Below are 54443 nucleotides of genomic sequence, written 5' to 3'. Positions count from 1 at the left end.
TTCCTAAACTGCGTGCCGGGTGTTCGAGTCACCCCGGGGGCACCACCTCCTTCAAGGACTTACGAGACGGTGGGCGTCTGTTCGCGGGGCGCGATGTGCGCGGGGTAACCGTACCTTTGCGGTTCACCCCCTCCCTTCGGTAACCATAATTTTGAGGCAACGCGCAGATTTGCGCGGGGACCCGCAGACGCAGTAGGCTCCCAGTGCGTCGACCACCACGGTGATGGAGAGGCTCACATGCACAGACACCTTCGTTACCTGATCCTGGCAATCGTCGGGCTCGCCCTGGGTGCCGGGGCCGCCCACGCCACCACGCACGAGTTCTACAAAGGGAAAGTCATCCGCATCGTCGTGGGGTTTGCGGCCGGCGGCGGCTTCGACACCTACGCCCGCGCGATCGGCCGCCACATGGGCAGACACATTCCCGGCAACCCCACGGTCATCGTCGAGAACATGCCAGGGGCCGGGAGCCTGATCGCGGCCAACCACGTCTACATGGTCGCGAAGCCCGACGGCCTCACCATGGGGCACTTCATCGGCGGGCTCTTCATGCTGCAGGTCTTCGGGAAGCCGGGCGTCGAGTTCGACGCCCGGAAGTTCGAATACGTGGGCGTCCCCGTGAAAGACAATCCGACCTGCGTGTTCACCCGGGCGAGCGGTATCACCAGCATCGAGAAGTGGCTCGCCGCCAAGACACCGGTCAAGGTGGGCGCCGTCGCTCCGGGTTCCACCACCGACGACGTGCCCAAGCTCTTGATGGCAGCCATCGGTGTTCCGCTCCAGGTCGTCTCGGGCTACAAGGGGACGTCGGCGATCCGGCTGGCGGCCGAGAGCGGTGAGGTGGCGGGCGGCTGCTGGGGCTGGGAGTCGATCAGGGCCACGTGGCGAAAGGGGATCGAAACGGGCGAGGTGGCGGTGGTGCTCCAGACGGCGCCCCAGCCGGCCCCCGACATTCCCAGCGTGCCGCTGGCGATGAACTTCGCCAAGACCGACGAGGCGCGCCAGCTCATCAAGGTCGGAATCCAGGACGCGGGCGCCATCACCCGCCCCTTCGTCGTGACGCCAGGCACGCCCCAAGACCGCGTGCAACTCCTCCGCAAGGCCTTCCTGGACACGCTGAAGGACCCGGAGTTCCTGACGGAGGCGCAGAAGACCAAGCTCGACGTCGAGCCCATGAGCGGAGAGGAGCTCGAACGCACCGTCCGGGGGCTCTTCAAGCTCGAGCCGGCGTTCGTCGCCAAGCTGAAGGACATCCTCAAATAGGCGCGGCGAGGGTCACTCGACGAGGCAACGTGTCCTCAGATCGTCCTCCCGCCGCGGGGAGAGGGGCTTCACAGTTCGTCTAGTGCCGTTCCAACTTGTTGATACTAAATCTGTCCACGAACGACGTACACGGTGCCTTCCTAGGCGCGAATAGTTGGAACGGCACTAGGGGATGCGGCCGCCACGCCACAAAAAGCCCATGCTCCGCGAAATCAGATACCCGGAGTCTCACCGGCCCGAACGCTCAAGCTACAAAGCTTCACCGACGCGCCGGCGCGGGGGCTTCGGCCACGACGTGGATGACACGCAGGCCGAACTTCCGCTCGGCCCGGTGCACCAGGTCCAACTTCAGCCAGCGGGAAACGCCCGGCGGCAATGTGCAGATGACGAGGGTGTGGTAGCCAGGGTGCATAAGCAGTTCGTCGGTGATCGCCTGCAGCGGCTCTGGCACCCCAACGGCAGTACGGAAAACTCGCGCTCCCGCCTTCTCTTCGAGTACCGTCTTTGCTGCTTCGGCGCGATGCCTTGCTACGTCTACCGTTTCGCCCTCCCACGTGAACGTCAAACCGGGCGCTTCCGGTACGAGCACGGCGAACTCCGCTGCGGGGTCCTCCGCGACCAGCGCACTCACTTTGCGCTGGAGGTCGGGGCTCAAGGCGGTCTGATGGGTGACGACGAGATACCTCGACATATATCCACCTCCGTCATGAACCTCGGTCGTCGATGGCGGCTATTATTCTCAAAGCCTTCTCGCGATGCTTCGCGAGGCGATCCACCCCCCGGTCCAGGCGGCCGTTTATTCGCTACGGGATGTTCCACAGTAGGTAGACAGTCATGGCCGTTCCCAGGAGGGCGGTGCCATAGCATAGGACGGCGATGAGCGCGGTCAGATGCTTCAGCTGCAGGCCATCGTAAAGCGTGTAGCGAAAGCGATGGGCCCAGTGGAAGAGAGGCAAAGAGATGAGCACGAAGAGGTAGAGTCGCGTCACGGGGTGCTTCAGAAGGCCGTGAAGGGTCTCGTAGCGCGGCGCCTCAAGCCACCCCAGGGGAAAGGCCAGCCCGGTCAGGAAGAGATGGACCGGGAACAGGAGGGCGGCGACCGTCCCCCCCGCGCTGAACAAGAGCCAGAGAAACGGCGTGATCGGTCTCACCCTCTATCCCCGAAGCAGAATAAGCGCCACGGCACCGGAAAGAGAAAGCCAGGCCGCGTAGTTCAGGCCAATAACGACCCAGTCGGGCGCCCGCTTGCCCCGCAACCGCACCACCATCGCTTTGGGAGCCAGATTGAACCAGGTGACGGCATGGAAGAGGATGAAGACAAACGCTACGCCGTGGAGGGCGAGGAAGAAGAGCGTCCCCAGGCACGCGAGGAAGTGAGCATAGGCCTCCGGGCCTTGCACGAGGGCGCGGAGCTGCCAGAGATAGACCACCGCGAAGAAGGCCACGAAGACACTCGTGAGCTCACGCAGGACGAAGCCGGTGTAGGTTGGGTTCTGTAACCACCACCAGACCGAGACGCGGCGACGGTACCAACGCGGATGGTACAGGGTGTGGCGGGTCTCGGCGCTCATCTCGTTCCCCAGGGGAGGAGGACCGCCTTGAGCCAGTGGGTCGCCGCTGTGAGCTTGTACTGCTGGATGGCGCCCGCGGGGTCCACGTTCTTGGGGCACACTTTCGTACACTCCCCAACGAAGGTGCACTGCCAGATGCCGTCTTTGCCGGAGAGGATCTCGAGGCGCTCCGCGGCCCCCTCGTCGCGGGAGTCCATGTTGTAGCGCTGGGCTAGAGCAATGGCCGCCGGACCGATGAAGCTCGGTTCGAGCCCATAGATGGGACACGCGGAGTAGCAGAGCATGCAGTTGATGCACATGCTGAACTGCTTGTAGGTGTCGAGCTCGTCGGGAGTTTGCAGGTATGCCCCCTCTGCGAGAGGCCTCTCCTCCTTTCGGATGATCCAGGGCTTCACCTTCTTGAGCTTCCGCATGAAGTCGCTGAGCTCCACCACCAAGTCACGCACCACGGGAAAATAGTCCAGGGGCTCCACCCGGACGGGGCCGGGCAAATAGTCGGAGAGGAAGGCCGCGCACGTGAGCTTCGGTGTGCCGTTCACCTTCATTCCGCAGCTGCCGCAAACGCCCATCCGGCAGGACCACCGGAAGGAGAGGGACCCGTCCAGCCTATCCTTGACGTAGTTGAGGGCGTCCAGAACCACCCAGTCCTTCCGAAAGGGAACCTCATAGGTCTGGAAGGTCGGCTCAGCCTCCTGCTCTGGTCGATAGCGCGCCACCGTCAGAGCAACCGTCGGCTCCATCCCCTCTCTACCTCCCGTAGACGCGTTTGCCCGGCGGCCAGCGTGTGATGGTCACCGGCACGTATTCGATCCGGGGAGGGCCGCCCTCGACCCGATAAGCCAGGGCGTGCGTCAGGAACTGCTGGTCGTCTCGCTCCGGGTAGTCGGTGCGCTGGTGCGAGCCGCGGGACTCCGTCCGTCGGAGGGCGGAGTGGACGATCGCCTCGGCCACATCCAGCATGTAGGAGAGCTCCAGCGCTGCGGTCAGCTCCGTATTGAAGGTGTAGCTGTGGTCGTCCAGCGAGAGCTCTTGGAATCTCTCCTGCAGGCTCTGGAGCTTCTCCGCCGCCTTTTGGAGGATCGTGCTCGTCCGGTAGATGCCCGCGCTATCCTCCATGGTTTCCTGCATCTCCGTCCGCAGCGTGGCGACCCGTTCGGTCCCGCCCGTCTTGCGCAGGAACTTTGCCTCGAGCCGCCGCTGCTCGTCATGGGCCTGGGCCAGGATGGACGGGCTCGGCTCCTTTTGCTTGGCAGCGAAGCTCGCGGCCGCCTTGCCGGCCCGCGCGCCGAAGACCAGGATTTCGGTGAGCGAGTTGGAGCCCAGCCGGTTGGCTCCGTTGATGCTCACGCAGGCGGCCTCGCCCGCGGCATAGAGCCCCGGCAGCGGCGTCGCGCAGCGTATGTCTGTCGAGATGCCGCCCATCATGTAGTGGACGACGGGGCGGACGGGGATCATTTCCTTGACCGGATCGATGTTCATGTACTTCAGGCACAGCTCCCGGACGAACGGGAGCTTCTTGTCGATGATCTTCTCTCCCAGGTGACGGATGTCCAAATGGACGTAATGGCCGTATCGCCCTTCAAGCGTGCGATCCTTCTCCTGTTCCTTGACGAAGGCCTGGGAGAGGCGGTCGCGGGGGCCCAGCTCCATCGAGCGCAATACCGGCTTCGGCTCGGGCTTGCCCAAGTCGTAATCCTGGAGGTACCTGTAGCCGTCCTTGTTGAGGAGCCATCCACCTTCCGACCGGGCCGCCTCGGTGATCAAGATCCCGGTGAAAGGAAGCCCAGTGGGATGGTACTGGACGAACTCCATGTCTTTGAGCGGCGCGCCCGCGCGATAGGCGAGGGCCATGCCGTCGCCGTTCTTGATGTTCGCGTTCGTCGTAAAGGGAAAGACCTTGCCGCAGCCTCCCGTACAGAGGATGACGGCCTTGGCCGTGATGGCCTGGATCTTGCCGGTCGCCAGCTCGATGGCCACCAGCCCCTGGCAGCGCCCGTCGTCCACCAGGAGCTTCGTGACGAACCACTCGTCGTACCGCTGGATCGCGTCGTACTTGAGGGTGGTCTGAAACAGCGCGTGGAGCATGTGGAAGCCCGTCTTATCGGCGGCGAACCAGGTGCGCTCGGCCTTCATGCCCCCGAACGGACGCACGGCGATGTGGCCGTCCGGCTCCCGGCTCCAGGGGCAGCCCCAGTGCTCCAGCCGGAGCATCTCCTCGGGAGCCTCTCTGACGAAGGCCTCGACCGCGTCCTGGTCGCAGAGCCAGTCCCCGCCCGAGATCGTGTCGTACGCGTGCTCGTCCAGGCTGTCCCCGGCCTTGATCACCGCGGCGGCTCCACCCTCCGCCGAGACCGTGTGGCTGCGCATGGGATAGACCTTGGAGATCACGGCGACGCGGAGGTTCGGATGCGTCTCGGCCACGGCGATGGCGGCGCGCAGGCCCGCCCCGCCGCCGCCCACTACGAGCACATCGCAGGTGAACAGATCCATGACTCTCGCTTGGAAGGCCTGACGCGCCTTTGGGCTTTGGTTTCGAGGTGGACGCTACACCGCCGCCATACCCACCGTCAAGGCTTGCGGACCGCTCTAATCGGCGTGGGACGCTCTCCTACAGTTTCGTCAAGGCGGCTCTGCAGCCGTCGGGGGCCAGATTCCATAAGACGAAGCAGCGCGCTGGGAGTCCGATGAGAGAGGGCCCCAAGCCCGCAGACCAGGTGTTCGATGCGCCTGCGGCATTAATGCCCGGGGGCGCCAATCCATTGAGTCACTGACGAAGCTTGCCGGCGCCTCGCCACAGGTCGGTGTTCGAAGGTCAAATTCTGTGAAGTTCGCCACTGCGATGAAGTGGGCGCTCCGGCGGTCGGAACCACCGGAGCGCCACAGGTCGCGGCTACTTCTTGGGTGAGCTCGGCTGGGGCTGTCCTGGTCCTGGCTTGCCCTGCCCCCCGCCGGGTTGCCACGGCTTCGGCTGGTCCTTCGGCTTGTCCATTGAGGTCACCCCCTCCCGGTGTCGGTGAGTCCGCACTTACATCCATCATATAGGGGGGCCCGGCCTCTCCGAAGCTTCGAAAACGCCCGCGCGTGCATGCCTGGGAAGACTCATAAGTTCAATTGGTTACGTGCCATCTCCTCAGTCACGACTACGAGATCGTGGCGTCGGGGTCAGGCCGCTCGGCGGCGTCGCCTGTCCGGGCTCGCCTTGGCGGGCGGCCGCTTGAGCGACTTCAGGGTCGACTTCAGCGTGGGCAGGACCTCCTTGGCGTAGAACGCGAAGAATCCCGCCTGGTCCGGGCCCACCTGGTGAATGACGACGTGGTCGAACCCCGCCTCCACGTACTTCGCGATCGCGGCGACGTGCTTCTCGGGGTCGGGCCCGCAGACGATCTCCCTGGCGACCGCGTCTGCCGTCACCAGCTTGGCCGCGTCCTCGAAGTGCTGGGGCAGCGGCAGCTCCCACGACAGCGAGCTCTCCATGGCGGCGGTCGGCCAAACCCGATGCGCGGTCTTGCGCGCCGATTTCTCGTCCCGGGCCCAGCAGACGGTGACACTCCCGTAGCGGGGCCGGCCTCGCCCACCCGTCGCGTCGAAGGCGCGGACGTACTCCGCTTCGGGGCCGGTGGCGATGAGGCCGTCGGCGAGGCGGCCTGCCACCTCGGCGCTCCTCAGGCCGCCGGCGGCGATCAGCAGCGGGGGCGGCTTCTCCGGCCGGGTGTAGAGCCTGGCGTTCTCCACCGTGAAGTACCGGCCGTGATGGCTGTGGTTCCCGCCCTTCCACAAGAGGCGGATGACCCCGATGGCCTCCTCCAGGCGCGCCTGTCTGACCTCTGTTTCCGGCCAGCCCTGCCCTACGATGTGCTCATTGAGGTTCTCCCCGGTCCCCACGCCCAGAAAGAAGCGTCCCGGCATCATCGCCGCCGACGTGGCCGCCGCCTGGGCCACGACGGCGGGATGTAGGCGCGTGGTGGGGCACGTCACCCATGTGCCCAGCCCGAGCTTTTCGGTGGCGTGGGCTATCGCGCCGATCACGCTCCAGACGAACGGGCTCTGGCCCTGGGCCTCGACCCACGGGTGGAAGTGGTCCGAGATCGTCGCGAAGGCAAACCCGTGCTCCTCGGCCATTTGTGCGTAACGGACGAGGTCGTTCGGCCGATGCTCCTCGCTCGACAGCTGGTAACCGATCTGAAGCGCCATCGCTCGCTTCTAGTGCCGTTCCAACTTGTTGGTACTAAATCTGGCCAGGAACGACGCGAGGCGGTTGCGCAAGAAGCGTTTACCCTTCCCCGTCTTCAAGAACCGTTACCGGCGAAACGCATCATCGCCACTCAGGCAGGCCTCGTAGTACACGAGTACCAGTGGCCGTCGGTAAGCGGTCGCGCGCACCTTTCCGTCGGCGTGCAGCTTGATTCGGGTGCGGAGGTCGTGCGTCGTTCCGGTGTAGAGCCGTTGATCTCGATCACTCCGCAACACGTACGTGTAGTACACGGCGCCTCCCTTGGCGCGAATAGTTGGAACGGCACTAGGCGGCCCTTGGTCCGCCCCCCTGGCGCCGCTCGGCCTCGGCGGCCATGCGATCACCGATCGATTCCAGATTTTCCTTATCCAGCTTCTTCGCGAGCTTGAACATCTCGTCCTCTTCCTCTTCCACATGATGCTCGATCAGCTCCTTGAGGACCGTCATCTTGGCGTCGAAGCGCTCGTCCTCCGGATCGACCTTCGGAAGCTCGGCGACGACCAGCTTGACCACGTGGTGCTCCTCGTAGGCCTCGAGCACCATCTCCTCGGCCTTCTTGGTCTCCAGGCCCCGGACCGCCGGGTAGAAGCTCTCCTCCTCCAGCATCATGTGGAGCTCGAGGCTTTGTTTGATCCCCCCCATGAGCTCCTTGCGCTCGTCCGGGTCCTCGCTCTTCTCGACCTTCTTGAACAGCGCCTCGACCTCGCGGTGCTGCTTCGTGAGTAGCTTGATCGGGTCCATCTCCGTCCTCCTCCGGGGAGTCTCTCGCGTGGAATGCACACACCATGCCGGTACGCTGGGATGGAGTCTCTCGTCGAGCCCACGATCGGGTGCCGGTTCACGGCGCCGTTCCGCGAGCAACGGAAGGACGTCGTCCATCGCGTCCGCGCGATGATCCGCGGCCTCGTTCTCACCGGCCCGCCATTTGCACATGGCCAGCTTCTTTACTGAAGGTGGACACGTGGCGTGAGCTCTTCCGGCGGATGAACCGTGAGTACGGGCGCCGCGGTCGGGCCGTTCTACTGCCCTGCTGACCAGAAGCTTTGTCTCGACCGCGATTTCTTTCGCGCGCTTCGCGACCGCCTCGGCGCGCCGCCGCGTCGACAGGACGGCGGCCAACGCGCTGTCGGTGCGCCAGGAGCTCCAGGCGGGGCACCAGCATCCCTTGATACCGAGAGGCGGCGGGACGGCCACGCGGCTAGCGCGGGTGTTCGCGCTTGACGTACTCTAGCGGGTATATCGCGAGGATCCCATCATGCCCGGAACGTACGAGCTGGCTCGTCTCTTCAAGCGGAATCCGGCTTCGCCCGCGGCCCGTCCATGAACGTGCCCCGCTTCGGCCTGAACCGGTTCGACTCCCGCTCCGTTGAGGCGTTCGCCGCGGACGTGCGACGCGCGGAGATGCTCGGCTGGGATGCGGCATTGCAGCCGGACTCGCAGCTCCGGCGCCGCGACACCTACGTCTTGCTCGCCGCGGCGGCCCAGACGACGGAGCGCATCGTGCTGGGGCCCCTCATCGCGAATCCCGTGAACAGACACCCGACCGTGACCGCGTCCGCGATCGCGACGATCGACGAGTTGGCCCCCGGTCGCACGCTGCTCGGCTGGGGCGTCGGCGATACGGCAGTCCGGCTGGCGGGGCTCCGGCCGGCGCGCGTCAAGGAGCTCGAAGCGAGCACGCGTCTGATGCACGCGCTGCTGGATGGCGAATCGGTCGACGTCGGGGCGGCGCGACCGGCGCGCCTGCCGCACCACCGGCCGGTGCCGATCTGGATCGCCGCTGGTGGCCCCCGCACGCTCCGCATGGCCGGCGGTGTCGCCGATGGCGTCTTCATGCGGGTCGGCACGCATCCGGCGAACATCGCGACGGCGGTCGACACCATCCACGCGGGCGCGGCTGACGCCGGGCGGGACCCGTCGGCCGTCCGCCTGGGTGCCGTGTTCCACACCGTGCTCGTCGACGATCCGGACCGCGCGATGACGATGGCCAAGTCCATGGCGGCCGGCTACTACGAGTATTCGCCGACCCTGTTCGACCCTCCGCGCCTGGTCTGGACGGGGCCGGATCCGGAGACGCTGAAGCGCCGGCACCAGGTCTGGCCCGATTTCCACCATGCACCAGATCTGGAGGCGAGCGGTCGAGTCGTCGACTTCCTGCCCGCGAGCGCCGCCGATGCGTTCAGCCTGCGCGGCGGACCGAGCGAGGTGGCCGAGCGGCTGATCGGCGTGCTGCGCTCGGCGCCGGCCGAGTTCGACTACGTCGTCCTGCATCCGATCCCGAACCCTCCGACGCCGGACGACCCCGAGCGCGGCTACATGGCGCGGATGGCGCGGGAGGTGCTCCCCCGCGTGCGTCGCGGGCTGGGCGAGCGGTAGCCGCCCGTCAATTGACGACGATGACCTCACGTAGCGAACGAACACCGGGCGGGCTGCTGGAGGCCGTCGCCCTGGCCGTCCTAGTGGGGGGCTGCGCGGGCGCACCGGCCGCTTCCGCCCCCCCACACGTCTCGGAGACCCCGCTCATCCCGGTCACGACCTTCTTCGCAAACCGCGACTCCAACTACGACTACCGGGTGTCCCCAGACGGCCGGCGACTGGCCTGGATGGCTTCCGCGGGCGGCCGGCTCACCGTGCACTTCCGCGAACTGGACGGCGGCGAGGTCGGCGTCATCGACACTCCCTGGAGGCGAAGCCTTCGAACGTTCCGCTGGGCCGCCGATAGCCGCCACGTGCTCTTCGAGCAGGACCGCGACGGCGACCAGAATCAGCACGTCTACGCGGCCGACACGGAGCGGCCGGGCGAGCAAGCGATCGACCTCACGCCCATCGGCGCCGCGCGGGCCGCGATCCATCGGGTCCTCCTCGCTGATCCGTGGCACATCCTCGTCCTCCAGAACCTGCGCACGCGCCGGGTCTTCGATCTCGTCCGCATCGACGTCCGCACTCGCCAAGGGGTCGTCGTCGGCGAGAACCCCGGTGATGTCATTCAGTGGATCACGGATCTCCACGGGCAGCTACGCGGCCGGATCCGGGACGTCGGCGACGGCCAGCGAGTCGTGGAGTGGCGGAACGGCGACCAGTGGCGGCCGCGGCTGCGTCTCGATCTGGAGGAGTGGTTCACCGTAGTGGGCTTCACCCCCGAGGGGCGGGCGGCCTGGGTCCTCACCAACCATGAGCGCGACCGCATCGCCCTCGTCCGCTTGGATCTCGAGACCGGCCGACGGACGCTCGTGCACGAGCATCCCCGGGTTGATGTGGAAGTGGCCGTCGCCAGCGAGGTGACGGGTGAGCTGCTCTACGCGGCCGCCTTTCCCAACTACCAGGACGTCCGTTTCTTCGACGCCGCCCTCGGCAAGGCGTTCGAGGCCATCCGCGCCGGAAGGCCTGCGGGCTTCGGGCTGCTCAGCCGCGACCTCGCCGGGCGGTTCAGCACCATCGAGGCTTACACCGACCGCGGGTCCACCTTCTGGCTCGTCGACGCGACGACCGGGCAGGGGATGCTCCTCGGCCGCTCGGCCATTGCCCGCCACGCCGACGCCCTGGCGCCGGTCGAGCCCGTGTCCTTCCCCAGCCGCGACGGGCTCACTCTTCACGGCTACGTTGCGCGCCCGCGCGGCTGGGACCGTCGCGCCGCTCCCATGGTCCTGCTGGTTCACGGCGGGCCGTGGGCGCGCGATTACTGGTACTACTCGCCCGTCGTGCAGCTCCTCGCCAACCGCGGCTATGTCGTGCTGCAGGTGAACTTCCGCGGCTCCAACGGCTACGGGCGCCGCTTCCGGGAGGCGGCAGTCGGGGAGTTCGCCGGCAAGATGCACGCCGATCTCCTCGACGCGGTCGACTGGGCCGTGCGACGCGGCGTCGCGGAGGCGCGCCGGGTGGGCATCATGGGCTGGAGCTACGGTGGCTACGCGACGCTGGTGGGCCTGACCTTCACGCCTGACGTGTTCGCCTGCGGCGTCGACATCGTCGGGCCCTCGAATCTGGTCTCGATGCTGGAGACGCGACATACCTACTGGACGTGGCACGCGCTCCGCTCGTACTGGCACAAGTACGCCGGCGATCCCGCCCGAGCCGAGGACCGCCGGCGCCTGGAGGCCAAGTCACCGCTCTTCGGCGCCGAACGCGTACAGCGTCCGCTCCTGATCGTGCACGGGGCCAACGATCCGAACGTCAAGCTGCAGGAGTCGGATCAGATGGTGGAGGCGCTCCGCCGGGTGGGCAAGGAGGTCGAGTACATCGTGTTCGCCGACGAGGGGCATGGCAGCTTCGACTGGCGCAACAACGTCAAGCTCTTCGAAGCCGTCGAGCGGTTCCTCGCCCGCCACCTCGGCGGCAGGGGGGCCGTTCCGGAGCCGCTCTCCGGAAAATAAGAGGATGGCGTTTGCAGAAGACGCGGGGAATTCGTTACGATGTCGCACTCCTTCGAGAATCGGCCGGGAGAGGTGGACAGACATGAACGAGCGACGTGACTTCCTCCGCCAGTCCGGGTCCCTGCTGGCCGGCGCCGCCGTCTTTGGCGTGTCCGGGTCGGCCAGCGCCCAGCAGAAGATGGTCTTCAAGGCCTCCGACGTGCACCCGCTCGGCTACCCGACGGTGGAAGCCGTCGTCCGCATGGGCAAGAAGCTCGAGGGCGCCACCAACGGCCGCCTCTCCGTCCAGATGTTCCCGGCCATGCAGCTGGGCGGCGAGAAGGAGATGCTCGAGCAGACCCAGGTGGGGGCGCTCCAGATCTGCCGGGTGAGCGTCGGCCCGGTCGGCACGATCGTCGACGAGCTCAATGTGTTCAACCTGCCGTTCGTCTTCCGCGACGAGGCGCACATGCGGAAGGTGATCGACGGCCCCATCGGGGAGGAGCTCATCGAGAAGATCACCAACGCGCCCAACTCGCGCCTGGTGGGCCTCGGCTGGATGGACGCCGGCACCCGCAGCGTCTACGCGAAGAAGCCCTTCAAGGCCCCCGCGGACCTGAAGGGCCAGAAGATCCGCATGATGGGCAACCCGATCTTCGTCGAGACCATGAACGCCATGGGTGGCAACGGCATCTCGATGGGGTTCAACGAGCTGTACAGCGCGCTGCAAACGGGCGTGGTGGACGGCGCCGAGAACAACCCTCCCACGCTGCTCACCCACAACCACTACCAGGTCAGCAAGTACTACAGCCTCACCGGCCACCTCATCATCCCGGAGATCTTCGTGTTCTCGCGCCGGACGTGGGACACGCTGTCCAGGGAGGATCAGGCGCTCGTCAAGAAGGTCTCCCGCGAAGCCCAGTCGGAGCAGCGCGAGCTGTGGGACAAGATGGTCACCCAGTCGGTACAGAAGCTGAAAGCTTCCGGCGTGCAGTTCGTGGAGGTCGACAAGAAGGCGTTCTACGAGGCCACCCGGCCGGTGCGCGACAAGTACGGGTCGAAGTGGACGGCGCTGGTCAAGCGCATCGAGGAGACCCGGTGACGTGGGTGTCAAGGCTCACTATGCCGCGGCCATGGAAGGGCTGTACGTGGCCTGCGTCGTCATCTCCGGCGTGAGCCTGGTCGTCATCACGCTGATCATTCCCTACGGCGTCTTCATGCGCTACGTGCTGAACGCCGCCGCCTCCTGGCCCGAGCCGGCCGCCGTCCTTCTGATGATCGTGTTCTCGTTCCTGGGCGGCGCGGCAGTGTACCGCGCCAACATCCACATGGCGGTGCGGGCGATCGTGGACTCGGTGGACGCGCGCATCCGCCGGGGGTTGTCGTGGCTGGTGGACGCCGCCATGACGGTGACCTGTCTCTTCATGGTCGTGTGGGGCGTCCAGCTCGTGCGCGCGACCTGGCACCAGGTGATCGCGGAGTTCCCGCTGTTGTCGGTCGGCGTCACCTACGCTCCGCTGCCGCTCGGCGGTATGGTGACGCTGCTCTTCATCGTCGAGCGTGTGTGGATCGGCGACCCGCCGCCGACCTCCGTGATGTACCGCGACCAGGCCGAGGCGCTGGAGTAGGAGGGGGGCGGTGGATGCGCTCGTCCTCCTCGGCTCGTTCTCGGCTCTCTGCGCGATGGGCATGCCGGTCGCCTACACCCTGGGCCTGTCCTGCCTGATCGCCGCGCTCTGGGTCGACATCCCGCTGGAAGCGGTGATGCTCAAGATCTCGGATGGCACCGACGATTTCGCGCTGCTGGCCATCCCGTTCTTCGTGCTGGCCGGTGCCATCATGGCCGAGGGCGGCATGGCCACCCGGCTGGTCAACCTCGCGAAGGTCCTGGTCGGCTTCATCCGGGGCGGGTTGGCGGTGGTGAACGTGCTGGCCTCCACGTTCTTCGCGGGCGTCTCCGGCTCGTCGGTGGCCGACACCGCCTCGATCGGCACCGTCATGATCCCGCAGATGGTGAAGGCCGGCTATTCCCGCGTGTTCGCCACCAACGTCACTATATGCGGCTCGGTGCAGGCGGTGCTCATCCCCCCCTCCCACAACGCGGTCATCTACTCGCTGGCGGCCGGCGGCACGATCTCGATCGCCCACCTCTTCCTGGCCGGCGTCTTCCCGGGGCTGCTGTTCGGCTTCTGCCTGATCGGGCTGATCTTGATGACGGCCTACCGGCGCGGCCTGCCGAAGTCGGAGCCCGTCCCGCTGCGACAGGCGTTCAAGATCGCCCTCGACGCCGTCTGGGGCCTCATCACCATGGTCATCATCCTGGGCGGGATCCTCGGGGGCGTGTTCACGGCCACCGAGTCGGCCGCGGTGGCTTGCGTGTACGCCTTCTTCGTCACCATCTTCATCTATCGCGACTACAAGTGGCACGACCTGCCCCGGCTGATTCACCGCACGGTGAAGACGGTGGCAATGGTCATGATGCTGATCGGCTTCTCGGCGGCGTTCGGGTACATGATGGCGATCATGCAAATCCCGACGCGGGCGACCGAATTTTTCCTGACGCTGACCACGAACAAGTACGCGATGCTTTTTCTCGTCAACGTTCTCCTGCTGGGCCTGGGCACATTCCTAGACCTGGCCCCCATGATTCTGATCTGCACGCCGATCCTGCTCCCGGTGGTGGTCAAGCTGGGGGTCGATCCGGTGCACTTCGGCATGATCTTGCTGGTCAACGGCGGTATCGGGCTGATCACGCCGCCGGTGGGGCCCACCCTCTTCGTGGGCTGCGCGTTGGGCCGGGTGACGATCGAGGAGGTGTCGCGCGAGCTCTGGCCGTTCTACGCTGCCATGCTGTTCGCGTTGTTGCTGGTCACATACCTCCCCGCCCTCTCGCTCTGGCTGCCCAGCCTGATCAAGTTTTGACTACCCTACAGATACTGGCCGGGCCCGGATGCCTCGGCTTCGCCCGGCGCCCCCGGGGAGCCCGGGGGCAATCCTCGGCGACGCATCTCCTCGAACTGGGCCCGGGCCTGCATGTGCTGCGCCCACAGGGCGGCCTGAATTCCGTGGAACAGCCCTTCCAGCCACCCCACCAGCTGGGCCTGGGCGATGCGGATTTCCGACTCGCTGGGCGTCCCTTGAAGGGGGATCGCGAGCGTGCCGAGCTCCTGCTGCAGATCCTCCGACAGGCCCTCCTTCAGCTCCGCCAGCGCCCGGTCGTATATCTCGCGCAGGCGTTTCCGACCGGCCTCGTCCAGAGAAGACTGCCGGACCTCTTGCAACAGCTCTCGGATCATCGACGCGATCCGGAGCAGTTTCGCCGGCTGGGAGACGAACTCCCCTGACTCCCGCCGCCCTTGACCGGGAACGATGATTTCGGGATCTCGCTCGCCCATCGGTCCGCCTCCCCCGAGCCGCTGCCCGTCAACGATTAACACACTCACCGGCGTGAAGCATCCTTCCGCGGGAGCCTGCGGGACGGCGCGCCGCTTCCGTCCGAGGGCCTCAGCTCAGGACCGGCATCGGTCGACGGTCGCCACCGGAGCCACAGGTGACTTCACATGCTCGGGGCGGATGCCGATCCCGACGAGCCAAGCCGGGATCCGTCGCAGCAGCGGGATGATTCCGATGAGACGGAGTGCCAGCGGCGGCTTCAACGGCCTCGTGCTGCCCAGCACTGACTTGATGACCCGGTTCTGAATCACCACCTGGATCCGCTGCGTCAGTCGCGTAGGCAGCTGGCGGCGCCTTTGCACCTGGTGTAAGTGGTGGACCGTCACCCGGCGCTCGCACAATGACGCCGCCAGGACATTGGCGGCGGCGACCGCGTCCTGGATCGCCAGGTTGATGCCGACCCCGCCGATCGGGGACATCGCGTGAGCGGCATCGCCGATGCAGAGCAGGCCCGGACGATACCAGCGGGAGACCCGGTCCACCTGCACCGTGAGCAGCTTCACATCGTCCCAGGCCCGGAGCTCGCCCGCCTGGCCCTTCGCAAACGGCGCCAATCGCGCCACCCTCTGGCGGAAGGATTCCAACCCCGCCGCGCGAATCTCGTCGAACTGGCCCTTGGGGATCACGTAGCCACACTGCCAGTACTCGCCGCGATTGATCATGATGAAGATCTGCCCGAGCTCGAAACGGCCCATGGTCTGGCCGGTGTCGTCCGGCGCGCGGGGGAGGCGGAACCAGAGGACGTCCATGGGGGCACCCAGCTCCGTCACCGGCAGGCCCGCCTTTTCGCGGACCGCGGAGTGCCGGCCGTCGGCGGCGACGACGAGATCGGCGCGGATCGCGATCGGGCCGTTCCTGCTCACCGCCTGCACTCCGGCCACGCGCCCCGACTCCTCGAGGAGCCCGGTCACCTCGGCCTGCATTTGCAATCGGAACGTGGGGTAGCGGGCGGCCTGACGGGCCAGGAAGTCGAGGAAGTCCCATTGCGGCATGAAGGCGAGGAACCGGCAACGCGTCGGCAGGTGAGTGAAGTCGGCGATCGGCACCGCCACGTCGCCGATCTGCGCCGTCAGCTCGCGAACTTCCTGGTGCGGCAGCCGCAAGAGGCTGTCCAGCAATCCGAGCTCGTGCATGACCTCGAGCGTCGACGGGTGGATCGTGTCGCCGCGGAAATCCCGCAGGAAGTCCGCGTGCTTCTCGAGAACGAGGACGCTGACCCCGGCGCGCGCCAGCAACAGTCCGAGCATCATCCCGGCTGGCCCGCCACCCGCGATGCAGCAGTGCACCCGACCCCGGTCACCCGCCATGTCGGCCGCCCCAGCGTGTCCGGATTCACGCGCGCGCGGACGGCAGCATGGTGCCCTCCGGGAACCGCTCCGCCTGGGGCGCGTAGGCGTACATCGCCTCGGGGTCGACGCGCATCAACACGACGTTGTCGCTCCAGCCGAACGGGCTCTACGACGACCGCCGCGACAATCGTCTCGACGTCGCGGACGGCCCGTTGGTGACCATACGGGCCAGCGCCTGGTTCTGACGTCGCTCTGGTTGCAAATCTTACCCGAGCTGCCGTCGGGCCGACGGTATGCCTCTTGCTGACCTCTTTCGCTCCGACGAGACCGCGATGGCTCCGCGGCTTCGGCGCGTAAAGCGCACCGTCCGACCGGTGCCGCGCTCGGCAGCGCCCGAGCAGCGGAGGAAAGGAGCGCAGGAGTATGAAAGTTCACGTTGGCGCACGGTTGTTCGCGTTTGTCATGGCCGCCGTCTTCGTGGCGAGCCAGGCCGCCGCCCAAGTGCAGGGCCCCCCCTCGCAGACGCCGGGCCCCGAGCCGCGCCGCGGGGCGCCGGCCGCCCTCGTCCTTCCCGTGGTGGGGAAGGCGGATGCCACTTCGGGACAAACATTTCGCGGCACGCTGAGCGTGCAGCGCTTCGCCTCGAGAACCAATGCTGACGGATCCCCCCAGGCCGTCGCAGTGGCGATGATCACCGGGACCGTGGTGGACGCGAACGGGACCCCCCTCAGTTCATTCCTCAAGGGCCCCGTCGAGATACCGGTCACGGTCAGCCAGCGCGTGTCCACTGGCCTGGCCCCGTCGGGGCAGGCGGCCAGACCGGTTGGCGAGGCCGAACCACTGGCGCCTCCGGACGACGTCATACTCGCCCAAGAGACGTGCGGAGTGCTGAATCTCGAGCTCGGTCCGATTCCGCTCGTGCTCGACGTGTTGGGGGCCATCGTCAACTTCACGACAGGCCCCATCTCGCTCGATATCTCCGGTGAGACGGGCGGGACAAACTTGCTCGGCACCCTCGTCTGCCGGATCCTCGGCACCCTCACCGGGGCGGTGGAGAACGTGGTCGGTCTGCTTAACCAACTCCTCGGTGTGCTGGGGGGCCTGACGGGCGGGTTGACGATTTAGGTAATCTTCACCGGGTGGGGCACCGGCACGTTGTAGCCGTAGCCCTGGCGGTTCCACGGGATGCTCGTCGGCTGGGTGTTCCCCTGGCCGTCGGTGGCCCTCGTCAGGATCACGTGCTCGCCGGGTCGGGCGTCCCACTCGAAGTCCCAGCGCGCCCAGGCCCTGGGGAGGTTCGGCTCGCGCAGGTTGGCCGGCCGCCAGGTGGCCCCGCGGTCCAGGCTGTAGTCGACGCGGCTGATGCGGCCGACCGGCGACCAGGCGAAGCCGCTCACCGTGTGCCGACCGGCCGGAAACGTCGCCCCCCACGGCAGCGCGACGGCACTCTTGAGCGTCTGGAGCCGGAGGGGCACCTTCGTCGGGTGATCGGGCCCCTCCAGCACGTACGTCGTCGTGGTGGTCGGCACGTCGATGCTGCCGTCGCGCACCTCGATCCGCCCCACCCACTTGATGTTGTTGATCCCGACCCAGCCGGGGACGACGGCCCGTACCGGAAAGCCGTGGTCCGGCAACAAGGGCTGCCCGTTCATCGCGTACGCCAGCAGGGTCCCATCCTCCCGGGCCTTTTCGAGGCTGATCGGCCGGTTCACCTTGACCGAGTCGAGGCCTTCGATGAGCACGTTGAGCACGTCGCGCGGCGTGTCGCGCTTCACCCTGGCCAGGTCGAGCACCGCGGCCAGCGGAACGCCGCTCCACTCGGCGACACCGATGGCGCCCAGGCGCCACTGGGTCCCCGAGGCGACGCGCCCCATGAACTCCTTGAAGAAGCCCCGGCCGTTGCCGGCGCACTCCACGAAGCAGATGACCGAGCGCGAGGGCAGACGCAGCAGGTCCTCGAAGGTCAGCTCGAGCGGCTGCTCGACCGCGTTTCCCTCGACGCGCAGTCGCCACGTGCGGAGGTCGAGAGCGGGGGTGGTCGCATGGTTGCGAATGAAGAAGTGGCTGCCGGGGGTCAGGTAGCCGCGGAGTGTTTCCAGCCGGGTCTCCTGGTTGATGCCGTGGTCGATGAAGATCTCGGCCGGCGCCGGCTTGGCGTGGACACGGGTGGGTTGCGACGGCGCCTGGGCCAGCGCCGGCCCGCTCCCCGCCAGGGCCGCCGTCGCCGCGGCCGCCGTCGATAGGAACTGCCGCCGCGTGAGGATCTGGTCCCGCTCCCTCCGCTCGTCCATGGCCGGATTGTAGCGTATGAGGGGCGCCTTGGCGTTCGGCCCCGCTTCGTGTACAAAGGACGGACGGCGACGTCGAGCCCCCACAGGAGGAGAGGACCCATGGCCCAGCTGAGGATTCCCCTGGACGCGCAGCGCTTCGCCAAAGGCCTGACCTGGAAGGACTATCTCGCCCAGATGGGCGACACCCAGGCCCGGACCGAGCACAACTACCAGAAGTCGGGCCTGACCGAGGAAGAGCGGGAATTCTTCAGCGGGATCAGCCAGGTGCGGAACGCGCTGATGCTCGCCGAGAACTGGTGCGGCGACGTCCACCGCAACTCGCCGCTGATCGCCCACATCTGCGAAGCGATGCCGAACTGCGACCTGCGCGTGTTCTTGCGCGACCAGAACCCCGACCTGCGAGACACCTTCCTGAACAACGGCTACCAGTCCATCCCGGTCGTGGTCTTCTTCGACAAAGACTGGAACGAGATCGGGCGCTGGATCGAGCGGGCCCACGCGGCGACGGCCAAGGCCACCGGGATCCGCGCGCGCACGGTCGATGCGGCTCCACCGGCGAAGGACAAGCAGGACGCCGCGATGGCCGAGTACCGGAAGCAGGTCCAGGCCGAGTACGACGTTCCCGGTGGCCCCCTCTGGCGCGCCGCCGCCAGCGAGGTGCGCCTGGTGCTGGAGCAGCGGCTGGGTCTGGCGGCCAAGAAGTAGCCGCGCGGGAGGCCGTCGTGAGCGACGCGAAGATCGAGACGATCCGGTCGTCGAGCGGCGGCGTCCTCGGCCGCGCGCACAGCGTGGTCCGCGGCCAGCGCCTCGTCCTGGACTCGTCATCGCGTCCCCAGCCCGATGCCCTGACGAACAGCGAGGCGTTCCTGGCCGGCATCTCGTCGTGCGGCGTCACGCTGATCGAGATGCACGCTCAGCAGGCCGGCATTCCGGTGACGCGCATGGCGGTGACGATCGAGGGCGTCCGCACCGCCGCCGAGCCCGCGCGATTCTCCCGCATCACCATGCGGTTCGAGATCGCCGGGGTGAGCCAGCCTCAGGCGGAGGCGCTGGTCGAGACGTATCGCGCGCGTTGACCCCTCTACCGCACGGTCGCGGGCGCGACCGAGGTGAAGATCGAGGTGGTGGCGGGGACCTGACTGCGCGGGCGACGATCCGATCGCCCTCGAACGCCGTCGAGACCCACTGCGGGCAACGAGTTTGCCCCTCAATCGGGCACGGCTCCGACGCCTGCTCGTCTGGACGGCAGACGCTGCCGTGGTCCCGTCATCGACGCGCGCGGTCGAGCGACCCGGCGTGGCTGCCGAGACTCCCTGGGCGTGCCCGCCGACCCATCCCATCAAGGGCTACGTCACCGAGGAGTCGGGACGCGTGTATTACGTGCCCGGGAGTCGGTTCTACGAAGAGGCGAGTCCCGAGCGCTGCTACGCCAGCGAGGCCGAAGCCCGGCGGGATGGCAGCCGTCCCGCCGACATCGCCCGGCGGGCACCCGCCGAGACACTTTATTGACTTAACTATTAAGTGGCTGTACCTTGGCCGCATGAGCACGCGCCGCGCCCACGTCTCCGCGGGGGTCACCCGGGACACCGAACGCCTCCTCGACCTGCTCAACGCGCTGGGAAGCACCACCTTCCGGCAGCTCCTGTGGCAGAAGTCGTCGCAGCTCGAGCTGACCTATGCCCAGTCGCAGGTGCTGTTCTACGTCGGGGCGCATCCGGGCTGCCACATGGGCGATGTGGCCAAGGCCTTCGCCGTGACGCTGCCGGCGGTGACCCATATCGTGGACCGCCTCGAGCAAAAGGGGTTCCTCCTGCGCGCCGACGACCCGGCCGACCGTCGCGTCTACGTCCTGGAGCTCACACGCAAGGGCACGCACGTTGCTGGTGAGCTCCAGGCCATCCGGATGCGTGGGCTGGAGCGGGTGGTGGCGCGAATGTCCGCCGACGATCGCCAGCAGGTCATCAAGGGACTCGAGGCGCTCGTGGGTGCGGCGCTGGCGAAGCCTCGGAGGATGAAGTCATGAGAACGAACATCGGAGCGCCGCTCGTCGTCTTGGCGCTGGCCGCGCTGGCGCTGGCGGGCTGCTCCGACCGGGCCGGGGGGACGCCGGCACGCCAGGGGGCGGCCCCGGCGGTCCCGGTGACGGTCGGCGAAGCGGTCGAGAAGGACGTGCCAATCCAGGTGATCGCCGTGGGCAACGTGCAGGCCTACACGACGGTGGCGGTGAAGTCGCAGGTCGCGGGACAGGTCCTTCAGGTCCACTTCCGCGAGGGGCAAGAGGTGGAGAAGGGGCAGCTGCTGTTCACGATCGATCCGCGGCCCCTCGAAGCAGCCCTGCGCCAGGCCCAGGCCAACGTCGCGCGTGATATCGCCCAGCTCCGCCAGGCGGAGGCGGCCCACGGGCAGCGGCGAGCCGAGGTCCAGCAGGCCGAGGCGAACCTCGCCCGCGACATGGCGCAGCTGGAGAACGCCCGCGTGCAGGAGCAGCGGTACCGGACGCTCGTCGAGAAAGAGCTGGTGGCCCGCGAGCAGTACGACCAGTTCCGGACCAACGCCGCCGCCCTGGAGGCGACGATCCAGGCCGACCGGGCGGCGGTGGACAACGCCAAGGCGTCGGCGCAGGCGGCCCAGGCCACCGTGGACAACGCCCGGGCCGTGATCGCCGCCGACGAGGCGATGGTGGACAACGCGCGTCTACAGCTCGGCTACACGACCATCCGGGCGCCCATGAACGGGCGGACGGGCAACATCCTCGTCCAGCCTGGCAACGTGGTGAAGGGGAACGATGACGGCGCTCTCGTTACCATCACCCAGGTGCACCCGATCTATGTCTCGTTCGCGGTGCCAGAGCAGTACCTCGGCGACATCAAGCGGTTCGCCGCCGCCGGCCCCCTCCGGGTGGAGGCGTATCCCGACCGGGCCCGGCCTCCCGCCCGGGGCGAGCTGACCTTCGTCAACAACACCGTCGACCCGTCCACCGGCACCATCCAGCTGAAGGCCACCTTCCCCAACGCCGACAACGCGCTCTGGCCGGGGCAGTTCCTGGACGCCGTGCTCACGCTGACCACGCGGCGGAACGCGATCGTCGTGCCCTCGCAGGCGATCCAGCCCGGGCAGCAGGGAAGCTTCGTCTTCGTGGTGAAGCCGGATCTCACGGTGGAGTCGCGCCCGGTGGAGGTGGGCCGGCGACTGGAGCGCGAGACGGTGGTCGAGAAGGGGCTGGCGGCCGGTGAGCAGGTCGTCACCGAGGGGCAGCTGCGGCTGGCCCCGGGGACGAAGGTCGACATCAAAGCCCAGGCGTCGTGAGCACCGATCTCTTCATCCGCCGGCCCGTCCTCACCACGCTCTTCATGGCGGCGCTGCTGCTGGCCGGCGCCCTGGGGTACCGGCTGCTGCCGGTCAGCGATCTGCCCAACGTCGACTTCCCGACGATCCAGGTGTCCGCCTCGCTGCCGGGCGCCAGCCCGGAGACCATGGCCTCCGCGGTGGCGACGCCGCTCGAGCGCCAGTTCACGACGATCGCGGGCATCGACTCGATGACGTCGACCAGCGCCCAGGGCCTCACGCAGATCACCATCCAGTTCACGCTCGATCGGAGCATCGACGCGGCGGGGCAGGACGTCCAGGCCGCGATCACGAAGACCCTGCCGCTCCTGCCACCGGGGATGCCGACGCCTCCGACGTATCAGAAGGTCAACCCTGCGGATCAGCCGGTGCTCTACCTCTCACTCAGCTCGCCGACGCTTCCCCTCTACACCGTCGACGAGTACGCCCAGACGTACCTCGCCCAGCGCATCTCCACCATCAGCGGGGTGGCCCAGGTGCAAGTGTTCGGGTCCCAGAAATACGCGGTCCGGGTGCAGGTGGACCCGCGCGCGCTGGCCGGCCGCGGCATCGGCATCGACGAGGTGGAGCAGGCCATCGCGCAGGGCAACGTGAACCGCCCCACGGGCACGCTCTACGGCGCCCGCCAGGCCTACAGCGTTCAGGCCACCGGGCAGCTCATGGATGCCGCCGCCTACCGCCGGCTCATCGTCGCCTACCGCAACGGCTCTCCGGTGCGACTGGAGGAGCTGGGCCGGGTGATCGACGGGGTGCAGACCGACAAGGTGGCGAGCTGGTACAACGACGAGCGGGCCGTCATCCTCGCCATCCAGCGCCAGCCGGGAACGAACACGGTGGAGGTGGTGGACGCCATCAAGGCCCTCCTGCCCAGCTTCCGCCTCCAGCTCCCGGCCTCGGTGCGCCTGTCGGTGCTCTACGACCGTTCGGTGGGCATCCGCGAGTCGGTCCACGACGTCGAGTTCACGCTGCTCCTGAGCATCGCGCTGGTCGTCCTGGTCATCTTCGTCTTCCTTCGGAACCTGTCGGCCACCGTCATCCCCAGCCTGGCGGTGCCGCTCTCGATCATCACCACCTTCGGCGCAATGTACCTGCTCGGCTACACGATCGACATCCTCTCGCTGATGGCGCTCACCCTGTGCGTGGGCTTCGTCGTGGACGACGCCGTCGTCATGCTCGAGAACATCGTGCGGCACATGGAGGCCGGTGAGGGCCGGATGGAGGCGGCTCTCAAGGGCGCGCGGGAGATCGGCTTCACCATCCTGTCGATGACGCTCTCCCTGGCTGCCGTCTTCATCCCCGTCCTCTTCATGGGCGGGGTGGTGGGCCGCCTCCTCCACGAGTTCGCGGTGACGATCGGCGTCGCCGTGCTCGTCTCCGGGGTGGTGTCGCTGACGCTGACGCCGATGCTGTGCAGCCGATTCTTGAGATCGCCCGGAGAGTCGCACGGCCGGCTCTACAGACTGTCGGAGCGTTTTTTCCAGGGGATGCTGAAGACCTATGACGGCAGCCTCAAGTGGGTGCTCCGGCATCCGCGCACCACGATGGCCGTGCTCTTGGGAACGCTTCTCCTCACGGCCTACCTCTTCGTGGTCATCCCCAAGGGCTTCATTCCCAACGAGGATACGGGACAGATTTTCGCCTTCACCGAGGCCGCCCAGGACATCTCCTTCGAGGCCATGCGGGAGCGCCAGCAGGCGGTCGCCGAGATCGTCCGCCGGCAGCCCTACGTCGACCAGTTCATGTCGTCGATCGGCGCCGGCGGCTCGAACATCGTCCCCAACACCGGCCGGATGTTCATCAGGCTGAAACCCCGCACCCAGCGGCCGCCCGTGGAGCAGGTCATCCAAGACTTACGGTCGCAGCTCGCCGGCGTGCCCGGGATCAACGTGTATCCCCAGAACCTGCCGACCATCCGCATCGGCGGGCAGCTCACGAAGGCGCCGTACCAATACACGCTGCAAGACACGGATCTCCAGGAGCTCTACCGCTGGGCGCCGATCCTGTTCGAGAAGATCCGCGGACTGCCCAGTCTCCAAGACGTCAACACCGATCTGCAGATCACGAGTCCTCAAGTGATCGTCGACATCGACCGGAACAAGGCCTCCGCGCTCGGCGTGACCGCCGACCAGGTGGAGAGCGCGCTCTACAATGCCTACGGCTCCCGGCAGGTCTCGACGATCTACACGCCGTCCAACCAGTACTGGGTGATTCTCGAGCTCCACCCGCAGTACCAGCGGGATCCGACGGCGCTGTCGCGCCTCTACATCCGCTCCGCCAGCGGCGCGCTGGTTCCACTCGACGCGGTGGCGGCCCTCCGGTTGGGCGTCGGGCCCCTCACCGTCACGCACCTGGGGCAACTGCCGTCGGTCACGATCTCCTTCAACGTGAAGCCCGGCGTGTCCCTGGGCGAGGCGGTGGCCCAGGTCGACCGCCTGCGGCAGGAGCTGCGGCCGCCGGCAACGCTGAACATGAGCTTCCAGGGCACGGCCCAGGCCTTTCAGGCCTCCCTGAAGGGGCAGGGCCTCCTGCTCCTCGTCACGCTGCTCGTCATCTACATCGTGCTGGGCGTGCTCTATGAGAGCTTCGTCCACCCGCTGACCATCCTCTCCGGCCTGCCGTCGGCGGGCGTGGGGGCGCTCTTGACGTTGATGCTTTTCGGCGCCGAGCTCAACGTGTACGGCTTCGTCGGGATCATCATGCTGGTAGGGATCGTGAAGAAGAACGCCATCATGATGATCGACTTCGCGCTGGAGGCGGAGCGGGGAGGGGCCCGGCCGGCGGACGCGATCTACCAGGGGTGCCTCCTGCGCTTCCGTCCGATCATGATGACCACGATGGCGGCGCTCCTGGGAACCCTTCCCATCGCTCTGGGGTGGGGGGCGGGCGCCGATGCCCGCCGTCCGCTCGGGCTGGCGGTGGTGGGCGGTCTCCTCCTCTCGCAGCTCCTGACGCTCTACATCACGCCGGTCGTCTACATCTACATGGAGTCGCTCCAGGGCGCGCTCGGCTCGGCCAGGCCTCGCCTCAGTCGCCTGTTCGGTGTCCGCCGTCGACCGACCCGCCCCGTGTCCGCCGTCGGCCCTCGGTGACCCTTCGCCCCCGCGACCGGGGCTGTAAAAGATGGACGGCCCGGGGGCCCCGTCGAAGGGAGTCCCAGTTTGGCGCGGGCAGGTCGTCGGGGTATGTCAACTGAAGCACGGCCTGCTCCGTCTATGTGGGTAGGGGCCGAGGATTCAATAGACTCGGCTGAAGGAGGGCCAGGAAGATGAAGTGGCTATCGAGACTTGGAGCGGTCGCGATCATGGCGCTGGCTGTCACGGCTCCGGCGTACGCCCACGGGTATCGCGGGTTCGAGGGCGGCGGCTACGGCGGTACGGGGGACTTCCCGTTTCCTCTGCGCGGGCTGGGCCTGACCGAGGACCAGCAGGCGCAAGTGCGGCAAATCATGGCGAACCATCGTCCGGAGTTTCACCGGCTCGCCGGGGAGATCCGGTCGGCGCGCGAGGCGCTGAGCGCCAAGCTCTACGCGTCCAACCCTGTCGGTCCGACGGACCTTGTCCCCCTCGCCGAGCAGATCGCCCGGCTGCAAGGCCAACTGACCCAGCAGAGACTGCAGGTGGCCCTGGAAATCCGCGGCGTCCTGACGCCCGAGCAACTGGCGAAGGCCGCCCAGACGCGGCAGCGGCTGATCGAGCTCAGCAAGGAGATGAGGGGCCTCCGCGGGGGCAGTCAGTAGCGAGCGGCGCCGAGCGGGCCGAGGACGCCTCGACGTCCACCCGGCGAGCGCGCTATGCTGAATACCCATGAGGCCGAGCGCATCCAAACGAACGGGAGGAGACCCGTGAGAAAGGCGGCGGCGGTTTCGCTCCTGGCGGTCACGCTCCTTCTCGTCGCGGTTGTACCGAGTGACGCCTGGCATGCGGGCCGGCACCGGCATCCCGGCGTCCGGACCCGCGTGTTCGTCGGCTTTGGGCCGTCGTTCTGGTGGGGCCCCCCGTATCCGTACTGGTATTACCCGCCGCCCTATTACGTCTACTCCCCGCCACCGGTCGTCGTAGAAGAACCGCCGGTGTATATCCAGCAGCCGCCGGCTTCCGCACCCTCGTCGTTCTGGTACTACTGTTCGAGCGCCAAAGCCTATTACCCTGCGGTCCCGACGTGCCCCGAGGCCTGGATCAGGGTGCCGCAGCGGACCGAGTAGAAGTCGAGGGAGAACCATGGGGAGGAGATCCGGCACTCTCGTCATCGCGACTGCCGTGCTCCTGACGGCTTGCGCGACGGTACCCACCGGACCGAGCGTGATGGTCCTGCCCGGGTCGGGAAAGAGCTTCGAGCAGTTTCAGGTCGATGACGTGGTCTGCCGCGAGTGGGCGGCGCAGCGGACTGGAACGACGGGGAAGCGAGCGTCGACGGAGAGCGCGGTGAGCGGCGCGGCCATCGGGACCGCCGTCGGCGCGGCCGTCGGCGCTGCGGTCGGCGCGGCCGCCGGCAGCCCGGGGACGGGAGCGGCGGTGGGCGCGGGCGGCGGCCTGCTCGGTGGAACGGCGATCGGGGCGAGCAGTGCCCAGGGCGCCGAGAGGTCGGTGCAGCGGCGCTACGACATGACCTACATGCAGTGCATGTATGCCAAGGGCAATCAGATCCCTGTCACCCGGGGCTCTCAGCCGGCGTACTCTTCGCAGCCTGGGGCTGCGCCACCTGCCACCAACATTCCGGCGGGAGTTCCCGCTCCGCCGGCTGGCACTCCGCCCCCACCTCCTCCCGGGCCCTCGCGGTGAAGAACGCCTGGGGGGCGCCGAAGCTCTAGCGCCTCACGATCACCGCCCAACCGAGCCGCTGCAGCGCCGTGCTGACGTCCTGGGTGCGACGCTCGCTGCGCCGGCGGTTCACTCGGGGCGGAGCATCGCCGTGGCGACGCTCGCCTTGACGCCGATCCAGGATGACGTCGACCGCCTGGACCTCGGCAAACGCCGATCTGACATACCCGTAGAGGTAGGGCTCCGTCCGGGAGACGATGAACACGATCCGGGCGCCGGCCATCTCGAGATTTTCGCCGAGCTTCATTCTGTCGCCCGACATCTCCTCCCCCACTTCGCTGTGACGGCTGGCGCGTCGTGAACGTATGCCGGGAGTGCGGGACGCGTCAAGAGCACCGCGATGCTCGTCCGCAGAAGGCGGCAAACGCCCGCGCCACGGTCTCGGCGACGGAGGGTTGGCCAGTCACCGTCTGCGGGCGACCGGACAGGTCATGGCCAGCGCCCGCGATCTCGATCAGCTCCCTCGGGCCCGGAATCACCGCCAGTGCCCGCCGCATCTCCTCGATCGATCCGAAAGGATCGCGGGCGCCGTGGACGAACAGCGCCCTGGTATGCAGCCTGGGGAAGTGAGCGGTCCGGAGCCCTGAGGGCCGTCGTGGAGGGTGAAGCGGGTAGGAGAGGAGCAGGAGTCCCTCGGCAAGCCCGGGCTCGTCCGCGGACAGCACGCTGGCCTGGCGGCCTCCATAGGAATGCCCGCCGAGGAACACCCGGCCCCCCACCGCCTGCCGGAGCGCCAGGACCGCTTGCCTGAGTCCGGCGCGGTCGCGTTCGGCGTCCGCCCTGCGCGGCGGTCCCGTCGGCCGCGCCTGACGAAACGGAAGATCGCAGCGCAGCACGGCGACGCCCTTCGCGGCCAACGCAGTCGCCACCACCACCAGGACAGGGGCCCGGCAGTTCGAGCCTGCCCCGTGAGTGAGCACGAGCGCATCGCCGGAGAATAGGGCCGGGCGGTGGAGGGACCCACGAACCGCTGGGCCGCCGGTCGGCTCGAGCACGAACGGCACGACGTCTGCGGTGGGCCCCGCATCCTCGAGCCTCATGCGGTGGTACGCAGCCTGCCCGCAGGCAATGCGCTGACTTCCTCATGTTGATGATCGGTTAAGATCCAAGCACTGAGATTCAGATAGAGGTCACTCGCCCCGGGCCGGTCGCCCGGAGCGCGCCGGATCAGCAGCGGCAGCCGCGCGGGATGACGAAGATGGCGCGCTCGCGTGACAGGCGCCGCAGCTCCTCGTCCTGAAGCGCCTGGCGCGTCGCGCGGACCTCGCGTTGCCATTCCGTGGCGGTCTCCAGGCTGGCCCCGATGAAGCCGCGCAGCTCGGTGGTCAGCGGATCGCCCCGCAGGAGCTCGAGGACCCGATCCACCAGGGCGACCGCGCGGGGGTCTGGGCGCAGGTCGCGGAGGGCGGTGAGGTGCTCGCCGGCACGACCGTCCTCGCCGCGCTGGAGGTAGGCGAGCCCGAGGAAGAGCCGCGCCGCCGCGTGCCGCGGGGCTGGCGCCACCGCCCGTTCCAGGGCGTCGATGGCGGCGTCGTAGTCGCCGAGCTTGTAGCGCGACAGCCCGAGGCCGACGAGGGCGTCGAGCCGTTGCGGATCGTCGCCGAGCGCGGCCTCGAAACGGGTCGCCGCCTCGTCGTAGCGGCCCTGGCGATACGCGGCGGCGCCCTGGAGGGAGGGCGTGGCGCATCCGCCGAGGAGCGACGCGACGAGGACCGCGATCAGCGGCCTACGCGTAGCTGAACCCCATCGTGCGGCAGTGATAGTGGAGCCCGCCGTCCTGGACGATGAGGAACAGCGCCAGACGATCGCCCTCGTTGTGGTGCGAATGCACGTCGGCCGGCGGCGTGATTATGACGGCGTGTGGCTGCCAGTCGATGCGCCTGTCGCCGACCAGCGAGTGGCACTTCGTGCCCGCCACCACCAGCGTCACCGCCACGGCGTTGTGGCGGTGCGGGCGCTGAGACTCGCCCGGCAGGAGCGAGTTCATGGCCAGCGCCAGGGTGGGCAGGCACGTGCGCTGCCGTTCGAGCGCGAGGCTGCTGAAGGTGACGGCCTTGCCGGTCATCGTCCTGTCCGGCGGCAGGCGATGGACCAGCTCCAGCTGGCGGCAGATCTCGGCGGCGGGGTAGTGAACAGGCTGGATCGGGGCGTCGCCGGGCGCCGGGGGCCGGGCGCGCTCGAAGGCCAGCTCTGGCTCGTTGGTGACGATCCACAGCAGGCAGTCGCGCTCGCGGGCCCGATGGGTGACGGCCTGGCTGCCGCCCAGGCAGAAGATGTCGCCGGCCTCCCACGCGAGCGCTTCGGCGCCCCAGGCGCTCTCGCCGCCGCCGGTGATGACGTAGTAGATCTCGCCGCTGGCCGCGAAGTGGGTCTCGAGCTTCTCGCCGGCGCGGAGCTTCGCGTAGCGCGCCAGGATCAGCGGGGTCGTCGCCGGGAAGTCGATCTCGAGCTGGCCACTCAGATCGAGCGGGATGAGGCCCGTGGGCGTGGAGGGATCGAGCGCGGTCTCGCGTTCGGCCGCGAAGACCTGCGCGGGCACACGCGGACGCTTGAGGTTGAACCCCTCGGCGGAGGAGAAGTAGCGGGCGCGACGCGTGAACTCGCTCTCGACGCGGGTCGGCATGGCGTCCTCCTGGGTGCGTCCGCTCCGATGGTAGCACGTGGGGAAAGGGGGCCCACCAGCGCGGGGCCCGGCTAGCCAGTTCCTCCCACGCCCCGTGACATTCTCCCTGGAGTTCATCCGTCGGGCGAAGACCGTCCGCCCCTTTGCCAGAAAACAACTAGTCTTTTCAGCTATTTATATATCATGCGGCCTTGGTTCTGCGCTTGCATTCCTTTGCCCAGACGGCGGACTGCCGAAGACGAGGAGAACGACTTGGCTCAACCGCTCCGGGACCGCTTTCTCGAGTCGGACGCGCCAGCCGCAGCGCGCGAGCGCGGTCGATCGAGGACCGTGGAGTTGCGACCGAAAGCCGAGGATTCCACGCCCGTGGGCCGCCGCCTCAGCGACGTCGTCGTGGCCGATGGGCTGGTGACCAACGAGCAGCTGGTCCAGGCCGTCGCCGAGCAGAAGCGAACCAACGAAAAGCTCGGGACGGTCCTCGTTCGGCTCGGCTTCATCGCGGAAGACGATCTCGTCCACCTGCTGTCACGTCAGTACCGGGTGTCCGTGGTCACCCTCCCCGAAGGAAAGATCGCGCCGGAGCTTCTCAAGCTCGTGCCGGCCAGCGTGGCCCGCAAGTACGAGGTGATCCCGGTCGCCCGACGCACGCCGACTTCGCTCGTCCTGGCCATGTCGGACCCGTCGAACCTCTCGGCGCTGGACGACGTGGCGTTCCGAACCGGGCTCAGGGTCGTTCCCGTGATCGCGCCAGCGTCGGGGATCCGTAAGGCCATCGAGGAGTCCTACGAGCCGGAGAGCTCGACGCTGGCCAACGTCATGGGCGAGGCGGAGGCGCTGGCCGCGCGGATCGCGGCCACGGAAACCCGCGAACGCGCTGGCGCCCTGAGCGCCGTGGAGCTGCGGACGTCGGCCGACCAGGTCCCCGTCGTCCGGCTCGTGAACCTGATCCTCCTCGACGCGATCCAGAAGGGAGCCTCCGACATCCATCTGGAGCCCGACGAGCGCGGCTTCCACGTCAGGTTCCGGATCGACGGGATCCTGCATGACGTGATGGCGCCGCCCCGCGGGCTCGAGCCGGCCCTCGTCTCCCGCCTCAAGATCATGGCGAGCCTGGACATCGCCGAGCGGCGGCTGCCCCAGGACGGCCGGATCAAGTTCCGCGATGATGCCCGGGAGATCGATTTCCGCGTGTCGGTGCTGCCCACGATCTTCGGCGAAAGCATCGTGCTCCGACTCCTCGATAAGGGCGCGCTCAAGCTCGATCTGACCCAGCTGGGATTCGATCCCTGGAGCCTCGAGCACTTCCAGAAGGCCATCCGGAGCCCGTACGGGATGATCCTGATCACGGGCCCCACCGGGTCGGGCAAGACCACGACGCTCTACTCGGCGCTGCAGACCGTCAACACGCCGGACATCCACATCCTCACGCTCGAAGATCCGGTGGAGTACAACCTGGCCCGGGTCACCCAGATCCAGGTCAACGAGGAGATCGGGCTCAGCTTTGCGGCGGGGCTCCGCTCCTTCCTGCGCCACGATCCCGACATCATCCTGGTCGGTGAGATGCGCGACATCGAAACGTCCCAGATCGCGATCCGGGCCTCGCTGACGGGCCACCTGGTCCTGAGCACCATCCACACGAACGATTGCGCCTCGACGATCGCGCGCCTCCTCGACATGGGCGTCCCGCCCTTCCTGCTGTCCTCATCGCTCCGCCTGGTGGCGGGCCAGCGCCTCGTCCGCAAGGTGTGCAGCGAGTGCAAGGAGCCCTACGAGAGCGAGGAGGAGAGCCTGGTGCCCTACGGCCACACGCCCCAGGGCCTCCGCAAGTGCACGTTCTACAAGGGGCGGGGCTGTCAGGCCTGCAGCTTCACGGGGACGAGGGGCCGCATCGCCGTCTACGAGGTGATGCCGGTGACCCGGGAGATCCGCGACCTCGTCATGCACAACGCGCCGACGACCGAGATCTGCAAGGTGGCGCGCGACCAGGGCATGAAGACCCTCCGCGAGGCCGCGCTCAGGAAGGTGATCGAGGGCGTCACCACCGTCGAGGAGGTCCTGAGGGTCACCTCCGAGTAAGCGGTCGCGGCCGGCGGGCTCCGGCTAACGCCTGACCGGATGGCCCGCCTTCAGCCACGCCGTCATCCCGCCCGCGACGTTATACCAGTTCCCGATTCCCCGACGCTTCAGCGCGCTGATCACCGTGCTGGAGCGCAAGCCCCCCGCGCAGAGGACGGCTTTGGGACGGTCGGGCGGGACCTCGTCCAGCCGGCGGGCGGCCTCCAGCATGGGCAAGTGCAGAGCGCCGTCGATGTGGCCCTCGCGCCATTCGAACGGCTCCCGCACGTCGACGACCACGACATCGCGCCGTTCCTCCAGCCACTCGGCCAGGTCGTACACCGTCATCTGGGGGACGGTTTCCACCGGGAGCTCGTCGCTGCGCCACTCGATCATGCCGCGCTGGAGGAACCCCGCGACCTGGTCGACGCCCACCCGCGTCAGTCCGCCGAGCGCGCGGTCGAGGTCGGAGGGGCCCGAGGCCACGAGGATCAGCGGCGCCCCCGCCGGCACGAACCAGCTCACGCGGTCGGCGAACTGCGGGCTCTCGATCCAGACGTTGATCGCCCCAGGCACGTGGCCCTCGCCGTACGTGGAGGGCTCGCGCAGGTCGACGACGCAGGCGCCGTGCTGCACCGCCTCCCACGCCTCGCGCGCGGTGTAGGGGCGGGGCTTCGCGCTGGCCAGCGGGATGGTCCCCTGATTCTTGCCGACGATGGTCTCGAAGGAGGGCGGCTTCGCCGGCAGGCCGCTCATCACGAGCTGCACGAACTCGTCCTTGTTCGGGGCCGCCAGCGCCGGGTTGAAGCGCCGCTCGAAGCCGATGGTCGAGGCCGACTTGGAGGACATCGCGCGTCCGCAGAGCGAGCCCGCGCCGTGCGCCGGATACACCTCGACGCTGTCGCGGAGGGGCCAGAGCGCCGTGTGCAGGCTCTCGTAGAGGTCGGCCGCCGCCTGCTCGCCACCCAGGTCGGGGCGCCCGACGTCGCCGATGAAGAGCGTGTCGCCGGTGAGGACGAACCAGGGGTCGCTGCCCCGGCCGCGGTCGGTCACCAGCAGGCACAGGCTGTCGGGCGTGTGCCCGGGCGTGTGCAGGACCTTGAGCGAGACGGTGCCGATCCGGACCTCGTCGCCGTCCCTCACCGTGAGGTGGTCGAAGATGGCCTTGCTGGCGTGATGGAGGAGGATGGGCGCCTGGGTGAGCGCGGCCAGGTCGCGGTTGCCCGAGATGTGATCGGCGTGGGTGTGGGTCTCGATGATCCGGGTGATCTTCAGCCCCTTCTTCCGCGCCAGCCGGATGTACTCGTCCACCCGATCACGCCCGGGATCCACCACGACCGCCTCGCCCGCCTGGCCGCAGCCGATCAGATACGACAGGCACCCCGACTCCTCGTTCTGCAGCTGGTGGAAGATCATCGAGGGGCCCTCCGCGCTTATTATAGGGGCATTCCGGGCAGGGAGGAGGCAACGCGGTGGGACAATCACGGGTGAAAGTAGCCGCGGTCAGCGAGGTGCCCGTCGGCGAGGGCCGGGTCGTCCAGGCGGGCGGCCACACCCTGGCGTTGTTCAACATCGAAGGCCGGTTCTACGCCCTCGACAACACGTGCGCGCACCGCGGTGGCCCGCTGGGTGAGGGCGATCTGGAAGGCCGCATCGTCGCGTGCCCGTGGCACGGCTGGCGCTGGGACGTGGCCACCGGGGCCAACGCCAACAATCCCGGTCTCAAGGTCGCGTGCTTCCCGGTCATCGTGGAGAACGGCGTGGTCTTCGTCGAGATTCCGCAGTGAGGCGACCCGCTGAGCCGACGCGACCGCGCCTCTGTCGACTGCGCTTATACGCTCTCATGCCAGCCCAAGGGCGGTGACTCACATGCGTACGGATCGACTCGTCCTCACGTCCGCCGTTGTCGCCGTGGCCGCGCGCTGCTCGTCGCGGGGCCGGCGCTGGCGTTCCAGTGCCCGAAGCTGATCGCGGCGATCAACAACGAAGCCGGGAAGCGGTTCGACAACGCGAGCTACAGCGCGAAAATGAGGGCCGCCGAGGCCCAGAAGCTCCACGCAGACGGCAAGCACGCGGAATCCGAGAAGGTCGCCAAGGACGCTCGGGAGATGCTGGGCGTGAAGATGTAGGTCCGTGGGCGTGCCGGGCAGCCCCGCGCGGGGTGGCCCGGCCCGCCGCCTCAGCGACCGGCCAGCCGGGTCAGACGTCGGCGGCCGGCGCTATACGCCTCATCGGCGGAGTCGTAGGCCGTCCACTCCCCGGTCCAGCTACTCTCGACGAGGTCGCCGCGCTCGGCGTCCCGGATCTCCCAACACCAGAGGCAGGGGTCGGGCAGCAGCCGAACCTCGACGGTGAGGCGTGTGTTCAGGTCGCTCCGCATCGCTAGGCCTCCTTTTGAAACCGCGAAGAAGCCGGCAAGCGCCGTGCCGGGGAGCTCCCGCGCGAGGACGCCCGTTACGGTCGTTGCTTTTACCACACCCGCCGGCCGGCCGAGGAGAAATTCTTCACCGAACTGGTGAGAAAAGATTTCTCGCGAGCCGCGGGACCCGCTGCTAGCATGAAGAAGCCGTGGAGGCGGTCTTCTCTCCGTCGCAGATCGTCATGGCCATCGCGGTGATCGTCGTCGGCCTCGGTTTCTTCTACGGGCTGCAGAGATATCAGCGCTGCCCGCACTGCGGCCACATCGTGCGCCGCGCCATGTCCCAGGGCTGGTTGCGGTGTACCTCGTGCGGGCGCCAGTACCGGAAAGGGCTGCGGGTGCGATGACGTGGCCGTCGTGGCGTCTGGCGGCGGGGGTCGGGGTCGCCGTCGTCTTGCTGGCCGGGGTCGCGGGCGGCGCGTGGCTGTGGTCGGAGGCGCAGCACCGCCAGGCGACCGAGGCCTACGCCGACGCCCTGGCGCGCCTGGGGTCGAGCCGCGGGCCGCAACCCTCGCCCGACGTCCGGGCCGCTGCGGTGCGGGACCTCGAGGCCGCGCTCGTCCGGCATCCGTCCGCCGCCCTCGCTCCCCAGGCCGCCTACGAGCTGGGCAACCTCCGCTACGCCGACCGCAATTACGCTGGCGCCCGGGGCGTGTATGAGGTCGCCATCGCGCGGGGAGCTCCGCGTACGCTGCGGACGCTCGCCCGCGCGGGGATCGGCTATACGTGGGAGGCCGAGCGCAATTTCCCGAAGGCCCTCGAGGCATTCCAGGCGGGCCTGGCCGAGCTTCGTCCCGGGGAGTTCTGTTACGAGGAGCTGCTCGTGGACGTGGCCCGCATCCAGGAGCTAAGCGGCAACCCGGCGGCGGCCATCGCGACCTACCGGCGGGTGCTCAGGGACGTGCCGGGCAGCCTGCGCGCCGATGACGTCCGCAGCCGGCTGGCCAGCCTCGGCGCCCGCCCGTAGCGCGGCGGGCGTACTTCCGATAAGAGGTATTATGTCAACTATGCGTTGGACCCCGACTGGCGCAGCGAGGCGACGAGGTCGAGGACCCGGAGGATCTCGGTCCCCTCCCGGACCATCTGGCGCTCGCCGGCCTGCCCCCAGCGAAGGATCCCGTCGCGGTCCACGATGAACGTCGAGCGATAGGCCACGTTACGGTCCTCGTCGAGCACTCCGTAGGCCCGGATCGCGGTCCGGTGCACGTCGCTCAGGAGCGGAAACGGAAACTTGCGGGCCTGGGCGAAGGCGGTGTGGCAGAAGGGACTGTCGCCGCTGATGGCCAGCAGGACGGCCCCCCGTTCACGCAGGCGGTCGGCGGCCTGGCCCAGGCCGGTGAGCTCGGGAGTTCAGATCCCGCCCCAGTCGTAGCAGTAAAAGGCCAGCACGACGTCGGCCTGGCCGCGGAAGCTTCCGAGGGTGACCTCCCCGCCCTGGCTGGAGGGGAGCGCGAAGTCGGGAGCGGGCGCGCCGTAACGAGGTGTCATGGGTCACCCGGGAATGTGGGCTTCTTCCGGCAGGTCCGCCCACCTGGGCTTCCACTCCGGCACCTGCAGACCGAACTTCTCGCCGAGCGCCTTCACCTCGGTGGCGAACGCCTGGCGGACCTGGTCGTTGTCGCGCGCCTTGAGCCGGAGCTCGCGGTAGCGCCGGTTCTTCGGCGAGCCCGGCCGCCCGAAGATATTCATCGTCCGGATGTACCACTTGTTGAAGGTAGCCTGGGCCTCGTCGTGCGTCGCCGGGTCGTCCGCGAGCTTCTTCACCCAGAACTCGCCGTGGCGGATGTGGAACTTCTCTTCCTTGAAGATGCCCTCGATGGCCCGGACCCAGGGGCCGTAGGAACAGTGGCGCACGTCCTCCAGCTGGTGGCCGGCGCCGCGGTCCATGCAGAAGTTGAAGAATATGAAATCCGCCCATGTCTCTATTGGGTAATAGAAAATGTTCACGCGTTTGTCACTCGTGATTCGCTTAGTGCCGAGGTCGGCATCGCGGTCGATGCGCATCGTGAAGATCTCGTCGTGGGCGCTCACGTGGTGCTCGACGTCGACACCCAGATCGGCCAGCAGCCCGTACAGCACCGTGGCGTGGCGGAGCTCGTCCTTCACGATCTGGGCCACGACGTGCTTTTCCTCGACGATCGGGGCCTTGGTGATCCACGGCACGTAGCCGTAGCCGCCCGCCAGCTCCGAGTCCGCCTGCATCGTCATGAGGTGCACGAGGTGCTCGCGATACTCCGGCGTCATTTCGTCGGGCGACTCCAGCCGGATGCCGCTCCCGATCTTCGCCATCATGTCCTTCTCGAGGTCGCTCATCGCTTGCCCTCCGTTCGTTCGACGACCCGAACCGCCTTGCCCTCCGAGCGCGGAAGCGTCCGGGCCGGCAGGAGCGTTACGTCCACGCTCAGCCCGAGGGCCGCGCGCAGGCGGCCGGCCACCCGCTCGCGCAGCGCCGCCACCGCCGGGCCGCCGGATTCCAGATTGCCGCACCGCTCCAGGAACGCCCGCGCCGGCTCGACCTGCACCTCGACCCGCGCCAGGGTCCCGGTCCGGTCGACCACCAGCCGGTACTGCGGCACCAAGTCCTCCAGGTCCAGCAACGCCTGCTCGACCTCCGAGGGATAGACGTTGACTCCCTTGATGATAAGCATATCGTCGGCCCGGCCGATGAGTCGCGCCATTCGCGCGGAGCTCCGCCCGCAGCGGCAGGGCTCGAGTGTCAGCGCGGTGATGTCGCCGGTGCGGTAGCGGATCAGGGGCATGGCGCGCTTGGTGAGCGTCGTGAGGACGAGCTCTCCCTGACGTCCCGGCGGCAGCGGGGCCCCGGACGCGGGATCGACGACCTCGGGCAGGAAGTGGTCGTCACAGATGTGGAGCCCTTCGCGCGCCTCGCACTCTCCCGACACCCCGGGGCCGATGATCTCCGAGAGGCCGTAGATGTCGCAGGCGCGGCAGCCGAGCCCGGCCTCGATCGCGTGGCGCAGGCCCTCGCTCCAGGGCTCGGCGCCGAACATCCCGTAGCGGAGCCCGGTCTCCCCCGGCTTGCTCCCCTGCTCGGCCAGCGTCTCGGCGATATGGAGGGCGAAGGAGGGCGTCGCGGCGATGCCGGAGGGCCGGAGGTCACGGAGCAGCAGACACTGGCGCGCCGTGTTGCCCGAGGAAGCCGGCACCACGGTCAGGCCGATGCGCTCGGCGCCCTGGTGGAATCCGAGGCCGCCCGTGAAGAGGCCGTAGCCGAACGCGACGTGCAGCAGATCACCCGCCCGTGCTCCGGCGGCCACCATCACGCGGGCCATGACCTCGCGCCAGACGTCGAGGTCCGCCGCGGTGTAACCGACCACCGTGGGCTTGCCTTTCGTGCCCGAGGAGGCGTGGAGGCGCGCGAGCTCCGACTGGGGGACGGCGAAGAGCCCGAAGGGGTACTGGGCGCGGAGCTCGTCCTTGCGCGTGCACGGCAGGCGCGCCAGGTCGTCGAGGCTACGTAGGGAGGCGCCCGACAGGCGCTCCCGGTAGAACGGCACGCGCTCGGCGGCCCAGGCTACGGTGTCTCGCAGGCGGGCCAGCTGGAGCGCTTCGCGCTCGGCTCGCGGCTGCGTCTCGGCCGCCGTGTTCCAGATCATGGCAGCGGGGTCGGCGCGGTCGATGCGCTCCCTGCGACTGCCGTCCCCCGGCTGCAAGGCCCCGCCTCGAGCGGTGGCGGTTCGGGAAACTGCTGGTCCACGATCCGGTGATGGCGCAGGCCGATCGCCTCACGCTGAATCAGGAGCCCGAGCCGCGCGCTGGCGGCGCGCGCGCGCGCGCGCTCGTACTCGGGACCGAGGCGGGCACGCTCCTGGGGATCGGTGGCCGCAGCGAGCCGGGCGCCGAGCTCGGTCACCTCGGCCAGGGCCTGCTCCAGGCGCTCGCCGGCGCGGCCGAGGGTCGCCGCCTTCTCGGCGACGATGTCCTTCTCGATACGCCGCAGCCCCTCCCCGCGGGCGCTCATAGATCGGAGGGGGCCTCGAAGGCCCCCTCCGAGATCCCTGGTCGGAAGGGGCCTCGCGGCCCCCTCCCAACCACCCCGGAGGGTTGCGCCGGCGAAGCCGGCGCGCGAGGAAGCGCGCGCGACTTTTGGGTTGACACAGGAGCGCTCACCGGCGCTCCGGCATCAGCGGACACTCCCCCCGAGGTGGTCACCGGCCTCCGCGTAGACCTCGAGCGTGCGGTCGATCTGCAGGCGCGCGTCGAACTCGCGTAGGGCGATCTCCCGGGCCCGGCGGCCCATCGCGCCTCGCCGCTCGGTGTCCAGCAGCAGCCCGATGGCGGCCTCGGCCAGCGCCGCGGGGTCCGCCTTCGTGAGCAGGCCCGTCTCGCCGTCACGCACCACCTCGTCGCATCCCGGCGCGTCGACCGCGACGGCGGGCACGCCGCAGGCCGCGGCCTCGGCCAGCACGAGCCCCTGGGTCTCGGTCTCGGAGGCGAACAGGAAGAGGTCGGCGGCCCGATAGCAGGCGGGGAGGGTGTCGTGGGGCCGGACCCCGAGGAAGTGGACGCGGTCTCGCAGCGCCAGCGAATCCGCGAGCCGGCGGAGGTGGTCGGCCCGGGTCCCCTGCCCCACCAGCACCAGCCGCGCGCGGGCCATGGTGCCCGCGACCCGCTCGAACGCCCGCACGATACGATCGACGCTCTTTTCGCGGTCGAGGCGCCCCACGTAGAGGAGCACGAGGGCGCGGGGGTCGAGGCCCAGCGTGCGCCGGGCGGCGGCCTGATCGCCCGGGCTGAAGCGCTCCAGATCGATCCCCGTCGGCACGACCGTGATCGGCGTCGGCACGCCGCGCGCGCGCAGCTCGTCTCGGATGACCGTGGACGGCGCGAGGACGGCGTGGGCGCGCGCGGCGAACCGCGTGCTGAACCGGACCGCGGCCGCCTCCACGAGGCTGCGGCGGAGCGGCACGTAATGAGCGTACTTCTCGTACCGCGTGTGATAGGTGAAGACGAGCGGGCGGTGGTGCCGGCGCGCGAGCCGGCGGGCGGCGGGCCCCAGCAGGAAGGGGTGGTGAGCGTGGAAGACGTCGACGTCGAGCCGTCGGATCCGCTCGGCCATCCCCGGCCAGAACGGGACCGCCAGCGAGAACTCGGGATAGGTGGCGGCGGGGATCGACGGATACCGGACGACGCGCGGCTCACCGGCGGCGGCCCCGGGAAAGCGGGGGGCGAAGACCCAGACGTCGTGGCCCCGGACCTCGAGTCCCCGGCGGAGCGTCTCGACCGACGTCGTGACGCCCCCGCAGAACGGCAAGTAGTTGTTGGTGAAGAGCGCGACACGCACCGAGACGACCCGCTAGGTTTTGTTGAACTTCTCGAAATCCTCCGGCTTGATCTTGCCGAGCCACTCGCGGATCCGTTCCGGATCATCGGCCTTCACGGGCTCGGCTTCCTTCGTCGTGACCTCGAGGCTCTTGGCCTTGCGGACGACCTCTTCGTCCACGTAGATGGGCGCGGCCACCCGGAGGGCCAGCGCGATGGCGTCCGAGGGCCGCGAGTCGACCGTGTATTCGGTGTCGCCGACCTGGATGTGGAGCACCGCGAAGAAGGTGTTCTCCTTGAGATCGGTGACGACGACCTTGAGCACGCGGGCGTCGATCGTCTCCAGGATGTTCTTGATCAGGTCGTGGGTCATGGGCCGGGGGGTCGAGATCTTTTCGAGCTCGAGCGCGATGGCGTTGGCCTCGAAGATGCCCACCCAGATGGGGAGCGAGCGCTTGTCCTCCTCATCGCGCAGAATGATGATCGGCATGTTGGACAGTGGGTCGAGCGCCAGCCCGCGCACCTTCATCTCGACAAACATACGGTCTCCTCCGGTAGCGAAGCGAGCGCCCCCCGCAGGCTGTGGGGCAGCACATCGGTGATCTGAATCGCCACGATGTCGCCGACCGCCGCGCGGCCATCCGCCTCGAAGTTGACGACCCGGTTGCAGCGCGTGCGGCCCTGGAGCTCGTGGGCGTTCTTCCGGGAGCGGCCGTCCACGAACACTTCGACGATCCGGTCCTGGAGCCGGCGGCTGCGCTCGGCGGCCGCGCGCGCGGCGACCTCCAGCAGACGGCTGTTGCGCTGGGCCTTCACCTCGAGCGGAATCTGATCAGGCATCGTCGCGGCGGGCGTGCCCGGCCGGGGGGAGTAGCGGAAGACGAAGGCGTTGTCGTAGCCGACGCGCTCGACCACGTCGAGGGTCGCCTCGAAGTCATCCTCCGTCTCGCCGGGGAAGCCGACGATGAGGTCGGTCGAGAGGGCCACCTCGGGCACCGCCTCGCGGAGCTCCGCGATCAGCTCGAGGTAACGCTGGCGGGTGTACCCGCGGTTCATGCGCTCGAGCACGCGATTGGCGGCCGACTGCAGGGGCAGGTGGACGTACTCGCACACCTTGGGAATGTCGCGGATCGCGTGGATCAGCCGGGTCGTGAAGTTGAAGGGATTCGAGGTCGTGAAGCGGATGCGCTCGAGGCCTTCGATCGCGTCGACGCGCTCCATCAGCGCGGCGAGATCGGTGGGCGGCGTGAGGTCGCGGCCGTACATCTCCACCGTCTGGCCGAGGAGCGTCACCTCCCGGCAGCCTTCGGCGGCCAGTCCGCCGACCTCGGCCAGGATGGACTCGGGCGAGTGGCTCCGCTGGCGCCCGCGGGTCACGGGCACGACGCAGAAGGTGCAGTGCTTCTCGCATCCCTCCATGACCGTGACGTAGGACTTCAGGCGCGAGGTGCCCTCGGGCGTCGCCGTGATCTTCACCAGCGGAGCCTCGCCGGTCTCCAGCACGGGGCGGCCTTCCCGTTTCACCCGCTCCACCAGTTCGCCGACCCTGGCGATGGCGGGCGAGCCGAAGACCAGGTCGACGCCCGGCGCGCGCCGCTGGATCTCCCCCTGGTGGAGCTGGGCCATGCATCCCATGACGCCGACGATCAGCTCGGGCCGCCGGGCTTTGAGGGCGCGGAGCTGCCCCAGCTTCGAGAAGACCTTCTCCTCGGCCTTCTCGCGGATCGCGCAGGTGTTGACGAGGATGAGGTCGGCCTCCGTCTCGCTGTCGGTCAGCTCGTAGGCGTGTGCCTTGAGCAGCCCGGCGACGCGCTCCGAGTCGTACTCGTTCATCTGACAGCCATACGTGATCAGGTGGAGCTTGGCCATGGCAGTCCGAAGATCTGGACGTCGAATTGACCGTAGCACCCGCTCTGGGTGAAGTCAACGGACCGCGGGCCGAGCGCGCGACGGCGCCCGGCCCGCGGCGGGTGGCGAACAGTCAGCGGCTAATCGATCTCCTGGGGACGGCCCCGGCGGCCGACGGCGCCACGCGCGCCCGCCCCCTCACCGCCCGCGGCTCCGTTGCCGTTGGTGCCGAACGTGAGAGGCGGTTTCACTTCGAACTGCCGCTCCAGGCGGGCCCGCCGCTCCTTCCAGCCCTCCTGGTACTCCAGCTCGTCCTCGGGCAGCGTGGCCGGCTGCTTGATCCCGTGCGCCAGGCGGAATTGGATCGCCAGCTCGGAGGCGCGCCGCCGCACCTCGTCCCAGGGCGTCCCCAGGGCGAACTGGTCGGAGATGGCGCCGATGCGGCCGGTGTGGATGTTGCAGGACAGCGTGACCGCCGAGATGATGGGCCCCGACCAGAAAGACGTCTGGGAGTTGATCGGCATCGGCAGGATGTGCAGGTAGTGGCTGCCCCGGCAGTCCCCGGCCACCATCGGGCAGGCAGCCCACGGGGAGGTGATCTCGCCGGGCGCCGGCCAGTCACCCTGGGCGAAGGCCAGCAGCACCGGATCGTCCTTGCCGCCGTAGGTGAAGCCCTTCTTGGTCTTGATGTTGTGCAGCCGCTCGGCCGAGCAAATGTAGCCGAGCTGGTCCGCCTCGCCCTTGTCGTTGCGGCTCCAGATCCGCGCCACCACGAAGCGCGACGACCGGCAGAGGCCTTCGATGTCGTAGAGGTCCTCGGGCGCGCGCAGCCTCACTACTTTCTCTTGAAGTCCCTTGGCCAGCTCCTCCATCTTGCCGTCCAGCGCGCGCTGGTCGCGCGGATGCGCGCCCGCCTCGATGGCTTGGGCCTTGGTGTCGAGGTCGACGATGTCCAGGATATAGCCGCGCTTCATCTTCGACGAGGCGATGACGAGGCCGGTGTTGAAACGGGGCAGCAGGTAGGCGCCGGTGGCGTAGTAGTTGAATGCCATCGGCTCCGTCTTGTCGGCGAAGGAGACGAGCACCGTCTGCGAGGCGTTGTCCTTGCGCACCGGCATCGGCAACGCCACCGTCGCCGGGCCCGCGCCGCGCAGATTTCCCGTGAACGCATCGGCGACCAGGTCCTGGCCCGGCCCGTAGAGCCCCAGCTCGGCCGCCTTGTGGGCGCCCTCCTGGAGGGCGTCCCACATCAGCTCGTCGACCACGCTCATGTCCACCGTCTCCGCCATGATCCCGGTGACGGCGACGTCGTCGCCGGTGTGCGTGACGATCAGCGACGTGAAGATCGGCTGCCCCCGGTAGGCGTTGTTGTCGAGGACGAACTTGGCCACGATCGACTTCACTTCCTCGGCGGCCACGACGTGACCACCGACGCCCCCCACGTCGGCCTTGGTCGCCTTGATGTAGCGCTGGACGAGCGCCGGGTTCTTGGCGAAGACGTAGGCCTTGTACGAGAAGATGTTCGGCGAGTTGGTGACGGGGATCTTTTCGGCCACGGTCTGGGGAAGGCCAGCCAGCTCGTCCTTGGACTGGTGGTAGTCGGCCATCTTGGGTTGCAGCTTGCCGTCGGCCGGGCCGTATCGCTTGGCCGCCATGCGAGTCCTCCTTCTGCTGTCGGGCGTGTGGGGGCTGAACAAACTCGTGACGGTTCGGAGGATAGCGGGGTACACTGGGCCCCGTCAAGCAAGATCTTTACGACCATGAAATTAATTTCTCACCGCCCCGGCGAGCTGAAGCAGATGGTGCAGTGCCTGGAGCTCTACTACCGCCAGGGGCGCAGCCAGAAGGACATCGCCAGCGCCCTGGGCGTGTCGGCGGCCACCGTCTCCCGGCTGCTCAAGCGCGCCTTCGACGAGGGCCTGGTCCGCGTGGAGCTGGATCTCCCCCGCACCCAGGAGCTGGAGACGGCCCTGACCGAGCGCTTCGGCCTGCGCGACGTGGTGGTCATCGCCGCCGGCGGCCGCAGCGACGTGAAGGAAGAGCTGGGGGTGGCCGCCGCGGCCTACTTCGAGAAGGTCGCCGCCAACGGCATGCGGGTGGGCCTCTCCTGTGGTTTCACGCTCTATCACACCATCCGGGCCCTGCGGGAGCGCCGGGTCCGCGACCTGGCGCTCTATCCCCTCTCCGGAGAAAGCACGCTGAAGCTGGTGGACCTGTCGCCCAACACGCTGGTGGGCATGATGGCGGCCAAGTACCGTCCCCCCGTGACGGCCTACGCCCTGCCGGTGCAGCACCTGGTCTCCCTCCGGCAGATCGAGCGCGAGCGGCGACGGCTCTTGCGCGACCCCGAGGTCCGGCAGATCTACGAGGCGGCCCAGGCGGTGGACATCGCGCTGGTCGGCGTCGGCCAGATCGGCGAGCAGACGCCGGGCTTCTGCTCCCTGGCCGAGTCCTACGGCGTGAGCGTCAAGCGGCTGCGGGAGTTCGGGATCGTGGGCGAGATCAACTACCAGCCCTTCGACGCCGAGGGCCGGATCGTCGACGAGCCCGAACTGCGGGCGCTGATGCGGCGGGTCCTGTCGGTGGGGGGCGAGCGCCTGCAGGAGCTGTCGCGCCGTGACGACCGCTATGTCATCGCCGTGGCCGGCGGCAAGTCGAAGATCGAGGCGGTGCGCGGCGCGCTGCGGGGCCGGTTCATGAACGTCTTGGTGACCGACGAGGATGTCGCCCAAGCGGTCCTCAAGCGCTAAGCGGGCCGACGGCGCGCCGGGCAGGATCCGGCGACCACGAGCTCTGGCGCCAGGCACCCCGCTGTGCCGTTCCCATACACCGTCTGGCGCGAAGTCCTAGGCGGCGCGAACGGGTCGGCGGACCCTGCCCGGCGCGCCGCCGGCCCGCTTAGCGCGGGAGGGATTCCTCCTCGAAGGTCCCGATGCGCCGGAACTTCTCGTACCGCTCGCTGACCAGCGTCTCGGGGCTCTTGGCCCGCAGCTCCCGGAGGTGCTCCGTCAGCACGGCCCGTAGATTGGCCGCCGCCCCCTCCCAGTCCCGATGGGCGCCCCCCGGCGGCTCGGGCACGATGGCATCGATCACGCCGAGCCGGAAGAGGTCGCGCGCGGTGATCTTCATGATCTCCGCGGCCTCCGACGCCTTGGCCGCGTCGCCCCAGAGGATGGCCGCGCAGCCCTCCGGTGAGATGACGGAGTAGACCGCGTGCTCGAGCATGAGCACGCGATTGCCCATGCTGATGGCCAGCGCGCCGCCACTGCCCCCCTCGCCGGTGACGACGGCGACGATGGGGGTGCGGAGCGCGGCCATCTCGCGGAGATTCCGGGCAATCGCCTCGGCCTGGCCGCGCTCCTCGGCGCCAATGCCGGGGTAGGCGCCGGGCGTATCGATGAAGCTGATGACCGGCTTGCCGAACTTTTCGGCGAGCTGCATGAGTCGGCGCGCCTTGCGGTAGCCTTCCGGGTGGGGCATCCCGAAATTGCGCGCGATCTTCTCCCGCGTCTCCCGCCCCTTCTGGTGACCGATCACCACGACCCCGTAGCCGTCGAAGCGCGCGAGCCCTCCGACGATCGCCGGGTCGTCGCCATAGAGCCGGTCGCCATGGAGCTCGATGAAGTCCTCGAGGAGCAGTCGGCAGAAGTCGCGGGTGTGGGGGCGCCGCGGGTAGCGCGCCAGCTGCGTCGTCTGCCAGGCCGTGAGGCTGGCGAAGGTCTTCTGCCGGAGGCGCTGGAGCCGCTCCTCGAGCTTGGCGATCTCCTCGCGCTGGGCGGGATCGTCCTGAGCCTGGAGCTCCGCGATGCGGGCCTCCAGCTCCAGCAGCGGCTGCTCGAACTCAAGCGCTTCCGGCATGCTCGACGGTGGCGGCGGTGGGCCCGAGCAGCGCGCCCAGCTTGGCGAGCAGCTCGGGGTGGGGATCAACCGCGAGGCCGCGCGACCTCACGACGACCTCCTGGGACGGCAACAGGAGGTGGACGAAAACGGGGACACGTCCCGGGTGCTCGGCGCAGAGCTGCTTGACGGCGGCCAGCAGGGCTTTGTGATCGTCCACCGCGCCGATGCGGACCCGGAGCGTGGTCGGCTCTCCGGTGGCGGCCAGCGCAGGTCCGTTGGCCAGCGCCCGCTCGAGCGGCCGGACGTCGTCGGCGAGCACCACGCGTCCCTTGTCACTGTCGTCGATCCGTCCCCGGATGAGCAGCGGCTCGCCGGCGTGGAGCGACTCCGCCGCGGCCTTGAACGGTTCGGGGAAGATGGTCACCTCGACCGTGCCGTCAATGTCCTCCAGCGTGAGAAACGCCATGCGATTGCCGCTCTTGGTCGACGTCTCCTTGAGGCCGACCACCTGGCCGAAGAGGAGCACGCGGCTGCCGGGGCTCTTGGCGACCAGCTCTCGCGAGCGCGTGATGCCGAGCGATTCCACCAGCGGCTGGTAGCGGGCCAGCGGGTGCCCGGAGACGTAGAAGCCCAGCACCTCCTTCTCGAACGCCAATCGCTGGTCGGTGTCCCATTCGGGGACGGGCGCCACGGCCTCGGCGGTCCGCTGGGCCGGCGCCGGGGGCAGCAGGTCGAAGAAGGAGGCCTGGCCCTCGGCGCGCTCGCGTTGCTGTCGCTGGCCGGCCTCGAGCGCGGTGTCGGCGTTGGCCATCAGGTGGGCGCGCGGCAGCCCCAGGGAGTCGAAGGCGCCGGCCTTGATGAGGCTGTCCAGCACACGGCGGTTCACCAGCCGGAGATCGACCCGCGCGCAGAAGTCCTCGAGGCTCTTGAAGGGGCCGGCCTCGTCGCGGGTGGCCAGAATCGATTCCATCGCCGCTTCGCCCACGTTCTTGATCGCGGCCAGCCCGAAGCGGATGGCCTCGCCCCGGACGCTGAACCTCACAGTCGACACGCTGACGTCGGGCGGATCGACCCGGATGCCCATCGCCCGGCACTCTTCGATGTACTTCACGATCTTGTCGGTGTCGCCCATTTCCGACGTCAGCAGCGCCGCCATGAACTCCACGGGATAGTTCGCCTTGAAGTAGGCCGTCTGGTAGGCGACCAGCGCGTAGGCCGCCGCATGCGACTTGTTGAAACCATACCCCGCGAACTTCTCCATCAGCTCCCACACGTGCTCGGCCTTGGCCTGCCCGGTCCCGCGCTCGCGGCAGCCGGCGATGAACTTCTCCCGCTGCTTGGCCATGAGATCACGGTCCTTCTTGCCCATGGCGCGCCGGAGCGCGTCCGCCTCGCCCATGGTGAAGCCCGCCATCTCGGAGGCGATCTGCATGATCTGCTCCTGGTACACCATGATGCCGTACGTCTCGCGGGTGACCGTCTCCATCGCCCGGTGCTCGTAGGTGATCTTGGCCCGGCCGTGCCGGCGATTGATGAAGTCGGGGATCAGATCCATCGGCCCCGGCCGGTAGAGCGAGACGATGGCGATGATGTCCTCGAAGCGCTCGGGGCGGAGGCCGCGGAGGGCGTCCCGCATGCCCGCCGACTCCAGCTGGAAGACGCCGAACGTCTTGGCGTCGCCCAGGATGGCGTAGCTCCGGGGGTCGTCGAGCGGTAGCGCGTCGAGGTCGATCTCGATCCCCCGCGACTGTCGGATGAGCGTCACCGTGTTGGCGAGCACGGTGAGCGTCCGCAACCCCAGGAAGTCCATCTTGAGGAGGCCGAGCTTCTCGATCGGCCCCATCGCGTAGCCCGTGATCAGCTCGGGCCGCTTGGGGTCCTTGTAGAGCGGGATGTACTCGTCGAGCGGGTCGTCGGCGATGACCACCGCCGAGGCGTGGACCGAGGCGTGCCGCGTGCACCCCTCGAGCGTGCGGGCGACCTCCCACAGCTCGCGCACGTTCCCCTGGGTCCGCACCATCTCGGCCAGGGGCGGCGATTTCTGGTACGCCTCCTCCAGCGTGATGTTCGAGGGGAAGGCCGGCACCAGCTTGGCGATCCGGTCGACGTCCGCATACGTCATCCCCAGCACGCGGCCCACGTCGCGGATGGCCGCCTTCGCCCCCAGCGTGCCGAACGTGATGATGTGGGCAACCCGGTCACGCCCGTAGCGGTCCGCCACGTAGCGGATGACTTCGTCCCGGCGGTCGTCGGCGAAGTCGATGTCCATGTCCGGCATCGAGATCCGTTCCGGATTCAAGAACCGCTCGAACAGCAGGCCATACCGAATGGGGTCGATGTTCGTGATGCCGAGGCAGTAGGCGACGAGCGAGCCGGCCGACGAGCCGCGCCCGGGGCCGACGGTGATCCCCTGCTCGCGCGCGTAGCGGATGAAGTCCCAGACGACCAGGAAGTACCCCGCGAAACCCATCTTCTCGATGATGCTGAGCTCATGGCCCAGCCGGGCCTCGACCCCGTCGCCCGGCGTCGACCCGTAGCGCCGGCGGAGTCCCTCGCGGGCCAGGTGCTCGAGGTAGCTCTCGAGCGTGTGGCCGTCGCGGACGACGTAGCGCGGCAGGTGGAAGCTTCCGAACTCGAGCGTCAGATTGCAGCGCTCGGCCACGGCCAGGGTGTTCCGGCAGGCCTCGGGCAGCTCCGCGAAGACGCCGGCCATCTCCTCGGCGGACTTCAGATAGAACTCGTTGGTCGCGAACCGCCAGCGCTTGGCGTCGAGCAGGGTCGTCCCGGTCTGGATGCAGAGCAGCGCCTCATGGGCCTTGGCGTGGCCGGCCTCGAGGTAGTGGGAGTCGTTGGTGCCCACGATGGGCGCGGCGAGGGCCCGGGCGATGCGGAGGGTCTCTCCCGTGACCTTCGCCTGCTCGTCCAGGCCGTGAGCCTGGACCTCCATGAAGTAGTGATCCTTGCCGAAGACCTCCCGGTGCCAGCCCGCCGCCTCCTGGGCGCGCTCGGCCTCCCCCGCCGAGATGAGCCGCGATACCTCGGAGTTGAGGCAGCCGGAGAGGACGAGCAGGCCATCGGCGTGGGCGGCCAGCAGCTCCCGGTCGACGCGCGGCTTGTAGTAGAAGCCCTCCAGGTACGCCCGGGACACGAGCTTGATGAGGTTCTTGTAGCCCGTGAGGTTCCGGACGAGGACGGTCAGGTGGTTGGCGCCCTCGTAGCCTCCGTCCTGCGATCCGCGCTCCTTGCGGCTGCCGGGCGCCACGTACAGCTCGCAGCCGATAATGGGCTTGATGCCAGCCTTCTGGGCGGCCAGGTAGAAGTCGATGGCGCCGAAGAGGTTGCCGTGGTCGGTGAGCGCGAGCGCCGGGAAGCGCAGCTCCTTCGCCCTGAGGACGAGCCTTTCGAGCTGGGCCGCCCCGTCGAGGAGACTGTACTCGGAGTGGACGTGGAGGTGGACGAACTCGCTGTGCTGCATGTCAGATCGGGTCACTCCCACTCGATCGTGCTCGGCGGCTTGGAGGAGACGTCGAAGACGACCCGGTTGATGCCCTTCACCTCATTGCTGATCCGGCTGGAGATCCGGCCCAGGAGATCATAGGGCAGCCGCGCCCAGTCGGCCGTCATCGCGTCCTGGCTCATCACCGCCCGCAGCGCGATCACCTGCGCGTAGGTGCGGAAGTCTCCCATGACGCCCACCGTGCGCACCGGCAGCAGGACCGCGAAGGCCTGCCACAGCTCGCGTTCGAGCCCGGCCGCGCGCACCTCGTCCTGGACGATGGCGTCCGCCTCGCGCAGCCGGTCGAGGCGCTCGGGCGTCACCTCGCCGAGCACCCGGATGGCGAGGCCCGGACCGGGGAACGGCTGGCGCCAGACGATCTCGGATGGAAGACCCAGAAGCTCACCGACCCGTCGAACTTCGTCTTTGAACAGCTCTCGAAGAGGTTCGAGCAGCTTGAAGGTCATCTTCGTCGGCAGCCCGCCTACATTATGGTGCGTCTTGATCGTGGCCGACGGCCCCTTGAAGGACACCGACTCGATCACGTCGGGATAAAGCGTGCCCTGGGCCAGCCAGGGGATCTCCCCGAGCCGCCGGGCCTCGTCCTCGAAGACCCCGATGAACTCCGCCCCGATGCGCTTACGTTTCAGCTCGGGATCCGTGACGCCGCGCAGCGCGTCGAGGAAGCGCCGGGAGGCGTCGACGTGAACGAGGTTCATCTTGAAGGCGTCACGGAAGGTGTGGACGACGGACTCCGGCTCCCCTTTCCGGAGCAGGCCGTTGTCCACGAACATGCACGTGAGCTGATCGCCGACGGCGCGATGGACCAGGACCGCGGCGACGGCGGAGTCCACGCCCCCGGACAGGGCGCACAGCACGCGGTCGCGCCCCACCTGGTCGTGGATCGACCGGACCGTCGTGTCGATGAAGGAAGCCATGGACCACGAGCGCTTGACCTTGCACACCTCGAGAAAGTTCTCAAGGACCTTCCGCCCCTGGGGGGTGTGGGCCACCTCCGGATGGAACTGCACTGCGTAGAGCCGGCGATGCTCATCGGCCATGGCGGCGACGGGGCAGTTCGGCGTCGAGCCGAGCATCTCGAATCCCTTGGGAGGTCGCAGTACGGTGTCTCCGTGGCTCATCCAGACGCTGAGCCGTCCCTCGTGCTCGGGCTCGATCCCCTCGAACAGCCGGCTGGAGCCGTGGAGCGTCACTTCGGCAGCCCCGTACTCGCGCCGCTGGGCGGGTGCGACGTGGCCGCCCAGGAGGTAGCCCATCGCCTGCATGCCGTAGCAGATGCCGAGGATCGGCACCCCCGTCTCGAAGAGCGCCTTCGGCGGCAGGGGTGCGCCCTCCTCGTACACGCTCGAGGGCCCACCGGAGAGGATGATCCCCCGGTAGGCGTCGGCGAGCAGCGCGTCGAGAGGATGGGTGCAGGGGAAGATCTCGGAATAGACGGACATTTCCCGGATCCGGCGGGCGATGAGCTGGGTGTACTGCCCTCCGAAATCGAGGACTGCGATCTTGTCGGCCGCGTCCACAGACCGATCCGCGGCCGGGCTACCGGGGGCGCCCGAGCTTCTGAGCCTGCTGGAAGACCTTGCCCTCGGTCTTGATCGCCGGGGCGATGATCAGCTCCGTCAGCTGGAGTTCGCGGATGTTGCGCGCCCCCACCGAGCCCATGCACGTGCGGATGGCGCCGACGAGGTTCAGCGTGCCGTCCTCTGTGAACGCCGGGCCGAAGAGAATCTGCTCCAGCGGCCCGGCGATGCCGACGCGGATGCGCGTGCCGCGCGGCAGGTTCTGGTGCGGCGTGGCCATGCCCCAGTGGTAGCCACGCCCCGGGGCCTCGATGGCGCGGGCGAAGGCCGAGCCGATCATGACGGCGTCGGCGCCCGAGGCCAGGGCCTTGCAGACGTCGCCGCCCGTCGTCATACCGCCGTCGGTGACGATGGGCACATAGCGCCCCGTCTGCTTGTAGTAGAAGTCGCGGGCGGCCGCCGAGTCGGCTGTGGCCGTCACCTGGGGCACCCCCAGCCCCAGCACCTCACGGCTGGTGCAGGCCGCGCCCGGCCCCACGCCGATCAACAGCGCGTCGGCGCCGCAGTCCATCAGCTCGAGACACGCTTCGTACGTGACGACGTTGCCGATGATCAGGGGAATGGCGAGCTGCTTCTTGAGACGACGGAAATCGACCGGCGCGTACTCGGTGGCGATGTGGCGCGCCGTGGTCACGGTGGACTGCACCACGAAGACGTCGGCCCCCGCCTCTTGCGCGATCTGCGCGAAGCGCTCCGCGCGCTGGGGAATGGAGGAGACGACCGCGGGTCCACCACCCTTTTTGATCTCCTGGATCCGCCGGTGGATCAGCTCCTCCTTGATCGGCTCGCCATAGATCGACTGAATGATCTTGGTGGCTTCCTCCTGGCTGGCCGAGACGATCCGTTCCAGCACTTCGTCGGGATTCTCGTAGCGGGCGAAGATGCCCTCCAGGTTGAGCACGGCCAGACCGCCCAGGCGGCCCATCTCGACCGCCAGGCGCGGTCCCACCACGCCATCCATGGCTGCCGCGATGATGGGCAGGTCGAACCGGCGCCCACAGAGCTCCCAGGAGATGTCGACCTCGTTCGGATTGACGGTGACGGTCCCGGGGACGAGCGCGATATCATCGAACCCGTACGCCACCCTCGCCTTACGGCCTCGGCCGACCCACATCCCCATCAGAGCCCCCCTTCTCCGCGGGTTAGAAGTCGTCGCAGCGCCCCTGTATATAGGGATCGCCGCTCATCCCTACACTAGATTTAGTGTAGTATAGCCGCCCCGCCCCGGTGTGTCAACGCGCGCGCCCCTCAGCGGCCGGCCCGCTCGTACAGGAGCCGGAGCCCCTCCAGCTTCAGGTCGGGGTTGACGTGCTGGATCGAGCGCGTCACGCCGGCGATCAGCGAGACCAGACCTCCGGTGGCCACCACCGCGGGGGCGCCGCCCATCTCGTGCTTCATCCGCTCGACGATCCCGTCCACGAGGCCCGCCCAGCCGTAGACGACCCCCGACTGGATGTTGGTAATCGTGTCGCGGCCGATCGCCTGGGGCGGCTGCACCAGCTCGACACGAAAGAGCCGCGCCGCGCGGCTGATCAGCGCCTCCACCGAGACCCCCAGCCCCGGCGCGATGGCGCCGCCGATGAATTCGCGGCGGGCGTTGACGCAGTTGAAGGTGGTCGCCGTCCCGAAATCGACGACGATCAGCGGCACCCCGTAGAGCGCCTCGCCCGCCACGGCGCCGAGGATCCGGTCCGGACCGACCTCGCGGGGATTCTCCACCGCCAGCACCAGGCCCGTGTTGACGCCAGGCTCCACGAAGAATGCGGCGCGCCCGAAGTACTTCTCACACATCCACTCGAGTATCTGCTGCACCGGGGGCACGACGTTCGAGATGGCGATGCCGGTGACGTCCTGGGGCTGGATGCCCCGCGTGCGCAGCAGCGTCTCGATGAAGACGCCGTACTCGTCCGCAGTCTGCTCGCGGCGGCTGGTGAGCCGCCACGACACGCGCAGGCGGGCGCCGTCGAAGACGCCGATCGTGGTGTTGGTGTTGCCGACGTCGGCGACCAGGAGCACGGCTAGTGCCGTTCCAACGTGGTGGTACTACATCTGGCCAGGAACGACGTACACGGTGCCTCCCTCGGCGCGAATCGGTGGAACGGCACTAGCCTTCGATGGGGCCGGCGAGCACGCGCCGGAGGCCCGGGCCGTCCTGGAGCAGGAGCGCGCCCTCCAGATCGACATCGACCGCCAGGCCCGCCCGGCCGTCGACGCTGATCCGCCGTCCGATGGTCTCGCTCAGCGCGAGCCAGCGCTCGCGCACGGGCGCGAAGCCGTCCGCCTCCAGACGGCCCCGCCAGAGGTCGAACGCGCCGAGGAGTGCGCCCAGGACCGGCTCCCGTTCCACCGTGCGGCCGGTCTCCAGCGCGATCGATGTCGCCCGCCCCTCGAGCTCGGCCGGGAAGCGCCGCTGGGTGAGGTTCACGCCGATGCCGACCACGACGGTCGCGGCCGCCGCGCCGATGCGCGACTCCAGGAGGATACCGGCGATCTTGCGGTCGCGGACGAGGACGTCGTTCGGCCACTTGAGCGTGGGCCGGAGCGCGGCGACCCCGTCCAGTGCCTCGGCCACGGCGATCGCGGCGGCGTAGGACAGCAGCGGCAGGCGCGGCAGCGCCAGGCGCGGGCGGAGCACGATCGAGACGAGAAGGCCCGTGCCCGGCTCGTCGTTCCACGCCCGGCCGCGTCGTCCTCTCCCGGCGGTCTGGTGATCGGCGAGGACGACGGTGCGATCGGCCGCGCCTCGCTCGGCCAGCTCGAAGGCCACGGCCTGCGTCGATTCCACGGCGCCGAGCCTGACGATCGCCGGCGCCGACGCGGCCGGGGGACGGGCCCCTTTCACCGCGGCTCTTCTCGGATCCAGGCCAGGCTCCCTTCCAGCTTGGCCTGGAGCTGGCGCTGCTCGGCGAGACGCTGGCGTTCCTTCTCGACAACCGGAGCCGGCGCCCGCTCGACGAACTCGGGCCGGGCCAGCTTGGCCTCGAGGAACGCGACGGCGTCGGCCGCGCGCTTGATCTCCTTCTCGAGCCGCGCCCGCTCGGCGATAAGGTCCACCACGCCGGCCAGCTTCACGTAGATCTCGGAGGGGCCCACCACGGCGAGCGCCGAGCCGGCCGGGCGCCGCGCCCGGGGGTCGCTCGTCAGGCGGCCGCGCGCCAGGGCTTCGATGAGCGGGGCCTGGGCGGCAAAGAGCGCCTCGTGCTTGCCCACCGGACGCAGCGTGACCTCCAGGGTGACGCCGGGCGCGATCCGCATCTCGCCCCGGATGTTGCGCACGGCGGTGATCACGTCCATCACGGCGCCCATGGCGCGCTCGGCATCGCCGTCCAGCTGGCGGCGGGTCGCCCGCGGGTACGGTGCCACCATGATCGACTCCCCTGCCCTGGCGCGATCGGGCAGGCGCTGCCAGATCTCTTCCGTGATGAACGGCATGAAGGGATGGAGGAGCCGGAGCGTCGATTCCAGAACCGTGACGAGGCGGTGCTGGGTCCTCAGGCGCTCGGCGGGTTCGGCCGGGCGGTAAAGCGATATCTTGGCGATTTCCAGGTACCAGTCGCACAGCTCGTGCCAGAGGAACTGGTAGATCGCCGACGCCGCGTCGTTGAAGCGATAGCGCCGCAGGTGCTCGCGGACCGACGTGATGGTGGCCGCGAGCCGGCTGGCGATCCAGCGGTCGGCCAGCGCGGGCGCGAGCTTGCCGGCGCGCCCCGGGTCGTAGCCGTCGAGGTTCGACAGCACGAACCGCGCCGCGTTCCAGAGCTTGTTGGCGAAGTTGCGGTACCCCTCGATGCGCTCCTCGGCCAGGCGGATGTCCCGGCCCTGGGCGGCCAGCGCGGCCAGCGTGAAGCGGAAGGCGTCCGTCCCGTACTGGTCCATCATCACCAGCGGATCGATGACGTTGCCCTTCGACTTCGACATCTTCTGGCCTTCGGCGTCGCGCACCAGGGCGTGGATGTAGACGTCGCGGAACGGGACGTCACCCATGAAGTGCAGCCCCAGCATCGCCATGCGGGCCACCCAGAAGAAGAGGATGTCGAAGCCGGTGACGAGCACCGAGGTGGGATAGAAGGTCTTGAGCTCAGCCGTGTCGTCGGGCCAGCCCAGCGTCGAGAACGGCCAGAGGCCGGACGAGAACCAGGTGTCGAGCACGTCCGGGTCCTGGCGCAGCAGGCCCCGGCACCGGGGACAGGCCGTCAGGTCGGTGCGCGAGACATGCACGGAGCCGTCGGCGTCGCAGTACCAGGCGGGAATCCGATGGCCCCACCAGAGCTGGCGCGAGATGCACCAGGGGCGGATGTTCTGCATCCAGTGGTCGTAGGTCTTGGTCCAGGCGCGCGGCACGATCTTGATCCGCCCCTCGCGCACCGCTTTGATCGCTCTCTCGGCCAGCGGCTTCACGTTCACGTACCACTGCTTGGACACCAGGGGCTCGACGATCGTCCGGCAGCGATAGCAGACCCCGACCGCGTGGCGGTAGGGTTCGATCCGGTCGATGAGCCCGAGCTTCTTCATGTCCTCCACGATCTGCTTCCGGCACGCGAAGCGGTCGAGGCCGGCGTACTTCCCCGCCTCGGCCGTCATCTTGCCGTCGAAGCCGATGACGGTGCGGATCGGGAGGTTGTGCCTCCGCCCGATCTCGAAGTCCACGGGATCGTGGCCCGGGGTCACC

The 54443-nt window shown here is 68.5% G+C and carries 54 protein-coding genes and 1 pseudogene (1 of these 55 only partly in view); 23 read left to right on the top strand and 32 right to left on the bottom strand.

Annotated features, from left to right (window positions below):
• Positions 1 to 237: 237 nt before the first annotated feature.
• The gene (locus VGV13_03190; GenBank protein HEV8640084.1) at positions 238 to 1263 is read left to right on the top strand and encodes a tripartite tricarboxylate transporter substrate-binding protein; all 1026 of its coding nucleotides are present in this window, start codon (positions 238 to 240) and stop codon (positions 1261 to 1263) included.
• 259 nt (positions 1264 to 1522) lie between these two features.
• Here VGV13_03190 and VGV13_03185 read toward each other — a convergent pair whose 3' ends face one another.
• The 8 genes from VGV13_03185 to VGV13_03150 form a co-directional block, all read right to left on the bottom strand.
• A complete protein-coding gene (locus tag VGV13_03185) occupies positions 1523 to 1954 on the bottom strand; it encodes a hypothetical protein (protein ID HEV8640083.1) in 432 nt (143 codons plus the stop codon).
• Between the two features lie 112 nt (positions 1955 to 2066).
• Positions 2067 to 2414 (bottom strand): fumarate reductase subunit FrdD, encoded by a 348-nt coding sequence (frdD, locus tag VGV13_03180; GenBank protein ID HEV8640082.1) that lies wholly within the window; start codon positions 2412 to 2414, stop codon positions 2067 to 2069.
• 3 nt (positions 2415 to 2417) lie between these two features.
• Positions 2418 to 2834, bottom strand: coding sequence for a fumarate reductase subunit C (locus VGV13_03175; protein HEV8640081.1), 417 nt, complete (start codon positions 2832 to 2834; stop codon positions 2418 to 2420).
• A complete protein-coding gene (locus VGV13_03170) occupies positions 2831 to 3574 on the bottom strand; it encodes a succinate dehydrogenase/fumarate reductase iron-sulfur subunit (GenBank protein HEV8640080.1) in 744 nt (247 codons plus the stop codon). The genes VGV13_03175 and VGV13_03170 overlap by 4 nt, the downstream gene beginning before the upstream one ends.
• Before the next feature lie 7 nt (positions 3575 to 3581).
• The gene (gene frdA, locus VGV13_03165) at positions 3582 to 5324 is read right to left on the bottom strand and encodes a fumarate reductase (quinol) flavoprotein subunit (protein ID HEV8640079.1); all 1743 of its coding nucleotides are present in this window, start codon (positions 5322 to 5324) and stop codon (positions 3582 to 3584) included.
• Positions 5325 to 5996: 672 nt separating this feature from the next.
• A complete protein-coding gene (locus VGV13_03160) occupies positions 5997 to 7025 on the bottom strand; it encodes a TIGR03557 family F420-dependent LLM class oxidoreductase (protein HEV8640078.1) in 1029 nt (342 codons plus the stop codon).
• A 105-nt stretch (positions 7026 to 7130) separates the two neighbouring features.
• On the bottom strand, positions 7131 to 7301 hold the full coding sequence (locus tag VGV13_03155; protein ID HEV8640077.1) for a GIY-YIG nuclease family protein: 171 nt from the start codon (positions 7299 to 7301) through the stop codon (positions 7131 to 7133).
• 49 nt (positions 7302 to 7350) lie between these two features.
• Positions 7351 to 7806, bottom strand: a complete 456-nt coding sequence (locus tag VGV13_03150; GenBank protein ID HEV8640076.1) for a hemerythrin domain-containing protein — start codon at positions 7804 to 7806, stop codon at positions 7351 to 7353.
• A 60-nt stretch (positions 7807 to 7866) separates the two neighbouring features.
• On the opposite strand from VGV13_03150, the gene VGV13_03145 reads away from it, so the two are divergent.
• From VGV13_03145 to VGV13_03115, 7 genes and pseudogenes are all read left to right on the top strand, one after another.
• Complete coding sequence (locus VGV13_03145; GenBank protein HEV8640075.1) at positions 7867 to 8016, top strand: hypothetical protein; 150 nt, start codon at positions 7867 to 7869, stop codon at positions 8014 to 8016.
• A 51-nt stretch (positions 8017 to 8067) separates the two neighbouring features.
• Positions 8068 to 8157: pseudogene (locus VGV13_03140) on the top strand (neutral zinc metallopeptidase).
• A 228-nt stretch (positions 8158 to 8385) separates the two neighbouring features.
• On the top strand, positions 8386 to 9441 hold the full coding sequence (locus VGV13_03135; protein HEV8640074.1) for an LLM class flavin-dependent oxidoreductase: 1056 nt from the start codon (positions 8386 to 8388) through the stop codon (positions 9439 to 9441).
• Between the two features lie 20 nt (positions 9442 to 9461).
• Positions 9462 to 11435 (top strand): S9 family peptidase, encoded by a 1974-nt coding sequence (locus tag VGV13_03130; protein HEV8640073.1) that lies wholly within the window; start codon positions 9462 to 9464, stop codon positions 11433 to 11435.
• A gap of 82 nt (positions 11436 to 11517) precedes the next feature.
• On the top strand, positions 11518 to 12516 hold the full coding sequence (locus tag VGV13_03125; GenBank protein HEV8640072.1) for a TRAP transporter substrate-binding protein: 999 nt from the start codon (positions 11518 to 11520) through the stop codon (positions 12514 to 12516).
• 1 nt (position 12517) lies between these two features.
• On the top strand, positions 12518 to 13042 hold the full coding sequence (locus VGV13_03120; protein HEV8640071.1) for a TRAP transporter small permease: 525 nt from the start codon (positions 12518 to 12520) through the stop codon (positions 13040 to 13042).
• Positions 13043 to 13052: 10 nt separating this feature from the next.
• Positions 13053 to 14336 (top strand): TRAP transporter large permease, encoded by a 1284-nt coding sequence (locus tag VGV13_03115; protein HEV8640070.1) that lies wholly within the window; start codon positions 13053 to 13055, stop codon positions 14334 to 14336.
• 5 nt (positions 14337 to 14341) lie between these two features.
• On the opposite strand, the gene VGV13_03110 is transcribed toward VGV13_03115, so the two are convergent.
• Both VGV13_03110 and VGV13_03105 read right to left on the bottom strand, forming a co-directional pair.
• Positions 14342 to 14809 (bottom strand): proteasome activator, encoded by a 468-nt coding sequence (locus tag VGV13_03110; GenBank protein HEV8640069.1) that lies wholly within the window; start codon positions 14807 to 14809, stop codon positions 14342 to 14344.
• Between the two features lie 114 nt (positions 14810 to 14923).
• A complete protein-coding gene (locus VGV13_03105) occupies positions 14924 to 16174 on the bottom strand; it encodes an FAD-dependent oxidoreductase (protein ID HEV8640068.1) in 1251 nt (416 codons plus the stop codon).
• 405 nt (positions 16175 to 16579) lie between these two features.
• Between VGV13_03105 and VGV13_03100 the strand changes: the two genes are divergently transcribed.
• Complete coding sequence (locus VGV13_03100) at positions 16580 to 17281, top strand: hypothetical protein (protein HEV8640067.1); 702 nt, start codon at positions 16580 to 16582, stop codon at positions 17279 to 17281.
• Here the strand turns inward: VGV13_03100 and VGV13_03095 are convergent.
• Positions 17278 to 18447, bottom strand: a complete 1170-nt coding sequence (locus VGV13_03095; GenBank protein HEV8640066.1) for a sulfite oxidase — start codon at positions 18445 to 18447, stop codon at positions 17278 to 17280. The two genes, VGV13_03100 and VGV13_03095, sit on opposite strands and share 4 nt — an antisense overlap.
• A gap of 99 nt (positions 18448 to 18546) precedes the next feature.
• Here VGV13_03095 and VGV13_03090 point away from each other — a divergent pair, with 99 nt between their 5' ends.
• The 9 genes from VGV13_03090 (at position 18547) to VGV13_03050 (ending at position 26570) form a co-directional block, all read left to right on the top strand.
• On the top strand, positions 18547 to 19152 hold the full coding sequence (locus VGV13_03090; GenBank protein ID HEV8640065.1) for a thioredoxin family protein: 606 nt from the start codon (positions 18547 to 18549) through the stop codon (positions 19150 to 19152).
• A gap of 17 nt (positions 19153 to 19169) precedes the next feature.
• Positions 19170 to 19523 carry an OsmC family protein gene (locus VGV13_03085; protein HEV8640064.1) on the top strand — a complete coding sequence of 118 codons (354 nt, stop codon included), beginning with the start codon at positions 19170 to 19172 and terminating at the stop codon, positions 19521 to 19523.
• A 220-nt stretch (positions 19524 to 19743) separates the two neighbouring features.
• Positions 19744 to 19956 (top strand): hypothetical protein, encoded by a 213-nt coding sequence (locus VGV13_03080; GenBank protein HEV8640063.1) that lies wholly within the window; start codon positions 19744 to 19746, stop codon positions 19954 to 19956.
• A gap of 31 nt (positions 19957 to 19987) precedes the next feature.
• A complete protein-coding gene (locus tag VGV13_03075; GenBank protein ID HEV8640062.1) occupies positions 19988 to 20470 on the top strand; it encodes a MarR family transcriptional regulator in 483 nt (160 codons plus the stop codon).
• Positions 20467 to 21753 (top strand): efflux RND transporter periplasmic adaptor subunit, encoded by a 1287-nt coding sequence (locus VGV13_03070; GenBank protein ID HEV8640061.1) that lies wholly within the window; start codon positions 20467 to 20469, stop codon positions 21751 to 21753. Before VGV13_03075 ends, VGV13_03070 begins: the two co-directional genes overlap by 4 nt.
• Positions 21750 to 24881 (top strand): efflux RND transporter permease subunit, encoded by a 3132-nt coding sequence (locus VGV13_03065; GenBank protein ID HEV8640060.1) that lies wholly within the window; start codon positions 21750 to 21752, stop codon positions 24879 to 24881. Before VGV13_03070 ends, VGV13_03065 begins: the two co-directional genes overlap by 4 nt.
• A gap of 212 nt (positions 24882 to 25093) precedes the next feature.
• On the top strand, positions 25094 to 25528 hold the full coding sequence (locus tag VGV13_03060) for a Spy/CpxP family protein refolding chaperone (protein HEV8640059.1): 435 nt from the start codon (positions 25094 to 25096) through the stop codon (positions 25526 to 25528).
• A 105-nt stretch (positions 25529 to 25633) separates the two neighbouring features.
• On the top strand, positions 25634 to 25993 hold the full coding sequence (locus tag VGV13_03055) for a hypothetical protein (protein ID HEV8640058.1): 360 nt from the start codon (positions 25634 to 25636) through the stop codon (positions 25991 to 25993).
• A 16-nt stretch (positions 25994 to 26009) separates the two neighbouring features.
• Positions 26010 to 26570, top strand: a complete 561-nt coding sequence (locus tag VGV13_03050) for a YMGG-like glycine zipper-containing protein (protein ID HEV8640057.1) — start codon at positions 26010 to 26012, stop codon at positions 26568 to 26570.
• A gap of 25 nt (positions 26571 to 26595) precedes the next feature.
• Here the strand turns inward: VGV13_03050 and VGV13_03045 are convergent, their stop codons facing one another.
• The 4 genes from VGV13_03045 to VGV13_03030 all read right to left on the bottom strand — a co-directional run bounded on the left by VGV13_03045 (position 26596) and on the right by VGV13_03030 (position 29232).
• On the bottom strand, positions 26596 to 26856 hold the full coding sequence (locus VGV13_03045) for a hypothetical protein (protein HEV8640056.1): 261 nt from the start codon (positions 26854 to 26856) through the stop codon (positions 26596 to 26598).
• A 79-nt stretch (positions 26857 to 26935) separates the two neighbouring features.
• The gene (locus tag VGV13_03040) at positions 26936 to 27649 is read right to left on the bottom strand and encodes an alpha/beta fold hydrolase (GenBank protein ID HEV8640055.1); all 714 of its coding nucleotides are present in this window, start codon (positions 27647 to 27649) and stop codon (positions 26936 to 26938) included.
• 127 nt (positions 27650 to 27776) lie between these two features.
• Positions 27777 to 28328: a tetratricopeptide repeat protein gene (locus tag VGV13_03035; GenBank protein ID HEV8640054.1), complete on the bottom strand. Its 552-nt coding sequence runs from the start codon at positions 28326 to 28328 to the stop codon at positions 27777 to 27779.
• A gap of 7 nt (positions 28329 to 28335) precedes the next feature.
• Positions 28336 to 29232, bottom strand: a complete 897-nt coding sequence (locus VGV13_03030) for a cupin domain-containing protein (protein ID HEV8640053.1) — start codon at positions 29230 to 29232, stop codon at positions 28336 to 28338.
• A gap of 366 nt (positions 29233 to 29598) precedes the next feature.
• On the opposite strand from VGV13_03030, the gene pilB reads away from it, so the two are divergent.
• The gene (gene pilB, locus VGV13_03025) at positions 29599 to 31308 is read left to right on the top strand and encodes a type IV-A pilus assembly ATPase PilB (protein ID HEV8640052.1); all 1710 of its coding nucleotides are present in this window, start codon (positions 29599 to 29601) and stop codon (positions 31306 to 31308) included.
• 24 nt (positions 31309 to 31332) lie between these two features.
• Here the strand turns inward: pilB and VGV13_03020 are convergent, their stop codons facing one another.
• Complete coding sequence (locus VGV13_03020) at positions 31333 to 32703, bottom strand: MBL fold metallo-hydrolase (GenBank protein HEV8640051.1); 1371 nt, start codon at positions 32701 to 32703, stop codon at positions 31333 to 31335.
• A gap of 56 nt (positions 32704 to 32759) precedes the next feature.
• Here VGV13_03020 and VGV13_03015 point away from each other — a divergent pair, with 56 nt between their 5' ends.
• Complete coding sequence (locus VGV13_03015; protein HEV8640050.1) at positions 32760 to 33074, top strand: Rieske 2Fe-2S domain-containing protein; 315 nt, start codon at positions 32760 to 32762, stop codon at positions 33072 to 33074.
• A gap of 392 nt (positions 33075 to 33466) precedes the next feature.
• On the opposite strand, the gene VGV13_03010 is transcribed toward VGV13_03015, so the two are convergent.
• Positions 33467 to 33667 (bottom strand): hypothetical protein, encoded by a 201-nt coding sequence (locus VGV13_03010; protein HEV8640049.1) that lies wholly within the window; start codon positions 33665 to 33667, stop codon positions 33467 to 33469.
• Between the two features lie 188 nt (positions 33668 to 33855).
• Here VGV13_03010 and VGV13_03005 point away from each other — a divergent pair, with 188 nt between their 5' ends.
• Both VGV13_03005 and VGV13_03000 read left to right on the top strand, forming a co-directional pair.
• Positions 33856 to 34053 (top strand): hypothetical protein, encoded by a 198-nt coding sequence (locus VGV13_03005; protein ID HEV8640048.1) that lies wholly within the window; start codon positions 33856 to 33858, stop codon positions 34051 to 34053.
• Positions 34050 to 34673, top strand: a complete 624-nt coding sequence (locus VGV13_03000; protein HEV8640047.1) for a hypothetical protein — start codon at positions 34050 to 34052, stop codon at positions 34671 to 34673. Before VGV13_03005 ends, VGV13_03000 begins: the two co-directional genes overlap by 4 nt.
• Before the next feature lie 38 nt (positions 34674 to 34711).
• Here VGV13_03000 and VGV13_02995 read toward each other — a convergent pair whose 3' ends face one another.
• From VGV13_02995 to VGV13_02960, 8 genes are all read right to left on the bottom strand, one after another.
• On the bottom strand, positions 34712 to 35194 hold the full coding sequence (locus VGV13_02995; protein ID HEV8640046.1) for a redoxin domain-containing protein: 483 nt from the start codon (positions 35192 to 35194) through the stop codon (positions 34712 to 34714).
• Between the two features lie 3 nt (positions 35195 to 35197).
• Entirely contained in the window at positions 35198 to 36019 is an 822-nt protein-coding gene (locus VGV13_02990; protein HEV8640045.1) for a Phenylacetic acid catabolic protein, read from the bottom strand.
• Positions 36016 to 37323, bottom strand: coding sequence for a phenylacetate--CoA ligase (locus tag VGV13_02985; protein ID HEV8640044.1), 1308 nt, complete (start codon positions 37321 to 37323; stop codon positions 36016 to 36018). The genes VGV13_02990 and VGV13_02985 overlap by 4 nt, the downstream gene beginning before the upstream one ends.
• Positions 37320 to 37688, bottom strand: coding sequence for a hypothetical protein (locus VGV13_02980; GenBank protein HEV8640043.1), 369 nt, complete (start codon positions 37686 to 37688; stop codon positions 37320 to 37322). Before VGV13_02980 ends, VGV13_02985 begins: the two co-directional genes overlap by 4 nt.
• Before the next feature lie 162 nt (positions 37689 to 37850).
• On the bottom strand, positions 37851 to 39011 hold the full coding sequence (locus VGV13_02975; protein HEV8640042.1) for a glycosyltransferase: 1161 nt from the start codon (positions 39009 to 39011) through the stop codon (positions 37851 to 37853).
• Between the two features lie 12 nt (positions 39012 to 39023).
• Positions 39024 to 39530: a bifunctional nuclease family protein gene (locus tag VGV13_02970; protein HEV8640041.1), complete on the bottom strand. Its 507-nt coding sequence runs from the start codon at positions 39528 to 39530 to the stop codon at positions 39024 to 39026.
• Positions 39515 to 40858 (bottom strand): tRNA (N6-isopentenyl adenosine(37)-C2)-methylthiotransferase MiaB, encoded by a 1344-nt coding sequence (gene miaB, locus VGV13_02965; protein ID HEV8640040.1) that lies wholly within the window; start codon positions 40856 to 40858, stop codon positions 39515 to 39517. The genes VGV13_02970 and miaB overlap by 16 nt, the downstream gene beginning before the upstream one ends.
• Before the next feature lie 119 nt (positions 40859 to 40977).
• Positions 40978 to 42492: a fructose 1,6-bisphosphatase gene (locus VGV13_02960; GenBank protein ID HEV8640039.1), complete on the bottom strand. Its 1515-nt coding sequence runs from the start codon at positions 42490 to 42492 to the stop codon at positions 40978 to 40980.
• Positions 42493 to 42597: 105 nt separating this feature from the next.
• Between VGV13_02960 and VGV13_02955 the strand changes: the two genes are divergently transcribed.
• Positions 42598 to 43587 carry a sugar-binding domain-containing protein gene (locus VGV13_02955; protein ID HEV8640038.1) on the top strand — a complete coding sequence of 330 codons (990 nt, stop codon included), beginning with the start codon at positions 42598 to 42600 and terminating at the stop codon, positions 43585 to 43587.
• A gap of 148 nt (positions 43588 to 43735) precedes the next feature.
• Here the strand turns inward: VGV13_02955 and VGV13_02950 are convergent, their stop codons facing one another.
• From VGV13_02950 to VGV13_02920, 7 genes are all read right to left on the bottom strand, one after another.
• Positions 43736 to 44695: an acetyl-CoA carboxylase carboxyltransferase subunit alpha gene (locus VGV13_02950; GenBank protein HEV8640037.1), complete on the bottom strand. Its 960-nt coding sequence runs from the start codon at positions 44693 to 44695 to the stop codon at positions 43736 to 43738.
• Positions 44679 to 48167, bottom strand: a complete 3489-nt coding sequence (gene dnaE, locus VGV13_02945) for a DNA polymerase III subunit alpha (GenBank protein HEV8640036.1) — start codon at positions 48165 to 48167, stop codon at positions 44679 to 44681. The genes VGV13_02950 and dnaE overlap by 17 nt, the downstream gene beginning before the upstream one ends.
• Positions 48164 to 49714, bottom strand: coding sequence for a glutamine-hydrolyzing GMP synthase (guaA, locus tag VGV13_02940; protein HEV8640035.1), 1551 nt, complete (start codon positions 49712 to 49714; stop codon positions 48164 to 48166). Before guaA ends, dnaE begins: the two co-directional genes overlap by 4 nt.
• A gap of 19 nt (positions 49715 to 49733) precedes the next feature.
• Positions 49734 to 50894, bottom strand: a complete 1161-nt coding sequence (locus VGV13_02935) for a GuaB3 family IMP dehydrogenase-related protein (protein ID HEV8640034.1) — start codon at positions 50892 to 50894, stop codon at positions 49734 to 49736.
• Between the two features lie 128 nt (positions 50895 to 51022).
• Positions 51023 to 51790 carry a type III pantothenate kinase gene (locus VGV13_02930; protein ID HEV8640033.1) on the bottom strand — a complete coding sequence of 256 codons (768 nt, stop codon included), beginning with the start codon at positions 51788 to 51790 and terminating at the stop codon, positions 51023 to 51025.
• Positions 51791 to 51878: 88 nt separating this feature from the next.
• Positions 51879 to 52616 carry a biotin--[acetyl-CoA-carboxylase] ligase gene (locus VGV13_02925; GenBank protein HEV8640032.1) on the bottom strand — a complete coding sequence of 246 codons (738 nt, stop codon included), beginning with the start codon at positions 52614 to 52616 and terminating at the stop codon, positions 51879 to 51881.
• A protein-coding gene (locus VGV13_02920; GenBank protein ID HEV8640031.1) for a valine--tRNA ligase crosses the window boundary here: on the bottom strand, positions 52613 to 54443 show its 3' portion. The gene runs 818 nt beyond the window's last position; 1831 of the gene's 2649 nt are visible here — the last part of the coding sequence; the start codon falls outside the window, past its right edge; the stop codon is at positions 52613 to 52615. The genes VGV13_02925 and VGV13_02920 overlap by 4 nt, the downstream gene beginning before the upstream one ends.

It is taken from the genome of Candidatus Methylomirabilota bacterium (assembly GCA_036001065.1).
In the GTDB taxonomy this organism is placed as follows: Bacteria; Methylomirabilota; Methylomirabilia; order Rokubacteriales; family CSP1-6; genus MNEF01.
The sequence above is the reverse complement of the archived record's forward strand: the minus strand, read 5'-3'. Positions and strand labels throughout refer to the sequence as shown.

Bases quoted from the DNA above. Each gene is read 5' to 3' on its own strand.
- VGV13_02955 (HEV8640038.1), top strand. From the start codon at position 42,598: ATGAAATTAATTTCTCACCGCCCCGGCGAGCTGAAGCAGATGGTGCAG.
- VGV13_02980 (HEV8640043.1), bottom strand. From the start codon at position 37,688: ATGAGCGCCCGCGGGGAGGGGCTGCGGCGTATCGAGAAGGACATCGTC.
- VGV13_03185 (HEV8640083.1), bottom strand. From the start codon at position 1,954: ATGTCGAGGTATCTCGTCGTCACCCATCAGACCGCCTTGAGCCCCGAC.
- VGV13_03075 (HEV8640062.1), top strand. From the start codon at position 19,988: ATGAGCACGCGCCGCGCCCACGTCTCCGCGGGGGTCACCCGGGACACC.
- VGV13_03020 (HEV8640051.1), bottom strand. From the start codon at position 32,703: ATGATCTTCCACCAGCTGCAGAACGAGGAGTCGGGGTGCCTGTCGTAT.
- VGV13_03125 (HEV8640072.1), top strand. From the start codon at position 11,518: ATGAACGAGCGACGTGACTTCCTCCGCCAGTCCGGGTCCCTGCTGGCC.
- VGV13_03110 (HEV8640069.1), bottom strand. From the start codon at position 14,809: ATGGGCGAGCGAGATCCCGAAATCATCGTTCCCGGTCAAGGGCGGCGG.
- VGV13_02960 (HEV8640039.1), bottom strand. From the start codon at position 42,492: ATGGCGGCCAAGCGATACGGCCCGGCCGACGGCAAGCTGCAACCCAAG.
- VGV13_03030 (HEV8640053.1), bottom strand. From the start codon at position 29,232: ATGCCGACCCGCGTCGAGAGCGAGTTCACGCGTCGCGCCCGCTACTTC.
- VGV13_03045 (HEV8640056.1), bottom strand. From the start codon at position 26,856: ATGAAGCTCGGCGAAAATCTCGAGATGGCCGGCGCCCGGATCGTGTTC.
- VGV13_03040 (HEV8640055.1), bottom strand. From the start codon at position 27,649: ATGAGGCTCGAGGATGCGGGGCCCACCGCAGACGTCGTGCCGTTCGTG.
- VGV13_03100 (HEV8640067.1), top strand. From the start codon at position 16,580: ATGAAAGTTCACGTTGGCGCACGGTTGTTCGCGTTTGTCATGGCCGCC.
- VGV13_03090 (HEV8640065.1), top strand. From the start codon at position 18,547: ATGGCCCAGCTGAGGATTCCCCTGGACGCGCAGCGCTTCGCCAAAGGC.
- VGV13_03160 (HEV8640078.1), bottom strand. From the start codon at position 7,025: ATGGCGCTTCAGATCGGTTACCAGCTGTCGAGCGAGGAGCATCGGCCG.
- VGV13_03105 (HEV8640068.1), bottom strand. From the start codon at position 16,174: ATGGCGGGTGACCGGGGTCGGGTGCACTGCTGCATCGCGGGTGGCGGG.
- VGV13_02970 (HEV8640041.1), bottom strand. From the start codon at position 39,530: ATGTTTGTCGAGATGAAGGTGCGCGGGCTGGCGCTCGACCCACTGTCC.
- VGV13_02985 (HEV8640044.1), bottom strand. From the start codon at position 37,323: ATGATCTGGAACACGGCGGCCGAGACGCAGCCGCGAGCCGAGCGCGAA.
- VGV13_02950 (HEV8640037.1), bottom strand. From the start codon at position 44,695: ATGCCGGAAGCGCTTGAGTTCGAGCAGCCGCTGCTGGAGCTGGAGGCC.
- frdA (HEV8640079.1), bottom strand. From the start codon at position 5,324: ATGGATCTGTTCACCTGCGATGTGCTCGTAGTGGGCGGCGGCGGGGCG.
- VGV13_03010 (HEV8640049.1), bottom strand. From the start codon at position 33,667: ATGCGGAGCGACCTGAACACACGCCTCACCGTCGAGGTTCGGCTGCTG.
- VGV13_03070 (HEV8640061.1), top strand. From the start codon at position 20,467: ATGAGAACGAACATCGGAGCGCCGCTCGTCGTCTTGGCGCTGGCCGCG.
- VGV13_03190 (HEV8640084.1), top strand. From the start codon at position 238: ATGCACAGACACCTTCGTTACCTGATCCTGGCAATCGTCGGGCTCGCC.
- VGV13_03130 (HEV8640073.1), top strand. From the start codon at position 9,462: ATGACCTCACGTAGCGAACGAACACCGGGCGGGCTGCTGGAGGCCGTC.
- VGV13_03060 (HEV8640059.1), top strand. From the start codon at position 25,094: ATGGCGCTGGCTGTCACGGCTCCGGCGTACGCCCACGGGTATCGCGGG.
- miaB (HEV8640040.1), bottom strand. From the start codon at position 40,858: ATGGCCAAGCTCCACCTGATCACGTATGGCTGTCAGATGAACGAGTAC.
- VGV13_03095 (HEV8640066.1), bottom strand. From the start codon at position 18,447: ATGGACGAGCGGAGGGAGCGGGACCAGATCCTCACGCGGCGGCAGTTC.
- VGV13_03145 (HEV8640075.1), top strand. From the start codon at position 7,867: ATGGAGTCTCTCGTCGAGCCCACGATCGGGTGCCGGTTCACGGCGCCG.
- VGV13_03000 (HEV8640047.1), top strand. From the start codon at position 34,050: ATGACGTGGCCGTCGTGGCGTCTGGCGGCGGGGGTCGGGGTCGCCGTC.
- VGV13_03050 (HEV8640057.1), top strand. From the start codon at position 26,010: ATGGGGAGGAGATCCGGCACTCTCGTCATCGCGACTGCCGTGCTCCTG.
- VGV13_03150 (HEV8640076.1), bottom strand. From the start codon at position 7,806: ATGGACCCGATCAAGCTACTCACGAAGCAGCACCGCGAGGTCGAGGCG.
- VGV13_02935 (HEV8640034.1), bottom strand. From the start codon at position 50,894: ATGGGGATGTGGGTCGGCCGAGGCCGTAAGGCGAGGGTGGCGTACGGG.
- VGV13_03170 (HEV8640080.1), bottom strand. From the start codon at position 3,574: ATGGAGCCGACGGTTGCTCTGACGGTGGCGCGCTATCGACCAGAGCAG.
- VGV13_03135 (HEV8640074.1), top strand. From the start codon at position 8,386: ATGAACGTGCCCCGCTTCGGCCTGAACCGGTTCGACTCCCGCTCCGTT.
- VGV13_02990 (HEV8640045.1), bottom strand. From the start codon at position 36,019: ATGAGCGACCTCGAGAAGGACATGATGGCGAAGATCGGGAGCGGCATC.
- VGV13_03175 (HEV8640081.1), bottom strand. From the start codon at position 2,834: ATGAGCGCCGAGACCCGCCACACCCTGTACCATCCGCGTTGGTACCGT.